The sequence below is a fragment of the Bdellovibrio sp. MYbb2 genome (assembly GCF_056175685.1).
On record NZ_JBJKJI010000006.1, the window covers coordinates 1 to 57,671 of the forward strand.

Annotated in this window: 50 protein-coding genes and 1 tRNA gene (1 of these 51 running past the window's edge); 30 read left to right on the plus strand and 21 right to left on the minus strand. The window is 50.4% G+C overall.

What is annotated here, in order from left to right; translation table 11 throughout:
• Positions 1 to 907: 907 nt before the first annotated feature.
• Positions 908 to 1,816: a PfkB family carbohydrate kinase gene (locus AC04MQ_RS18380; RefSeq protein ID WP_015089882.1), complete on the minus strand. Its 909-nt coding sequence runs from the start codon at positions 1,814 to 1,816 to the stop codon at positions 908 to 910.
• Positions 1,817 to 1,826: 10 nt separating this feature from the next.
• Positions 1,827 to 3,026 carry a dual-specificity RNA methyltransferase RlmN gene (gene rlmN / locus AC04MQ_RS18385; protein WP_015089881.1) on the minus strand — a complete coding sequence of 400 codons (1,200 nt, stop codon included), beginning with the start codon at positions 3,024 to 3,026 and terminating at the stop codon, positions 1,827 to 1,829.
• A gap of 281 nt (positions 3,027 to 3,307) precedes the next feature.
• Here rlmN and AC04MQ_RS18390 point away from each other — a divergent pair, with 281 nt between their 5' ends.
• The 4 genes from AC04MQ_RS18390 (at position 3,308) to AC04MQ_RS18405 (ending at position 6,369) form a co-directional block, all read left to right on the plus strand.
• On the plus strand, positions 3,308 to 4,459 hold the full coding sequence (locus AC04MQ_RS18390; RefSeq protein WP_475392780.1) for an MFS transporter: 1,152 nt from the start codon (positions 3,308 to 3,310) through the stop codon (positions 4,457 to 4,459).
• Positions 4,450 to 5,247 (plus strand): hypothetical protein, encoded by a 798-nt coding sequence (locus AC04MQ_RS18395; protein ID WP_475392781.1) that lies wholly within the window; start codon positions 4,450 to 4,452, stop codon positions 5,245 to 5,247. Before AC04MQ_RS18390 ends, AC04MQ_RS18395 begins: the two co-directional genes overlap by 10 nt.
• A gap of 103 nt (positions 5,248 to 5,350) precedes the next feature.
• Positions 5,351 to 5,635 carry a KH domain-containing protein gene (locus tag AC04MQ_RS18400; protein WP_475392782.1) on the plus strand — a complete coding sequence of 95 codons (285 nt, stop codon included), beginning with the start codon at positions 5,351 to 5,353 and terminating at the stop codon, positions 5,633 to 5,635.
• A gap of 98 nt (positions 5,636 to 5,733) precedes the next feature.
• The gene (locus tag AC04MQ_RS18405) at positions 5,734 to 6,369 is read left to right on the plus strand and encodes a substrate-binding periplasmic protein (protein ID WP_475392783.1); all 636 of its coding nucleotides are present in this window, start codon (positions 5,734 to 5,736) and stop codon (positions 6,367 to 6,369) included.
• A gap of 2 nt (positions 6,370 to 6,371) precedes the next feature.
• Here AC04MQ_RS18405 and AC04MQ_RS18410 read toward each other — a convergent pair whose 3' ends face one another.
• The 3 genes from AC04MQ_RS18410 to AC04MQ_RS18420 are packed head-to-tail and all read right to left on the minus strand — an operon-like array spanning position 6,372 to position 11,973.
• On the minus strand, positions 6,372 to 8,450 hold the full coding sequence (locus AC04MQ_RS18410) for an NHL repeat-containing protein (protein ID WP_475392784.1): 2,079 nt from the start codon (positions 8,448 to 8,450) through the stop codon (positions 6,372 to 6,374).
• A gap of 21 nt (positions 8,451 to 8,471) precedes the next feature.
• Positions 8,472 to 11,729, minus strand: coding sequence for a beta strand repeat-containing protein (locus AC04MQ_RS18415; RefSeq protein ID WP_475392785.1), 3,258 nt, complete (start codon positions 11,727 to 11,729; stop codon positions 8,472 to 8,474).
• On the minus strand, positions 11,722 to 11,973 hold the full coding sequence (locus AC04MQ_RS18420; protein WP_475392786.1) for a hypothetical protein: 252 nt from the start codon (positions 11,971 to 11,973) through the stop codon (positions 11,722 to 11,724). Before AC04MQ_RS18420 ends, AC04MQ_RS18415 begins: the two co-directional genes overlap by 8 nt.
• A 268-nt stretch (positions 11,974 to 12,241) precedes the next feature.
• On the opposite strand from AC04MQ_RS18420, the gene AC04MQ_RS18425 reads away from it, so the two are divergent.
• Positions 12,242 to 12,976 (plus strand): TIGR02147 family protein, encoded by a 735-nt coding sequence (locus AC04MQ_RS18425; protein ID WP_475392787.1) that lies wholly within the window; start codon positions 12,242 to 12,244, stop codon positions 12,974 to 12,976.
• Entirely contained in the window at positions 12,973 to 13,416 is a 444-nt protein-coding gene (locus tag AC04MQ_RS18430; RefSeq protein WP_475392788.1) for a hypothetical protein, read from the plus strand. Before AC04MQ_RS18425 ends, AC04MQ_RS18430 begins: the two co-directional genes overlap by 4 nt.
• Before the next feature lie 15 nt (positions 13,417 to 13,431).
• Here the strand turns inward: AC04MQ_RS18430 and AC04MQ_RS18435 are convergent, their stop codons facing one another.
• From AC04MQ_RS18435 to rfaE1, 3 genes are all read right to left on the minus strand, one after another.
• On the minus strand, positions 13,432 to 13,911 hold the full coding sequence (locus AC04MQ_RS18435) for an FKBP-type peptidyl-prolyl cis-trans isomerase (protein WP_475392789.1): 480 nt from the start codon (positions 13,909 to 13,911) through the stop codon (positions 13,432 to 13,434).
• A gap of 208 nt (positions 13,912 to 14,119) precedes the next feature.
• Positions 14,120 to 14,497 carry a DOPA 4,5-dioxygenase family protein gene (locus AC04MQ_RS18440; protein WP_475392790.1) on the minus strand — a complete coding sequence of 126 codons (378 nt, stop codon included), beginning with the start codon at positions 14,495 to 14,497 and terminating at the stop codon, positions 14,120 to 14,122.
• Positions 14,498 to 14,552: 55 nt separating this feature from the next.
• Complete coding sequence (gene rfaE1, locus AC04MQ_RS18445) at positions 14,553 to 15,581, minus strand: D-glycero-beta-D-manno-heptose-7-phosphate kinase (RefSeq protein ID WP_475392791.1); 1,029 nt, start codon at positions 15,579 to 15,581, stop codon at positions 14,553 to 14,555.
• 116 nt (positions 15,582 to 15,697) lie between these two features.
• Between rfaE1 and AC04MQ_RS18450 the strand changes: the two genes are divergently transcribed.
• A complete protein-coding gene (locus tag AC04MQ_RS18450) occupies positions 15,698 to 16,609 on the plus strand; it encodes an alpha-ketoglutarate-dependent dioxygenase AlkB (RefSeq protein ID WP_475392792.1) in 912 nt (303 codons plus the stop codon).
• On the opposite strand, the gene AC04MQ_RS18455 is transcribed toward AC04MQ_RS18450, so the two are convergent.
• Complete coding sequence (locus tag AC04MQ_RS18455; protein ID WP_475392793.1) at positions 16,610 to 18,238, minus strand: hypothetical protein; 1,629 nt, start codon at positions 18,236 to 18,238, stop codon at positions 16,610 to 16,612.
• 188 nt (positions 18,239 to 18,426) lie between these two features.
• Here AC04MQ_RS18455 and AC04MQ_RS18460 point away from each other — a divergent pair, with 188 nt between their 5' ends.
• The 6 genes from AC04MQ_RS18460 (at position 18,427) to AC04MQ_RS18485 (ending at position 23,868) form a co-directional block, all read left to right on the plus strand.
• Positions 18,427 to 19,701: a Glu/Leu/Phe/Val family dehydrogenase gene (locus tag AC04MQ_RS18460; RefSeq protein ID WP_015089866.1), complete on the plus strand. Its 1,275-nt coding sequence runs from the start codon at positions 18,427 to 18,429 to the stop codon at positions 19,699 to 19,701.
• A complete protein-coding gene (locus AC04MQ_RS18465) occupies positions 19,701 to 20,684 on the plus strand; it encodes a quinone-dependent dihydroorotate dehydrogenase (protein WP_015089865.1) in 984 nt (327 codons plus the stop codon). Before AC04MQ_RS18460 ends, AC04MQ_RS18465 begins: the two co-directional genes overlap by 1 nt.
• Complete coding sequence (gene mutT, locus AC04MQ_RS18470; RefSeq protein ID WP_011163275.1) at positions 20,671 to 21,132, plus strand: 8-oxo-dGTP diphosphatase MutT; 462 nt, start codon at positions 20,671 to 20,673, stop codon at positions 21,130 to 21,132. The genes AC04MQ_RS18465 and mutT overlap by 14 nt, the downstream gene beginning before the upstream one ends.
• Positions 21,120 to 22,229: a hypothetical protein gene (locus AC04MQ_RS18475; RefSeq protein ID WP_475392794.1), complete on the plus strand. Its 1,110-nt coding sequence runs from the start codon at positions 21,120 to 21,122 to the stop codon at positions 22,227 to 22,229. Before mutT ends, AC04MQ_RS18475 begins: the two co-directional genes overlap by 13 nt.
• A gap of 4 nt (positions 22,230 to 22,233) precedes the next feature.
• Positions 22,234 to 23,493 carry a glycosyltransferase family 4 protein gene (locus AC04MQ_RS18480; protein ID WP_475392795.1) on the plus strand — a complete coding sequence of 420 codons (1,260 nt, stop codon included), beginning with the start codon at positions 22,234 to 22,236 and terminating at the stop codon, positions 23,491 to 23,493.
• 81 nt (positions 23,494 to 23,574) lie between these two features.
• Positions 23,575 to 23,868: an HU family DNA-binding protein gene (locus tag AC04MQ_RS18485; protein WP_011163272.1), complete on the plus strand. Its 294-nt coding sequence runs from the start codon at positions 23,575 to 23,577 to the stop codon at positions 23,866 to 23,868.
• A gap of 85 nt (positions 23,869 to 23,953) precedes the next feature.
• On the opposite strand, the gene AC04MQ_RS18490 is transcribed toward AC04MQ_RS18485, so the two are convergent.
• The 5 genes from AC04MQ_RS18490 to AC04MQ_RS18510 all read right to left on the minus strand — a co-directional run bounded on the left by AC04MQ_RS18490 (position 23,954) and on the right by AC04MQ_RS18510 (position 32,407).
• Entirely contained in the window at positions 23,954 to 24,238 is a 285-nt protein-coding gene (locus AC04MQ_RS18490) for a hypothetical protein (protein ID WP_011163271.1), read from the minus strand.
• A 92-nt stretch (positions 24,239 to 24,330) separates the two neighbouring features.
• On the minus strand, positions 24,331 to 26,283 hold the full coding sequence (locus AC04MQ_RS18495; RefSeq protein WP_475392796.1) for an ABC transporter permease: 1,953 nt from the start codon (positions 26,281 to 26,283) through the stop codon (positions 24,331 to 24,333).
• Positions 26,280 to 27,245 (minus strand): efflux RND transporter periplasmic adaptor subunit, encoded by a 966-nt coding sequence (locus AC04MQ_RS18500; RefSeq protein ID WP_475392797.1) that lies wholly within the window; start codon positions 27,243 to 27,245, stop codon positions 26,280 to 26,282. The genes AC04MQ_RS18495 and AC04MQ_RS18500 overlap by 4 nt, the downstream gene beginning before the upstream one ends.
• Positions 27,242 to 28,489: a TolC family protein gene (locus tag AC04MQ_RS18505; RefSeq protein ID WP_475392798.1), complete on the minus strand. Its 1,248-nt coding sequence runs from the start codon at positions 28,487 to 28,489 to the stop codon at positions 27,242 to 27,244. Before AC04MQ_RS18505 ends, AC04MQ_RS18500 begins: the two co-directional genes overlap by 4 nt.
• A gap of 147 nt (positions 28,490 to 28,636) precedes the next feature.
• Positions 28,637 to 32,407 carry a tail fiber domain-containing protein gene (locus AC04MQ_RS18510; protein WP_475392799.1) on the minus strand — a complete coding sequence of 1,257 codons (3,771 nt, stop codon included), beginning with the start codon at positions 32,405 to 32,407 and terminating at the stop codon, positions 28,637 to 28,639.
• A 234-nt stretch (positions 32,408 to 32,641) separates the two neighbouring features.
• Here AC04MQ_RS18510 and AC04MQ_RS18515 point away from each other — a divergent pair, with 234 nt between their 5' ends.
• Entirely contained in the window at positions 32,642 to 33,457 is an 816-nt protein-coding gene (locus tag AC04MQ_RS18515; protein ID WP_015089858.1) for a S1 family peptidase, read from the plus strand.
• A 1-nt stretch (position 33,458) separates the two neighbouring features.
• Here AC04MQ_RS18515 and epmA read toward each other — a convergent pair whose 3' ends face one another.
• On the minus strand, positions 33,459 to 34,622 hold the full coding sequence (epmA, locus tag AC04MQ_RS18520; protein WP_475392800.1) for an EF-P lysine aminoacylase EpmA: 1,164 nt from the start codon (positions 34,620 to 34,622) through the stop codon (positions 33,459 to 33,461).
• Between the two features lie 60 nt (positions 34,623 to 34,682).
• A complete protein-coding gene (locus tag AC04MQ_RS18525) occupies positions 34,683 to 34,922 on the minus strand; it encodes a hypothetical protein (protein WP_148278689.1) in 240 nt (79 codons plus the stop codon).
• A 227-nt stretch (positions 34,923 to 35,149) separates the two neighbouring features.
• On the opposite strand from AC04MQ_RS18525, the gene AC04MQ_RS18530 reads away from it, so the two are divergent.
• The 11 genes from AC04MQ_RS18530 to AC04MQ_RS18580 all read left to right on the plus strand — a co-directional run bounded on the left by AC04MQ_RS18530 (position 35,150) and on the right by AC04MQ_RS18580 (position 48,302).
• The gene (locus tag AC04MQ_RS18530) at positions 35,150 to 36,571 is read left to right on the plus strand and encodes a TldD/PmbA family protein (protein WP_015089855.1); all 1,422 of its coding nucleotides are present in this window, start codon (positions 35,150 to 35,152) and stop codon (positions 36,569 to 36,571) included.
• Positions 36,564 to 37,904, plus strand: coding sequence for a TldD/PmbA family protein (locus AC04MQ_RS18535; RefSeq protein ID WP_475392801.1), 1,341 nt, complete (start codon positions 36,564 to 36,566; stop codon positions 37,902 to 37,904). Before AC04MQ_RS18530 ends, AC04MQ_RS18535 begins: the two co-directional genes overlap by 8 nt.
• A gap of 8 nt (positions 37,905 to 37,912) precedes the next feature.
• Complete coding sequence (locus AC04MQ_RS18540; RefSeq protein WP_475392802.1) at positions 37,913 to 38,236, plus strand: DUF4286 family protein; 324 nt, start codon at positions 37,913 to 37,915, stop codon at positions 38,234 to 38,236.
• A 64-nt stretch (positions 38,237 to 38,300) separates the two neighbouring features.
• Positions 38,301 to 38,774: an actin-binding protein gene (locus AC04MQ_RS18545; protein WP_235046243.1), complete on the plus strand. Its 474-nt coding sequence runs from the start codon at positions 38,301 to 38,303 to the stop codon at positions 38,772 to 38,774.
• 201 nt (positions 38,775 to 38,975) lie between these two features.
• Entirely contained in the window at positions 38,976 to 39,308 is a 333-nt protein-coding gene (locus AC04MQ_RS18550; RefSeq protein ID WP_015089851.1) for a hypothetical protein, read from the plus strand.
• Between the two features lie 173 nt (positions 39,309 to 39,481).
• Positions 39,482 to 41,236, plus strand: coding sequence for a hypothetical protein (locus AC04MQ_RS18555; RefSeq protein WP_475392803.1), 1,755 nt, complete (start codon positions 39,482 to 39,484; stop codon positions 41,234 to 41,236).
• Between the two features lie 38 nt (positions 41,237 to 41,274).
• Positions 41,275 to 42,054, plus strand: coding sequence for a hypothetical protein (locus tag AC04MQ_RS18560; protein ID WP_417862200.1), 780 nt, complete (start codon positions 41,275 to 41,277; stop codon positions 42,052 to 42,054).
• Between the two features lie 58 nt (positions 42,055 to 42,112).
• Positions 42,113 to 43,297, plus strand: a complete 1,185-nt coding sequence (locus tag AC04MQ_RS18565; RefSeq protein WP_475392804.1) for an MFS transporter — start codon at positions 42,113 to 42,115, stop codon at positions 43,295 to 43,297.
• Between the two features lie 101 nt (positions 43,298 to 43,398).
• Complete coding sequence (gcvP, locus tag AC04MQ_RS18570) at positions 43,399 to 46,275, plus strand: aminomethyl-transferring glycine dehydrogenase (RefSeq protein WP_475392805.1); 2,877 nt, start codon at positions 43,399 to 43,401, stop codon at positions 46,273 to 46,275.
• Positions 46,275 to 47,276 carry a glycosyltransferase family 9 protein gene (locus tag AC04MQ_RS18575; protein WP_475392806.1) on the plus strand — a complete coding sequence of 334 codons (1,002 nt, stop codon included), beginning with the start codon at positions 46,275 to 46,277 and terminating at the stop codon, positions 47,274 to 47,276. The genes gcvP and AC04MQ_RS18575 overlap by 1 nt, the downstream gene beginning before the upstream one ends.
• 9 nt (positions 47,277 to 47,285) lie before the next feature.
• Positions 47,286 to 48,302 carry a small ribosomal subunit Rsm22 family protein gene (locus AC04MQ_RS18580; RefSeq protein ID WP_015089845.1) on the plus strand — a complete coding sequence of 339 codons (1,017 nt, stop codon included), beginning with the start codon at positions 47,286 to 47,288 and terminating at the stop codon, positions 48,300 to 48,302.
• Here AC04MQ_RS18580 and AC04MQ_RS18585 read toward each other — a convergent pair.
• Positions 48,261 to 49,043: a substrate-binding periplasmic protein gene (locus tag AC04MQ_RS18585; protein ID WP_015089844.1), complete on the minus strand. Its 783-nt coding sequence runs from the start codon at positions 49,041 to 49,043 to the stop codon at positions 48,261 to 48,263. The genes AC04MQ_RS18580 and AC04MQ_RS18585 overlap by 42 nt on opposite strands.
• A gap of 173 nt (positions 49,044 to 49,216) precedes the next feature.
• On the opposite strand from AC04MQ_RS18585, the gene AC04MQ_RS18590 reads away from it, so the two are divergent.
• Complete coding sequence (locus AC04MQ_RS18590) at positions 49,217 to 52,402, plus strand: Ig-like domain-containing protein (RefSeq protein WP_475392807.1); 3,186 nt, start codon at positions 49,217 to 49,219, stop codon at positions 52,400 to 52,402.
• 58 nt (positions 52,403 to 52,460) lie between these two features.
• Here AC04MQ_RS18590 and AC04MQ_RS18595 read toward each other — a convergent pair whose 3' ends face one another.
• Positions 52,461 to 52,886: a DUF4423 domain-containing protein gene (locus AC04MQ_RS18595; protein ID WP_235046241.1), complete on the minus strand. Its 426-nt coding sequence runs from the start codon at positions 52,884 to 52,886 to the stop codon at positions 52,461 to 52,463.
• Positions 52,887 to 53,040: 154 nt separating this feature from the next.
• On the minus strand, positions 53,041 to 53,547 hold the full coding sequence (locus AC04MQ_RS18600; protein ID WP_148278687.1) for an SAM-dependent methyltransferase: 507 nt from the start codon (positions 53,545 to 53,547) through the stop codon (positions 53,041 to 53,043).
• A 59-nt stretch (positions 53,548 to 53,606) separates the two neighbouring features.
• On the opposite strand from AC04MQ_RS18600, the gene gcvT reads away from it, so the two are divergent.
• From gcvT to AC04MQ_RS18615, 3 genes are all read left to right on the plus strand, one after another.
• Entirely contained in the window at positions 53,607 to 54,689 is a 1,083-nt protein-coding gene (gcvT, locus tag AC04MQ_RS18605; RefSeq protein WP_475392808.1) for a glycine cleavage system aminomethyltransferase GcvT, read from the plus strand.
• A gap of 10 nt (positions 54,690 to 54,699) precedes the next feature.
• Positions 54,700 to 55,089 carry a glycine cleavage system protein GcvH gene (gcvH, locus tag AC04MQ_RS18610; RefSeq protein ID WP_015089839.1) on the plus strand — a complete coding sequence of 130 codons (390 nt, stop codon included), beginning with the start codon at positions 54,700 to 54,702 and terminating at the stop codon, positions 55,087 to 55,089.
• A gap of 56 nt (positions 55,090 to 55,145) precedes the next feature.
• Positions 55,146 to 55,228: transfer RNA gene (locus tag AC04MQ_RS18615), tRNA-Leu, on the plus strand.
• A 78-nt stretch (positions 55,229 to 55,306) separates the two neighbouring features.
• Here the strand turns inward: AC04MQ_RS18615 and AC04MQ_RS18620 are convergent.
• Together AC04MQ_RS18620 and AC04MQ_RS18625 are read right to left on the minus strand one after the other, a co-directional pair.
• Positions 55,307 to 56,290: a hypothetical protein gene (locus AC04MQ_RS18620; protein ID WP_475392809.1), complete on the minus strand. Its 984-nt coding sequence runs from the start codon at positions 56,288 to 56,290 to the stop codon at positions 55,307 to 55,309.
• 78 nt (positions 56,291 to 56,368) lie between these two features.
• A complete protein-coding gene (locus tag AC04MQ_RS18625) occupies positions 56,369 to 57,166 on the minus strand; it encodes a DUF4423 domain-containing protein (RefSeq protein WP_080602322.1) in 798 nt (265 codons plus the stop codon).
• Positions 57,167 to 57,322: 156 nt separating this feature from the next.
• Here AC04MQ_RS18625 and AC04MQ_RS18630 point away from each other — a divergent pair, with 156 nt between their 5' ends.
• Positions 57,323 to 57,671, plus strand: partial view of a hypothetical protein gene (locus AC04MQ_RS18630; protein ID WP_041576952.1) — the 5' portion only. Its footprint extends 41 nt past the window's final position; 349 of the gene's 390 nt are visible here — the first part of the coding sequence; the start codon lies at positions 57,323 to 57,325; the stop codon falls past the right edge of the window.

The window sequence follows — 57,671 nt, forward strand, 5'->3', positions numbered from 1 at the left end:
CTTGGCATGAAGAGCCCAGTCGAGTACAAGGAGTCCGTGAACTTTTAACTGTGTCCAAAAAATCGGGGTTCACTCCATAACGAAGTGAATTCTCCGAATTAAGCTTATACGCACTCTCCAGACCTATATGAGTCATAAAATAAAGATGGTCGTTCAGAGGGAAGTCCGGAACCATTATGGGGGCCGGTCCTCCATAACAAATACTATCTTTACCGCCGGCACAGGATACTGCCGCCTCGGTGTCGGGTGCCGTATAGCCTGGTTGCCCAACAACCGGTGGGGTCGCTGCTGGATCGGCGGCAACAATACCCAAATTCGAACGCATATAGGTGTAAGGTCTAAACTTCAGAATAGGACAGGACGAAGCAACTGTCGTTCCCATTTTGAACTGCAAGTGACTGTAATACAGTTATGCCTCAGGGATAGAAAACGCACAACTAATCGTTCTTTGAGCCAGGGGCGACGCCGCGGAGATATTGCACTTATCACCTCCCAAACTTGTCATGGTCGGCCAGTCTGTGAACGCCGACGCATCCGTAGCCGTTTCCCATTGCAATCCGAGTCGGAAATACAACGCCGTTCCTGCTGGTGCGACTCCAACTGCACCTTCACCTGTTGTCGGCGTTTCTGTGCTAGGCAAGTCTGTTGGGACAAGAGCCTTTGGCTCTTCCGAACAGGAGACTGTCGACACTGCCACAAAAAACAGAACACTTATTAAATAAAGAGATGTTTTCATGCCCTATTCATCGGCAAGGCATAGATTCACGAAATATGTCTAAATAGAATTTGTTTGCTTCTTGCCTAAAAACCAGACTTTCAGTAACAAACAATGTTCAATTTATCTTCAATTCACAAAACATCTTAACAAAGAAAAAAGGCCTCCAGAGTGGAGGCCTTTGACAGGATCTTAAACAGTGATGACTTTTTTGTATTCAGTCAGGCGTTTTTCAAGATCGCCCAAAGTCACATTCGCCAAGGCTTTTACAGAGAAATCCTGGATCGTATGGGAAGCCATCATGGAACCCATGATGCAGGCTTGTTTCAAATTCGCGATAGTTGGAACTTCCTTCTGAGCTGCCAGATAACCGAAGAAACCACCAGCAAAGGTGTCACCCGCGCCCGTTGGATCAACAACTGTCGGGATCGGCATTGCTGGAAGGATGAAGTAGCCTTCGTCCTTCGTGTACATCGCAAAGCCGTACTCACCGCGTTTGATAACAACAGCCTTAGGGCCCATAGCAGTGATCATCGGAGCTGCAGAGATCGCATTGGCGGCGCCCGTCAGCATCTTGGCTTCACCTTCATTGATCAAAACCAGATCCACCTTTTTAAGAACATCAATCAGCTTGTCCTTTTTGATGGAGATCCAGAAGTTCATGGTGTCCATGCCAACAAACTTAGGGGATTTCACCTGCTCCAGAACCTGCAATTGCAGTTCCGGGGCGATGTTTGCCAGGAACACGAAAGAAGAATCTTTGAAATGTTCTGGCAACTGCGGATTGAAGTCCGCAAATACGTTCAGATCGGTTTTCAAAGTTTTTGCTTCGTTCAGGTCACCTTCATAGGAACCCGCCCAATGGAACGTTTTACCCGGAACTTTGGACAGACCCGCCAGATCCACACCACGGTTGTTCAAAAGATCATAGTCCTTCTGGTCATAGTCTTCACCAACCACACCAACAACACGGACTTTGGAAAACAGTGATGCTGCCAAAGAGAAATAGTTCGCAGAACCGCCCAAAGCACGGTCCACTTTGCCGGATGGAGTTTCAATGGAATCGTAAGCCAGACTGCCGACAACAAGAATTTCAGACATAATGTTACCTCTATTGTTGATTGTTTTGTTCTGCTTCTTGCGCAGCCAAAAGTTCACGTTTGTATTTAGGAAGACCCGCCAGACGAGAGTTGGAAATATCCATCGTCTGAGGACGCTCTTTCACCGTCGTCAACTGACCGCAAGCCGCGAAGATGTCACGACCCATGGAGCGACGAAGAAGAACATGCGCGCCCAGATTCATCAATTCAGTGTGGAACGCCTGGATCGTGTCGTCATCAGGACGCTCGTAACCAGAACCCGGGTGTTCATTGAACGGAATGATGTTGATTTTGCACGGAACGTCTTTCACCAGTTTCACCAGCTGACGAGCGTGCTCCAACTGATCGGTGATACCTTTCAGCAGTACGTACTCGAAAGTGATCTTGTCTTTGGAAACACGGTAGTGCTCTTTACAAGCTTCCAACAATGTCTTGGTGTCCCAGCGTTTATTGATTGGCATCACCTGAGTGCGGATCTCATCATTAGGACCGTTCAAGCTGACTGCCAGGCGGACCTTCGCATCAGCCACACGCCACATTTCCGGCACGATACCGGAAGTGGATACCGTGATCTTTTTGCGGGACAGATTGATACCCCATGGGGAATGAATCACGTCGATCGTTTTGAAAACTGCTTCCGGATTGTCCAGCGGCTCGCCCATGCCCATGAATACGATATTGGTGATGCGCTGGCCTTCAGCCAAACGGTCGTGAACCTGCATGAACTGACCCACGATGTCTTCTGTGCGCAAACGGCGTTTCAATTTCTGTTTGCCGGTAAAGCAGAATTTGCAGGCCATGTTACAGCCCACTTCAGAGGAAATACACAAAGTCAGACGGTCTTCGGAAGGAATCACCACCGCTTCAACGGACATGCCGTCTTTCATGTCGAACAGGAATTTCTGGGTGCCATCAACCGACTTCAAGTGCTGAAGAACCGGAGGCAGCTCGAAAGAAAGCATGGATGGAAGATCCTGACGGAATTCCTTGGACAGATTGGTCATCTGCTCCGGATCAGTCACACGCTGTTCGTAAACCCATTTGAAAATCTGCTGAGCACGGAACTGCTCTTTGCCTTTGCTTTTGATATAGGCTTTCAGATCTTCCAGTGTCAGGGAGTAAAAATTGACAGGTTGATTTTCAAGGGGTTTGGCGACGTTGTCGTCAGAATAATTAACGGGCGCAAGAGTGCTGCCGGCGTTTGCTTCCATCTTCGGGCTCCTTGGCTTTTTACAGCCGTGCTTGTTACAGCTGGGACCTTACCTTCACTAAGGCTGATCCCGTTGGTTAAAGGATTATGTGTGCGGCGTTTGTAGCACAAGCACCCCCCTTTTCCTAGGGATTTCATATAATTGGGTGCCCATTAAGGGGGCTTCAGAGTCTTTTTCAGGAATTCTTACACCATCTGCCTAAGCCCTGACCAACACTGCAAAGAATCCAGTGCCCCTTAGCCCCCCTTGTGTTTCCCCCGCGGGCCTTTATATTGGCCAGCATGATTTGGCCCTTTATATTTCTATCCTACGCCAGCCTGTTTGTTTTCGGCCTGACCGACAACATCCGAGGGCCTCTATTTCCTGAAATCCTGAAACAGTTCGGGGTCAGCGACGGCATGGGTTCGCTGATGTTTGCTTTTTCCAATATCTCGGGGCTGATTTCCAGCTATGCCTGCCGCTATCTTTTGCGCCGTTTTGACCGTCTGACTGTTTTGAAAGCGGGCACTCTGGGGCTGATCATTTCACTGCTGGGACTTGCGGTGTCCCCGATCTTCCCGGTGTTTTTGGTTTTCAGTTTTGGTTTTGGCTTCAGCATGGGGATTCTGGGTCTGGTGCCCAATGTGCTGGTTCCGATGGGTTCAAGCCCTGAACGCAAACAGCGAATGCTGGCGGGTCTTCACACCATGTATGGCCTGGCAAGTTTGATGGCTCCACTTATGGCAGCCTCGATTGAATATCTGACAGGAAGCTGGAGATGGACCTTTGCAGCAGCCACTGTGGGTCCGATGGCCCTGTACCTTTACATGCTTCATCCCAGCCACAAGTCGCTGCACACCCGCTCAACCGTCACCGATGATCAGCATCGCGCCAACAAACAAAAAAACCTGAAGCCCCAGTTGTTCCTGGCCATCATGTTAAGTTTTGCCGTCGCTGCCGAAATTATGGTGTCTTCGCGTCTGGCGCTTTACATGCAAAGAATCTGGGATTTCTCGATGGAATCATCCAGCATCTATGTCACATACTTTTTTGTGTGCATGGTGCTGGGACGATTTGCCTTTGCCGTGATTCATTTCCGTCAGTCGGCGCGTTTTCTGCTGTCTGCCTCGGCGGTGATCTGTTTGGTGGTATTGCTGGCGGGTATTTATATTCATCCGCTGTTTTTGGCGGGTACGGGCCTTGCCATAGCTCCGTTCTATCCTTTGGCGATTTCCTGGATTTCATCCGAGTTTCCCGAGGATCTGGATACCGCTGTGACGTACATGATGACGACAGATTCCCTGATGCTGATTCTGATGCACGTTGGGATTGGCAAACTGACTGACTTTTTCGGCATTCAAAATGCAATTCTGGCAGGTTCGGTCTTTCTTGTGGGGTCCTTTGTTATGGTCAACAGCTATGCGTGGCTGTTTAAGAGGTCCAAATGCGCTTAAGTCTGTTTGCTGTTTTATTATTTGTATCCCAGCTGGCTATTGCAGACCTTGAGCTTCCGCATGAAAGCCGGTTGCCGGCATTGATGCTGAATCAGAACGATGAAGAACTTTATCTGCGCGGGGTGATTCCCGGCACAGGGCCAAGTTCCCTGTGTGGTCCGACCAGTGCCTTGAACTGGTTGCAGCTTGAGAAAAAATCCCTTTCAAAATCCCAGCAGATTGACCTGCTTGAACAGGCCGCCGCTGCAAGTCTTGCTCAAGGCACGAACGTCAATCATGGCCTGATCGAACCGCAATTGATTCAATATCTGCAGAATCTGGATCAACTGACCAGCCAGACAAATCGCTATCACGGCAAGGGCCGCTATTTCAGCGGAGCCGAACTGACTGTCGAGGATCTGCTTTCTTCAAAACCACAGATTCTGCTGTTGCGCTATGATTCCCGCCCCCGCCCACAAATGCCCGTCGGTCGAGGCCGTGGCCCCCGTGATGGCGGTGGACGAGACGGCGGACGCGACATGGGAATTCCTATCCTGGATGAAAATGAAATCCGTGGCTTTCACTTTGTTCTGAAAGTGGCCGCCAATTCCGCGACTCAGGAGATTTTGTTCATCGATCCGGAAAATCCAGGTCGCTATTCCCGTGCACGCCTTGAGATCCGCACCAATCCACGCAATCAAAAGCCGGAACTGCGCCTGGTGCCGAATTCAACGAAGGATCTTGCAAGCTTCACTGGTGGCGGGATGTTGCTGTGGACGGCGCTGTCTGCTATTGAAAAATCCAACTGATGTATCGGGGCTTGTCTGCAAAGCCCCAGTTTCATGCGCGTAAAGTCGCGTTCTTTCCTGCGACACCTGCACAAACACAAGCGTTCCCGCATAAACTGACTTCATGAATACCACCATCGAAATCGACTTGTCCCAACACCGCGAAACTGGACGCAAGCTTGTCCAGGAACTGATGAAAGAGCTGGTCAACGACAGCTCCAGCGTCCAAGTCAGCACCGCAATTGGAGAACGCACCACCATTTATCAAGTGAATTTCAACAAGGAATGCATTGGTCAGATTTTAGGTTCCAAGGGCAGGAACATCTCGGCAGTACGGACACTGATAGCATCAATTTCTGCCCGCAAGGGATTTCGCGCGATAGTTGAAATTCCCTATTTTGAAGACTAAGATGCCTTGTGCATTTCAAGGTACTTTTTCTTTTACCATTTTTCCTGACGACACAAGCTCAGGCTAAATCACCACTCAAAACGGTGATTGGTGAAAACATGTCTGCACCTTGGTACATTGCCGGCCCCAACGGCGAAGCCAGCGGCATTACAGCGGACTACATACGTGCCCTGGCGCAAGAGTTGAACCGGAAAATCGAGATTCAGGTTTTACCCAAGTTCCGGATCAAAGAATCCTTCGAAAAAAGCAAGACCGACCTGAACTGCTATACTTCCCGAGAATGGGCGCATGTCAGTGAAGATGAAGTTCACTGGTCCGAGCCACTTTTTATTTCAATGAATCTGATTGCATCCAACATCACGCCACCAAAGTCATTGGCTGAATTAAAAGGACAAAGAATCGGAACCGTCCTGAAGTACAACTATCCCAGTCTGCAAAACAAGTTTTCAGGCGGAGATCTGATTCGCGACGATTCTTCAAATGAAGAGGCCAATCTGCAAAAGCTCGAAGGATCCCGCTTCAATTACGCCATCGTTGAAAAGGTTCACCTGGCCTATTATCTTAAAAATCATAAGAACTCAAAAATTCACAGACACGGTCTGGTGACAGAAGAAGTTCCCGTACGCTGCTGGGTGCGCGAAAGCGCCGCGCTGAAGATTGAGGATCTGAACAAAGCCATTGCCACAATCAAGGCCAACGGCACTTTGGAAGGCATTTTCAAAAAGTACCGGTAGAACTAGGGACGCGGAATCCACTTCACAACGTCATCGCCAACAAAATACAGCTTTCTTCCAACGACACAAATTTGACGGGCCAACCCGATTTCAGAGTTTCGTCCGCCATTTGATATCGATCCCGTATACGCAGGATTTGAACTGGTTATTCCGGCGATTGTCGTCACGACACCCGCCTGAGTGATCTTGCGAATAGCTGAAGTGCCAGACTGTGTTAAATAAATATTCCCTGACGGATCCACAACAATACCTTGCGGATAGGAAAAACGGGCACTGCCCCCGGTGCCATCTGTATCACCCATATCGCCCGCTGTCCCCGCCAATGTGGTGACATCGCCGGAAGCAGTGATCTTTCGAACAAGCTGATTGTCCACGTCCGCCACAAAGATGTTTCCGGAAGAATCTCTGCCAAGTCCCGCAATCCGGGTGAACATCGCACTGGTTCCGTTCCCGTCGGCGCTTCCCTGAAAACCTGCTTGCCCGGCGAAAGTGGTTACCACTCCGGACAATGTCACTTTTCGAACTGTGTAGTTTCCGGCATCTCCGACATAAAGATTTCCGGCACCATCACTGACAATGCCAGCGACACCACCAAACTGAGCCGCGGCACCTGTGCCATCAATGGTGCCGGAAACACCAAAACCGCCCGCCAGTGTTGTCACAACTCCGGCAGGAGTGACCTTGCGGATGCGGTACTCGTCGGCAACATAAATGTTGCCATCTTCAGCGACAGTCAAAAAAGTCGGATACTGAAAACGGGCGGCAGAGCCCGTGCCATCATCAGCTCCTGTCAGTCCAGGACTTCCGGCAATTGTCGTAACCACCCCCGCAGAGGACACCTTGCGAATCGTACCGCTGTCGGTATCTGCGATATAGAAATTGCCAGCGGCATCCGCAGCAATTCCATCCGGGTCGTTAAACGACGCCGAACTGGCAGCACCGTCAGCAGAACCATCGCCATCCCAATTGTGAGTCCCCGCAACCAGGGTCACCACCCGGGAAGGGCTGATTTTTCGCACCGTCATTGCAGCAGAGTCCGTCAAAAACAAATTGCCTGAGGCATCCGCGGCAATCCCGGTCGGTGAAGAAAACTGGGCCGCCGCACCCGTCCCATCGGCACTGCCATAAACCCCGTAAGTTCCGGCAAAGCTTGTTACAACTCCGCTGGGTGTGATTTTCCTGATGGCGGTATTGTCTGTATCAGAAACATAGAGGTTGTCCGAACTATCAATCGCCAGCCCTTGGGGCCAGTTGAAGGTCGCTGCGGAGCCGGTCCCATCATCAGAACCGCTGACATTGGCCTGCCCAGCAAAGGTCGTCACCACTCCTGCTGGTGTGATCTTGCGAATGGTTCGGCAAGATGAACTGGACACAAAAATATTGCCAGCTGAATCAGCCACAATTCCCGTCGGATAACTGAATCTGGCGGACATCCCGGTTCCGTCACCACAGCTTCCTGAAGTTGCGCCCGCAAACGTTGTCACAACTCCGGCCGGAGTCATTTTTCGAATCATGTTGTTGTTTTTGTCAGATATATAGAAATTTCCGTCAGAGGCAACGGTGATATCCTCGGGACTGTTGAATCTTGCTGCCGACCCGGTTCCGTTCGCACTTCCGGCATTGCCTGCGGCCCCGGCGACAGTTGTGACCACACCTGCTGGAGTGATCTTGCGGATCGTATGGTTGTTGCCTTCCGTGACGAAAAGATTTCCGCTGCTATCAATAGTAATGCCTGTGGGATAGCTGAACTTTGCACTTTGACCTGTCCCATCGGCATGACCAAAGATCCCAAATCTTCCTGCAAATGTAGAAACAACTCCGTTGGAAATCTTACGTATGACTGACGCGTTGCTATCCACAACGAAGATATCCCCAGCCGCATTCACTGCGACGTCACGGGGCTCACGAAATCTTGCACCACCTACAGGTCCATCAATCATGGCTTCGGCTTTTAACTGCCCTGCAAAAATCTGCAGCCCCACATCCCTTTTCTGCCAAAGTCCCCCACCAAATCCGAAAAGATTCACTGGCAGCAGCAACATGAGTCCCGTTGAAAGAACCGACAGGATTCTGATAGGCATAGGCCCCCCAAAATTCTTCACTTAGTTAAAGCCCTCGACCCACGAAACATAGATGACAGTGCCGACCTTCATCAAAGTGTAAATCACATGACCCGGCGCTGGTGTTGCATTGCTGGGCTGATAGCGGAAGGTCGAACCGGAATTTGTAAAGCTGCATGCGCCGGTATGGGTATTGTTCTGTACGGCAATGGTGTAGGTCGTGCCTTCAACCATATTAGCCAGATCCCAACTGGCACCTGAACAACCCGTCGATGTGTGCTGATAGTTCCCAAGAGCCATATCAATACTTGTAGGTGAAGAATCATTCACCAAAGCAGAAGCGATGACGCCATTGACTCTCAGTTTTGCGTCGGGATCACTGTTTACACCAATACCCACATTTCCCGAAGGAAAGGCATTCAAAACTCTGGTGTTGTTCGTAAACAATGTGATGGGACGAACACCACCCGACCCAAGCACCACGGCATTGGAAACTCCACTGGCGCCACTGTTCGCCCAGCCAACGAAGCCTTCAGCCACACCGCCGGAATTGAAAAACTCCACCGAGCTAAAGCCGCTGGAACTGCTGTTCTGAACATTCATCGTACCTTGTCCGGCAGAGTTGTTTGTCACAGAAAGATTTCGGTCCGCGACGGCTGCGCCAATCGCCACCTTACCGGCGTTGAAATAGATGTCTGAACCTGAGGTTACCCACTGGCTTGCTGGTATATTCGTGTTACAGATGATCGAGTTCGCTCCATCAGAGGTGCACATTTTATTACCGGTGATTCCCGAAACCCCGATGACCGGAATATTACCTGAAGCCGCTCCGGTGTCCCGGGTTGCCACAGTGCCAAGTCCCAGGTTGATTCGCGCAGTCCCCACCGTGGTTGCGCCTGTTCCGCCATTTGAAATCGACAAGGTGCCACTGATATCTGAACTCAGATTCACAAGAGAATTCACCCAAGCTGAACCATTGTATCGCAGATGGTGACCCGTCAACGGGGACGTGATCGCAGCAGACAACTTACCGTTGAAGTTGTCATAGTCCGTCTTGCTGATAAGACCTGCCGTCACTGACGCTGTCGAAGCCATTGGAATGTTCAGTGTGTGTGTATTTGAAGCCGAGCTCCACGCAGGAAAATTTCCAGTTGTTCCAACTGCCAAAGACTGGGAACTTCCAGACTGACCCGCGAAAGAATTAATGCCTGATCCGGCAATGTCCAGTGCCTGAGCTGCAGTTCCATTCCAGACTTTTACCTGATTGGCGTCACTGTTGAACCAGACATAACCTTTGTGAGTCGCATTCAAAGTCCCCACCAGGGTTGCTTCCTGAGCATTGGTGTGGATCGCCATTCCCAGCGCGCCGGTCATCGTGCCACCACTGCGCTGCAAAGCCCCTGTGACGCGGGAATCATCCCCGGCGGCAACACTACCTGCCGCAGTACCAACGTTTACGCCCAGTATTCCCGAGGCGTAGGTCAAAGGTGCATTTACCGTCACCGCTGAATAAGAACCGGCACTGTTGCGCTGAACGATCCCCGTAGTCACCATCGAAAGCAGGTCCGTGGCAAAAATATCACCCCATTTTACCCCGGAAACTTCAGCACTATCGGCGATCAACGCCTTTCCGTTGAAACCGACCGCCATACGCTGGTTCGCAGTCCCATTATGAACAAGCATATCTCCTTTGGTGGTCAGCGGAGACAATGCACCAAATGCGGCTACCGCCGTCGTCTGCCCCGTACCACCCTTTGAAATCGGAACCGTATTTAAAGTAATTGCATTGTAAGTTCCCGAGACTTCACCACCAAAGGTGGTCGCGGTCCCGAGCTTCGCCGCAAATGCCGCATAGTCGGTGTTACTAAGTAATCCCGCAGTCACCGAACCCGTCGCCGCCATAGGTATATTCAATGTATGAGTATTGGACCCTGACACCCAGGCCGGTGCCGTACCAGCTGTGCCGTTCGCAAGTGCCTGCGCCCCACCCGTCTGACCACCCAGGCTTGTAATTCCGGAACCGGCAATTCCCAGCGCCTGAACCGTGGTTCCGTTCCAGAATTTCACCTGATTGGCTTCACTGTTATACCAAGTGTAACCTTTGTGGCTTGTTGAAAGCCCCCCGGTCAAAGTGGTTTCCTGTGCATTCGTGTAAGTTCCCAAACCCAGGGCGCGCTGCGGGCTCATCAAAATATAGCCTGTTGCAGTCAGGTCGTTAAAGCCCATGTTCAAGGCACCAGCCATCGTGTCGCCGTTTTTACTGACGGCATCAGTGACGCCATATCCTGCCAGAGTGGTTGGTTTGCCTGTCGTGATTTTCGACCAATCCAAAGCAGGAACATCCGCAGCCACCAAAGCACCGTTGATCCATGCCCCGCTATCAAAACGCAGAAAGTGACCATTTACCATCATGGACGTATTCACTGCCGTACCCTTGATTTTATCAACGGTATTTGAGCCCACAGCACCACTGACGTCACCTGCCAATGTCGGTGCAGAAGGAAGCCCCGTCCACGTCCCATCACCGCGAAGATAAGTGGTGGCATCTGCGGTCCCCGACGGAGTCATTGTTGCCAATGGCCCCAAACCCAGATTAGTGCGCGCCGCTGCGACGGTATTGGAGCCCGTACCGCCGTTAGCCACAGCCACAACACCTGTGACATTGCCTGCGGTGACCGCTGTCGAGGAACTGTAAGTGCCCGCCAGAAGATTCGCCATCACCGAACTGCCAAACCAGGCTTCAGCTGCGGTCTGAGTCAATCCCAGCGGTGCATTGACGTTGATAAAATCCGCCGAGGACTTTCCATTCACAGTTTCCGCGCTGCCGGCGCTTTCCGCATGCACGGCCAATGGTGCCGATCGCATGTTGAAATCCGCAGTGATTCCCAGACTGCTGACCACAACACGCAGCTTGCGACTGTCAGTCGCCTGTGGAACATAGTCCGTAAAGCCATTGGAACAGGTAAGCCCGGTTTTGGACTTGTCATTAAAGACATCCTTAAAGCTCAAGGCCGAAGTTGCAGTTTTATTCCCGCGCCCCACAACCAGATAAAGATATCCTTTTTCAATCTGCACACCGGAATGCAGTTCTTCCCAAAGAATGCAGGAATTGCCATCACTACGAAGTCCCAGGATCTGCACCATCACATTGGATGTCACAGAGGGGAACGTGGGACTTGCAGGATTGGAGGTGTCTTTAATAACACCCTGGAAAGTAATCCCCTTGTTGCCATTGGTCTGAGCCAAGGACAATGAAGAATGCATTAACAGACTCAACACCAACAACATGGATTTATTCATAAGCGATAACCCCTTCTACAACGTAGTTCCCGCTAATCCGTCTTTCCGTTGTCTCTGCAATTTGTCCTTGAACCTGATAATGACCAGAAACGGCCACTTCAGTGCTTTGATAGTCTTTGTCGTGACGAATCTCCGCCGGCACCGGAGTCAGCACATTGTTCATGTCCCAAACACGGGCCTCGATAGAGCATCCGGTGGTAACCACAACCACAAATGATATTGCGAAAGTCACAATCCAAAACATCCCTGACTCCGTCGTTAAACGTGCTGCTATTTCAATCTAAAGAAATGTTCGGATTTTTCTCAGTGTTGCTCTATCCAGTCGCCACGTAATGTTGTGGAAATGCTTTTTAGAAGACTTGAAATCGCACACAAAAGGCCTTCGTCCAGCCAGCAAAGCCCCACCCAGAGCGCATCGCAACGCAACATGTGGCTCGCGTTAAAGCCACATTTCCACGGCTCGATTCACTTTTTTGTTTAAATGCAAAGCAGACTCATGAATTAATTGTTCCATGAGCGTACAGAAATTCATGCAAAACCAACTGAAGAAGCGTCAGGAAAAGAACCCGAAATTTTCCCTGAGATCTTTTGCCCGCCTGCTGAAGACGGACCCAAGTTCTTTATCCAAAGTTCTGAACGGGCTGCGTGTGCCCGCGGACGAAACCGTCGCAAAATGGGTGGAGTGCATGAAGCTGGCTCCGGAAGAAGCCATGGCCCTGCGAAGCTCGGTCAGCGAAACAAATTCTTTCAATCCCATGAATCCGGAATTCTTTGAATCCACTTACAGTTGGGCTCACCCGATTCTGCTGGAGGCACTGAAGCTTCCCAAGGCCACTGAAAAACTTCCTCTGCTGGCAAGCCTTTTTGAAATGTCCCTGCCGGAACTGGAACAGACGATCGGCTATCTGCACAGCCATCAGATTCTGCAAAAGAATTCCGAGGACGCAGGCTACACGCCTTCCAACCTGACAACAGTGCAAATTCCTTACACCACCGAACTGCGCCGCAATCTGCAGAAAAAGTATTTGGAAATGGCTAAGACAGCGATTGAAGAAGTTCCAATGGAAAAACGCGACAACAGCACTTTGACGGTGGCAATTCACACCGATGACATTCCCGCGATGAAAGAGATCATTCGTGAAGCGCGCCTTAAAATTCACCGTCTGGCAGAGAAAAGAAAAAATCAGCTGAACGCAGTTTATAACTTCAGCAGCGCCCTGTATCCGATCAAAGAGGAGACCGTATGAAGTTCGCCTTCACTCTATTGGTAGCTTTCATGTCTTTGGGATTTTCCACCCACGCATCACCTTTGCAGGATGGCCAGGAAACAAATGGCGGTGATCCTTATGCTGCGGAATTTTTATTTGTTGTGGATTCGACGCTGAAACAACTGCCGCAAAGATTGCCGTTGGAAAATGAAGCGGCCATCCAGCGCGAAGTTCTGGAAAATGCCCGCAATGAGGTTTTAGTTGCCTCGATGGAAGTTCTGACTCTGGATGGAAGGGAAGTGGCCGCCGTCAACCAACCCCTGACGATCCCGCCCAGAATCGTCGTTTCCAGATCCGCATGGAAATCTTTGGATATAAAACAAAAAAGACTGCTGGTACTGCACGAACTACTGCCGATTGCCGGCATCTATGATGATCACTACAAAAACTCTTTAAGACTGTGGCAACTGCTGCCTTAAGGCCTTACTCACCGGTCAATGCAGACGGTCCCCGGTGTCTTCTTCCGGCAGCGAGTCCTGAACCTCTTCAGGGGTCGCTTCACGGACTTCCAGAGCTTCAATTTCGAAAATCAGATCCTGTCCCGCCAAAGGATGATTGGCATCCAGAGTGATGCGGTCCTGAGAAAGCTCCGTCACCCGGAACTTTTCCGCTTTCTTGCCTTCACGGGCAAACAGAATGCTTTCACCGACTTTCAATTTCGGACTGCCCACCAAAGATTCCCGGGCCACTTCCAAAACTTTCGTGGTGTCGTAGTACCCGTAAGCATCGGCCGCGCTTAATTCAATCTGGCGCTTTTCACCTTTGCGAAGATTTTTAAGCCCGTCAGAAAGGCCCGGCAATGCATGCTCCGGCCCCGGAGCCGCCGTCATCACGTCACGGTTGTACGTTGAGCTGATAACCTGCCCCAGTTTGTTTTTAAGAACACAGTGAAACGATATAATCTGAACGTTCATAGCATGTCCTTTTGTTGGCGAAACATTGTTGGGACGCGAGTACATATGGTTCAGTATCGGTAGTTACAGGAAACGAATATCGAGTATCAGCGTGCAGAATCGAATATCATTTTGAGACGAGCAGCCAAAGATTTCCGTGCTGCCTGAACCCCAGTATAACATCCCAAGGCCCCGGCACCAGTCCGAAAATCACAAAAAAATCAGAAGATCACTTAAATCTATCGTATTTGAGCTCAACAGCAGGACCCAGCCACATGGCAGCCTGGGTGTGGTCATAAAGGTCATCCCCGGTTAATTCATGGACCAGGACCGACAGGTCCCCGCGCTCATGCATAAGCCACAGAACCACTTCAGTAAAATGTTCTTTGGGGAAATTGATTTCAAACATAGGGACCGGATGCGGCCCAATGGCTTCAGGAATCATCTCGCCGACGAAGACTTTCTTGCCTTCAAACATGCGAATAGCCTCATCGCGAAGATGCTCCGCTTTACTGAGGCTGGCACTTTCAAAATAAATATGCGCATCGAATTCACGAGGAAAACCCACCGGCAAAAGCTTGCTGTTCACGGTGTAAGTCTTTTGCATTGTCGGTGTCCTCTCTGCCAAAAGGTACCAGGTACCTTTTGCATAAACGGTGCGTCTAGTGCGCGGTTTGGATGTATTCTTTCAGTTCCGGGATTTCACAAGGCACACAGCCCACTTTACCCACCACCACGCCAGCCGCATAGTTCGCGAGCATGCAGGAATGAACCAAAGACAGACCCGAGACCAGCCCCAAAGAAAGGGCTGCGATCACCGTGTCACCGGCACCCGTCACGTCAAAGACCTTGCGGGCATAGGTTGGAACTTCAGTGATTTCATCGCCAGAAACAATGGTCATGCCGTCTTTACCACGAGTCAGAACCACGTCTTTAGCGCCGGTCAGTTTCTGCAAAGCACGAGCGACATCAACAACCTTGTTCGGATTGTCACGCAGATCATCAAAGTCCATTCCGGTCAGCACCACAGCTTCATCATAGTTTGGCTTGATCAGATCCACGCCCTGATAGAACGAACCCTGATTGTTGCGATGTGGATCAACCATCAGTTTTTTACCGTGCTTTTTGCAGATGGCGGAAACCTTTTCAACCACGTTGCGAGAAATCACACCCTTGGCGTAATCCTCGATCACCACACAGTCGGCTTTTGCCACATTCTTTTCAACAGTCTCAATCAGGCGGGCTTCTGCTTCGGCAGAAAGATATTTGCGCAGTTCATAGTCCACACGCACCAGGTGATGGTGTTTTGCCATCACGCGGGTTTTGCGTGTGGTCGGACGGGCTTTATCAACGATCATGTAATCCCAGCTGACGCCGCTTTTTGTGAACAGTTCACGCAAAAGATTCGCGCCAGTATCATCACCCACAACAGAAACCAGCATAGCTTCCCCGCCAAGGCTAGCCACGTTTTGAGCCACGTTGGCAGCAAGCCCCAGGCGCATGTCTTCTTCTTCCACTTCCAGAACCGGAACTGGAGCTTCGGGGCTGATACGACGGACTTGGCCCATGACATATTCGTCCAGACCCACATCGCCGATAATGAGGATTTTTTTGCCTTTAAGGAAAGGGATCTGATTTAGAAGAAGTTCTTTTTCCTGAGGACCCACGGAGGCCTTTACGGGTGTTGTCATTTTTTCATTCTCCCGGAGCAATTGAGCTTTCCTTGTAGCCCAAAAAGGCCCGGCCTGTCACCCCCAAAACCCCGCACTTGGCGGCCCCGGGGGCCTCGTGATAGAACCCATGACCTATGTTTAAACCCAAAGGCAGATTCCCATCCAAACCAGCCCCGCGTTCCGCGAATGCAGGCCCGAAAAAAGGCGGCAATGACGGCGGCGAAAAGTCCCTGCCCTATGGATTGATCTATAAGCAGAATTACATCTCGGCGCGGGAAAAAGCCGAGATCATGGCCTACCTGAAAACGCTCTATCCGATCTGGGAAATGCGTTATTCCAAAAACAACCCGCCACCAGAAAATCAGAAACAACGCCCGCTTCTGCGCCCGGTGTACTGGCTGGGTAACTGGCAGTTTGCCTGCCTGAACTATTATCATCCGCCCAAAGGCATCTACAACCGCTGTGTCACCGCCGAAGGCTATCCACCAATTCTGGAATACGTGATCCAAAAGATCGAAGCTCTGGTGCATGACACCTACGCCCCCAGAGATATCCCGCGCGGCTGGCATTTGAACACCTGCCTGATCAATTATTACGGCGACCAGATCGGCGAAGACGGCAAAAAGAACGATTGCGCCCGCGTGGGCGAACACAAGGATTTTGAACCAGGTCCGGTGGCATCCATTTCTTTCGGGGAACGCGCTTTTTTCCAGTTTGTTTCAAGCCAGGGCACCGAATCCAAATCCAATGCCGTTTTTCAACAGTGGCTGGAAGACTGTTCGCTGCAGATTTTTGGCGGGGATAAATTCAAGAAACATCTTTTCCACCGCGTTCAGCGCGTGGACCGCAAGTCCAGGGATTCATTCCCGTTGAACGAGATTTCAAATTTTGAAACCCGCCGGATCAACTTCACCTTCCGCTATGTGCCGGACGAGCACATCACTCCGTTCCACCGCCTGTCGGCTGAGGCAAAAGAGGATGTGCAGGGCTATATGGAAAAGCTCGCCGAACATTCGGATTACTTCAAAGAAGAGCTGTCGAAATAATTAAAGCGCCACCGGCCACGAGGCCACAAGCAGGGGCTTGCCCTTGCTTTGATCGATGCGCACTTTCAGGTTCTGATTCAACCAGCGCACGATCATCTCTTGTTCAGATCCGGTCATGTCCTTGTTGAAGAAACGGAAATCAAACTGCGACAACGGCAGACTCAAGTTCATGGATTTGGTTTTGCCCTTGGCATTTTCCACCTCCAAACTGACAGTCACAAAGCCCTGTTTTTTACCCGGCTCTTCCACTTCAAACTTCACGCTGGAGCCGGAATCAAAGAACCCCGTCCATTCCTCGTCAGAAAGATCCATTTCCAGTTTCTGTTCTGTCATTTTGAAGTTCGGGGAATGCGACAAAACATAGGACTGGAACAGCGACGTCAAAGCACTCCAGTCATAAGGAACAGGCAGCGTGCAGTGCACCCCTTGAGGCAGCTCCACCACGCGGATGTTTTTACTGTCAACTTTCAATTCCTTGTTCAAAAGCATCTGGGCATTCACATCATAAGGAACGGCCGGATCCTGCTCGGTGGCGTAAATCATCACCGGCTCTTCCACTTGTTTGTAGTAGCGCCAGAAATCATTCAGCTCCCAGAAATGAATGCTGTCTTCCTGACCCGGTGGCAGTTTAACCGCATTCACATAAGAAAGCCCGCCGTGATAAGTGCGCGCGATCTCGGAAATGGCTTTGCTCAGGAAAGAAAAATTGTCGTAGGTGACCAGTGACGGGATTTTCTGTTCAAGGCCCTTCAGGCGCTGACGGCTCCACAAATCCACAAAGGCGGACTTCACTCCACTGTGAGTCAGGGATTCCATCGTCGAGCGCAGATTCACCACCGGGCACAGGGCTGTGAAACTGTTAATCAGCGGGCCACGCTTCGGTGAATTGTATTTGTTAAGCAGCGAGGAATAAAGCACACCGTGACCGCCCAGGCTGACGCCGAACACGTGCACGCTGTCCACCATCTGCGACAGGGGTTCGATTGGATCCTGCAGCAGGCGCGCAATCAGGATATTCTGAATGCCTTCATCGTAACCCCCGAATGAGAATCGGCTGTTATTGGCAACAAAGTCCGGGCTCGACATGTTTTCAAGCATCAATACATTGAAGGGTGATTGTTCAAACAGCATCATCAACCAGGCACGCTCTGGCTTGAAGTCTTCAACATTCGAAAAAATCCCCAGCCGCACAATCACCAGCGGGCGGCGTTTCATATCGCCTTTCAGCCCCAGCAGACCTTTTAGCTTTACGTTGCCCGGCAGATTCACCACCACCCGGCGCAGAAAAGGATGTCCTTGCGGATCATACTTCATCGTCATCATCCGGCGCAGATTGATCAGCGAACTGTTGTCTCCGGTTTCAAGTTCAGAGCGGCAGTCTTGAAAATACTTCTGTACCAGGCCCCCTTGCAACTGGGCTGACTTTTGAACCCGCGAATCCTGCATGCGTGCGGCCCAAACTTCAGGCGCACAGCTTGACGACATCAGCTTGGGTTCACCGGTGGGAATCCAACTGATGACATTCGTCATGATAAAATTCAGAGGTTCCGGATAACGCCCCGGGCTGTCACCCAGTAGCGGAGAATCCTCTGCCGGGAAGCTGATACGGGAGCTTTGGAACTGCTCCATGAAAGCTCTTTGCGGGCTTTGGGCATAAAGTTGGGGACTGAAAAATAGGACGCTAAATAGGCTAAACCACGACTGAAGCATAGGCTCATTGTGGTCAAAAAGAACCACTGAGTCATCACCTTTTTCCGGAGTGACTTTGAGTATTTACTTCACTAACATTTCACCGTGTACTTAAGGAGACACATATCATGGAACACAAGATAGAGCCTCTCTATGACGGGCCTCTTTTCAGAAACGCCATTCAAACTCTTGATGAAGCTGCCAAAATTATCAACTGCGATCCCAACATCCTTGAGCGTCTAAAAAGACCTCGTCGTTGCATCACAGTTTCTGTTCCGGTTCGTATGGACGACCACAGTGTGAAAGTATTCACGGGCTACCGTGTTCAGTACTCTCCAACTTTGGGCCCTTACAAAGGCGGCATCCGTTATCACCAAAACGTGGACCTTTCCGAAGTTGTCGGCCTTGCGGCTTTGATGACCTTCAAAAACTCTGTTTTGGGTCTTCCTTTGGGCGGCGCAAAAGGCGGTATCACTGTTGATCCGACCAAACTTTCCCGCACTGAAAAACAAAACCTGACTCGTCGTTATGCTTCTGAAATCGGTCCATTCGTTGGCCCGACAAAAGACATTCCAGCTCCGGATGTGGGCACAGATCCACAGACGATGGCTTGGTTCATGGACACTTACTCTCAGGAACAAGGTGGCTTCGCTCAACCGGGCGTGGTGACTGGCAAGCCGGTGGAAATCGGTGGTTCTTTGGGTCGTAACCATGCTACCGGTTTGGGTGTTGTTTATGTTGCAGAAAAAGCTTTCGAAGTTTGCAACATGAGCATGAAAGGCGCTTCTATCGCGATCCAGGGCTTCGGTAACGTGGGCTCCTTCGCGGCGAAATTCGCTCATGAGCGCGGTGCTCGCATCGTGGCTGTCAGCGATGTTTCCGGTGGTATCTTCAACGGCGACGGTCTGGATATCAACGAAGTGAACGAATACGTGAAAGCGCACAAGTTCCTGAAGGGCTATCCAAAAGCTCAGCCGATCAGCAATGAAGAGCTGCTTGAAGTAAAATGTGATGCTTTGTTCCCGTGCGCTCTGGAAAACCAGATCGACACGCACAATGCGGAAAAAATCCAGGCGAAAATCATCGTGGAAGGTGCCAACGGTCCTATCACGAATGCCGGGACTAAAATCCTTCATAAACGCGGTGTCTTCATCGCTCCGGATGTTATCGCCAATGGCGGTGGCGTGATCGTTTCCTACTTCGAGTGGGTTCAAGACACCATGTCTTACTTCTGGGACGAAGAAGAAGTGAATGGTCGTCTGAAAGGCATCATCACCAAAGCCTTCGACAAAGGTTATTCTTTGGCGAAAGAAAAGAACATTGATATGAGATCTGCTGCGATGGCGGTTTCTGTTCAACGTCTTGAGCGCGCGATGCTGCTCAGAGGCTTGTACCCTCGCTAATGCGTCCTTGGTTGCTTTTACCACCCCAGTGGGCTCACGATCTGAGCTCTCTGGGGCTTCCATTCTACTCTCTGATTCACGGACGAAAAACTCCGCACTGGAACAGCTTTACCTGGCGTGATCTGCACTTCGCCAATCCCATGGGTATTGCCGGCGGTGTTGATAAAAATGCGGAACATCTGAAAGAATGGTGGGCGTTGGGCTGCGGCTTTGTTGAAGTTGGCACCATCACTCCCCGCGCACAAACTCCGAATCCTGGAAAAATCATGGACCGTGACCTGGAACTTCAGGCCATGTGGAACAAGATGGGTTTTCCTTCTGATGGCGGCGATGAAGTCTTTCACAACCTGACGTCCTATGCGCCGAACTACCGCACCCCGATTTTTGTAAACATCGGAAAGAACCGTCACACTCCGAATATTGATGCCGTGGCGGACTATCTGACTTTGGTGGACCAGTTCCGCCCGTTTGCAGATGCCTTTGTTGTGAATATCTCAAGCCCCAATACAGCGGGTCTGCGAGATCTTCAGAAAAAAGAGAATCTGCGCGCCCTGATTGGTCCTATCGTGGACCGCGTTTCTCACTTCGAGCCCACACCGGTCCTGGTGAAACTTTCCCCGGACATGGGGGAAGAAGGCCTGGCTGAAGCCGTGTCCAACTGCCAGGAATTGGGCGTGGACGGTTTTGTTTTGACGAACACCACATTGTCCCGCCCCACCGGATGCCATTTCCCAGCTGAAGGAGGCCTTTCCGGGGCTCCTTTAAAACAACTTTCGCAGCGCGCCCTTCAAGTTGCTGTTCAAACTTTGGGCAAAAAACGCGAAGGCCTGCTTTTAGTCAGTGTTGGGGGCATTATGAGCCCAGAAGATGTCTTTGAAAGATTGCAAATGGGCGCCGATCTTGTTCAAATTTATTCTGCACTTGTGTTTCATGGACCCGGTTTCTTCCATGACGTTGCTAGAAGGTATAATGACGGACGATAGCGCAGTTGAATCAAAGCAAAAAAAATCTAAAATCCGCAAGGGCCATTGGATCCCGGTGGTGGCTGGATTTCTGCGTAAAGACGGCAAGATCCTGGTGGGCCAGCGTCCCGAAAACAACTCTTTGGCCGGCCAATGGGAATTCCCGGGCGGCAAGATTGAAAATGGCGAAACCCCTGAAGAAGCTTTGGCCCGCGAACTGAATGAAGAGCTCGGTATTGAGGCTGAAGTCGGTGAATTGAAGCTGGCCTGCACCCATTCCTACGGAGATGTAGGGATTCTCATATTGTTTTATGAAATCCTGTATTGGAAGGGCGAGCCTCGGGCCAAGCATCACATGATGCTGGAATGGATCCATCCGGAAGAGCTAAAACACCGCAATATCCCCGAAGCCAACCGCAAAATCCTTCACAAGATCTATAAAGCGTTGGGACTGGAATGGCGAAAATAATCCTGGTTAGCAAACATGTGAACGCGACTTCGTGGCAGCTGGCGCAGGCTTTAAAAGCCCAGCAGCACGAGGTGGTTCTGCTGACCAGTTATGGCGAAATTCCCCGCGACACCAGCGGCATCGAGTTCATGGGTTATTTCAAAAAATGGAGTTTTCTGGAAGGCGTTCGCATCATCCCGGGTCTTTTCGGCCTGCAGCCGCAGATTCTGCATGTGCTTTTGGACGATGACAAAATGAATGCCGCGCAAATGGTGCTTTCCACCTTTGCAAAATCCCACCCCACTTGTGTTCTGACGACCTCTTTACTGAATATCAAAAATGGCCTGTCCCGCCGAAACCCGGTTCGCTATCTGGTTGAGGAAAGTGACATCATCACCTGCCCGACAGTCGAAACACTGGGACAGCTTCGTGGTTTGGATGTTCGATCCAACCGCCAGGGCCGTGGTATCTTGCCGCCGGTTCTGGATTTGAAAACAGAACAAAATGAAGACGCCATCGACAGCAGCGAACTGCCGCTGATCGCGAACTTGAAAAAGTCCTCTTACGTGGTTCTGCCTTTCAATGAAACCAGATTCAATCCGGACTCTGATTACTTCATCCGCCTGCGAGCAGTGGCACAAAAATACAAAGTGGCCTTGTGGGGAACCTACGCCCACTGGACTCTGCGTGATCGTAAAAAATTCGCCGCCTGGATGACTGAATTCCAGTGTGCGGACCGCTGGGTTCTGACTGGACCTCTGTCTGCCCCGGTGACTCAGCAACTTCTTAGTGGCAGCACGGCTTTGATGCTGGCGGGACAGAATTTCACACCGGTTGAAATGACTGAATATTATCTGCGTGCGATTCAATCCCACGCAGTGCTGATTCTGGACACGCGCCAGACCAGTGTTCATTCCGATCTTTGGAAAAACACCGTCAACTGCTGGGTGCTGAATCATTCTCAACTGCAAAAGGATCTGATCAAACTGCTGGCCAAAAGCCATCTGCGTCTGCCGGAATCCCTGTCTGAAAAACTGGCCGAAGACCGCCATCTGATCGACTCCTCGATGAATGAACTCAATCGTCTGTACAACAAGGCCTTGAATCATCTAAGATAGTTTCATGGCTAAAAAGTCCCGACTGCCGGAAACACTCAATATCTGTCTGACGTCCCAACGTTTTCCGATTCTCAGTCGTGCCACCGATCATGGTTTCTTGTGGCCTATCGCCCGTGGTCTGGCCCGCGAGGGACACAAAGTCACAGTTCTTGCCGCCAGTTCCGCACTGAAAAAACCGGAAGTCACCCGTGATGGCGTGAAAGTGTTTTATCTTCACGAGGGCGCAAAAAATCTTTCTCATTTAAGTTTTCAAATGGCAGTTCGTCAGAAGTTTGCGCAACTGCACAAGGAAGATCCATTTCATATCGTTCACAGCATTGATAAATCCGGCTATCGCATTGCCACCCGCAAAGATGATTTCAAAGTGGCGGTGGCTTACGATGTTGAAGCGACTCAGATGTCCCAGCTTTTTGCCATTTTGGCGATGAAACAAGACACTTTGGGAAGCATGCTGACCACGGCGGTCGCAACGGCTTATAAATTTCTGACCACTTACTATGGTGGTGACCGTCAGTTGCTTTCCACTGCCGACGGCATCTTTGTCACCAATCCCCAACAGCGCATTATTCTGGAAAGATATTATCTTTATCCGGACTATCACACCTACACCGTGCCTTATGGGATTGAACTTGGAGATCTGACACCGAAGGAAAAGTCCCTGGAATTGCGTAAGAAACTGGGAATTCCTGAAAATGCCCACGTCGCCGTTTCGATCACCGACATGACCGACGTGCAGGAAGTGATTCCTTTGTTGCGGGCTTTTGAAAAAGTCGCCATCAAAAAACCAGGCAGTTATCTGTTGTTGGTCGGCAATGGCCCGAAATACAAAGACATTGAATTCCAGGTTTTGAACCTGGCTTTGGGCAACCGGGTGATTCTGACCGGAGCGATTCCGGCCGGAGAACTGGAAGATTATATCGTTTTGGGCGATGCCTTTGTGAATATGGGCTCCAGAACCACGGGTTTTGAGCCCTCCACCCTGGAAGCAATGGCTCAAAAAAAGGTAGTTTTGGGTTCAGAAGTGTCCCCAATCGCCAATATTATCGAGGATGGACGGGACGGATTCCTGCTTCGCCCGGCGGATGTGGACTCCATGTCGAACCTATTGGTCGAGATCTTTTCGGGCACCATGCCGGCCGATGAAATCGGCGATCGGGCCCGTCAGAAGGTCGTTGACCTGTTCGATACGGCCAAAATGGTCCAGTCAGTGCTTGATGCTTACCGTAAAATCCTGCTCAACACGGGTCTGTATAAGAAGCATTGAGTTAAATCATTGAAAAGTGGTAGTCAGCCCCCTTCTCTTCTGTATAATCGAGAGTGTTATCAATACTTTAAGTAGGTCAGAATGACAAAAGCAGATTTGATAAATTTGATTTCTGAAAAAGCGGGCATCACCCGTGTAAAAGCAGAAACTGTAGTAAACACTATTTTCGATTCTATGGTGGAAGCTTTGATGCGCGATGACCGTATTGAAATCCGTGGTTTCGGTTCATTTGTGAACCGTCAGTACGGTGCCTACAAAGGTCGTAATCCACGCACTGGTGAAATCATCAACGTCGATGAAAAGAAACTTCCGTTCTTCAAAGTTGGTAAAGAACTGAAAGAAGACATCAACGGCGGCCCGGAAGAAAAGGGCTAAATCGAAAAGACCTTTCGGGGTCTTTAAGAATGAAAAAAGGGGCTGAAAAGCCCCTTTTTTATTTTCAAAATGTGCAACGGAACTACTATTTGCAACGCAGATTTTTTACGTCGTAGAAGTGTTCAGTCTTTTTGAAAGTGGTCACGCAAGTATAAACCGCGCGAGTGTAGTAAACGCGAACAGTTGTTTGAACTGCCAGATCTTCACCTTCAACAGTCACGAATTTGTAGTCATCAATCTGAACTTGAGAATCATCGAAACCGAAGTTTTCAAGAATGCTATCCGTCGTCATGATATAGATTTCTTTCATTTTTCCAGCAAATGCAGGTGCGGAAACAAACATCAAAGCGGCGATCAATAAAGCCTTCATAGGAACCTCCGGTGGTTTATTTATTGCGGAAGTTCTAGCGGATGAAGGCCTTTAAAGACAGTCAAGATTGCCTTTTCTGTCATTTTTTCCGGTTATTCGTAGCGAAGCGCTTCAATGGGATGCAGTTTTGACGCCTTGCTGGCCGGATAACTGCCGAAAACGATCCCAATCAGGGCAGAAAATCCAAAAGAAAGTATCACGGAGCCCGCAGAAACCACCGTCGACCAACCCAAAACCTTGGAAATCAACAGCGAGAACCCAACCCCCAGAGCAATACCCAAAAGTCCCCCGCACACACTGACCACGATGGATTCGGCCAGGAACTGCAAAAGAATATCCCGGCGGCGCGCACCGATGGCTTTGCGCAAACCGATTTCTTTGGTTCGTTCGGTCACCGACACCAGCATAATGTTCATGATCCCGATACCACCCACCACCAATGAAATTGCCGCGATCGAAGCCAGCAGCATCGACATAGTCTGACTGGTTGAATTCAGCGCCTGCTGAATGTCGGCCATATTGAAAACATTAAATGCATCACCTTGTGACGACACTGGCACGCGATGACGTTTGTTCATCAGCTCCTGCAGTGAATCCTGCACATCAGGAATATCCGCAGCGTCGCGAACTTCGATATCCACTGAATCCACATAGTTTTTCCCGAACAGACGATACATCGCCGTCACCACCGGAACCAGAATCCGGTCATCCTGATCCTGCGGACCCGCAGCACCCTTTTCAGGCAGAACACCGATCACGCGGAAGTTCACTTTGTTGATTTTAATCATCTCGCCAATCGGGGATTTATCTCCGAAAAGCTCGCGCGCCACCGTGGTTCCGATGACTGCCACCAGTGTGCGGCGCTGATTTTCTTCCTCGGAAAAAAAGCGGCCAAAGATCGGAGTGCTCGCGCGCATTTGTTCATACGCCGGAGCCACACCCATGACTTGCGTGTTCCAGTTTTTATTCAGATAAGTGATCTGCCCGCGTCCCGAAGACGACGGCGACACATCTTTAATTCCGCTGATTTGATTCTTAATAGTGCTGACATCATCCAAAGAAATCCGAATGCGCACACCGGATTCCTGCATCACCCCGCCCACACGCACATTGCCTGCGCGCAGAACCAGAAGATTCGAACCCAAAGACGACAGTTGTTTTTCAATGCTTTGACGGGCCCCCGTTCCCAGCGCCAGCATTCCCACAACCGCAGCGACACCAATCAAGATCCCCAGCATGGAAAGCCCAGAACGAACTTTATTTGCCGCCAGCGTCTGGAAGCCCTGATGAAGATGCTCAATCATTTCCCGCACCGGCCATTTTGCCGGTTGTTCCTGACGTTTTTCCAGCGCGGTGGTTGGCGCTGCTGGCAATGCCTGAAGGCGCTCGTCGGACTGAATCACACCATCACGCAGTCGGATCAAACGCTTGGCCTGCTGACCGATTTCTTCTTCGTGGGTCACAACAATAACTGTGATCCCCTGTTCGTTCAGCTTGTGCAGAATCTGCATGATTTCTTTTTCGCTTTTTGAATCCAGATTTCCCGTTGGTTCATCGGCGAAGATAATACGGGGATTGTTAATCAGGGACCGGGCAATCGCGATACGCTGCTGCTGTCCCCCGGACAATTCGTTGGATTTGTGATGAATTCTTTCGGCCAAACCAACCTTGTCCAAAAGCGTGTGAGCCTTGTCATAGCTAAACCCATCCTCGCTGTAAATCAGCGGCAGGGACACGTTTTGCCAGGCTTCCATGCGCGGAAGCAGATTGAACTGCTGAAAGATAAAACCGATTTCCTCTCGCCGAACAATGGCCAGTTCATCTTCACTGAGATCGGCCACTTCACGGCCGTTCAGGTTGTAACTGCCTTCACTGGGAACATCCAACAACCCCAGAATGTGCATCAGGGTTGATTTACCAGAACCTGAAGGCCCCATGATGGCCACGAAATCCCCGCGCTCAATTTTCAGACTGATGCCCTTAAGAACATCCACTTTCGTGTCGCCCATCTGATAGGATTTGCGTATGCCTTTGATATCAATCATTGACGACCCCGGCGCGGACCTGACGGAGGACCAAATGGATTGGAACCTGACGAAGATTTTTCACCCAGCTTGAACTGCGTCACCAGAACCACTTCGCCTTCAACCAAGCCTTCCACCACTTCGGTGTTGCGGCCGTCGGTGATGCCGGTGCGCACTTCGCGCAAGGCCGGCTTGGAGCCTGGCACTTTCACCAGAACTTCCGTGCGCCCCTGACTGACACGCAAAGCTTCGCTTGGCACCAGCAAAATGCCTTTCTTGGATGCGATCGTGAAGGTTACGTTCGCCGTCATCCCACTTCGCATGAAGTCCGGAGTACTATCAGGTATCACATCCACCAAATAAGTGGTGACGTTATTCACCGTAGTCGCATCAAAGGCAATCTGATCCACCGTCGCTGGCAATGGGCTTTGCGGATAGGCATCCAATACGATAGTGGCCTTTTCTTTCAGTTTGATTTGCGCAATGTCGGTTTCATCCACCTGCGCTTTCACGGTCAGACGGTCGGACATCACAAAAATGGCGTCGGTGTTCGTGAAGGTCTGTCCCGGTTCAACATTTTTCAGAATCAAAGTACCGGCAATCGGCGCAATCACCGGGGTCGCCAGATAAAGCTCGGACCATTTCTTGTATTCCTCCGCCCCTTGCGCACGCGCGGCATCCAACATGGCGGCTCGTTCGGTGGAACTCATCCAGGCCAGAATCTGACCTTTGCGGATCTGCTGGCCTTCTTTAGCCAGAATCTGCTCAATACGACCAGCCACCGGGGCTTTGATCTCCAAGCGGTTTTTCGGTTGCACCGTGCCTGTGGAAAGAATCGTCACATCCAGATCACCCGCTGCAACGGAAATCTCGCGGAAGGTAGGTGCGGTGCCATTGTCTTTTTTCCAGAAGTAAATCCCTGCCGCACCGACGACGACAAGACCTGCCAGCACCCAGCTCATTTTTTTGGTTGATGATTTCATGGCAGCACTCCTACACCTTGTGTTTTTTCCCAGTTGGCTTCCGCCACCACACGATCACGACGTTTTAAGGTCTGATCCTTTTGATAAGAAATCAGATCATTTTCAATTTTGTCCCAGTCATCAAAGGTCGTTAGACCGTTGTTGTATTTGCTGCGCCCGATTTCAGCGCGCACACTGCCCGCTTCGACGAAGGCATCACTGACTTTCACCTGCTCCACCGCTTCGGTGAATTCAGCAAACGTCTGGCGAAGCTTCACGATGATTTCCAATTGCGAATTCTTCCAGGTGTTTTCAGCCACCAGCTTTTGCGCAAAGGCACTTTTATTGGTGAAATAGTCCTTACCGCCCGAAAACAGAGACCAGGACAGGGTCGCGCCGACACTCCAGCGATCCTGTTCCGGATACCAGCTATCCCCTGTATTACCCACAGAGCCGCTTAAATCCAAGGAAGGCAAGAACTCAGAACGTGCACTGCTTAACCCGGCTTCGGCACTTTGAATCTGCCCTTGTGCCTGCAGGCGTTCCGGTGTCTGTTCAGCCATTTTTGTAAAAGCCGGAGTCACTGACGACGGAGTGCTTTCAGGCGCCTTCCCCTGAACCTCAAATTCGGCATCAGGCGCAAGGCCCGTTACACGAATCAGCGAACTGCGGGAGGTGTTAAAGAAATTTTCCGCCTTCAGAACATCCAGTTGGGCCTGCTTCAGATAGGCTTTGGAAAGCAGCACCGAGCCCTTGTTTTCACGACCACTTTGAAAGCGCAGTTCCACCATATTCAGATTGTCAGCACGGCGCTTTTGAATGCTTCTGGTCAGCTTCAAGGATTCCTGCGCATAGATCACATTGGCAAATGCGGACTTCAGATCATAGCTGATTTTGGCTTTCACCGTGCGCAGGCTGGCTTCCGCCACTTTCACTTTGCCTTCGTTTTCGGAAACTTTGGCCATATCCCCAAAGCCGTTAAAGACATTCTGGGTGGCATTGAGTGTGGCCGTATAGCCTTCACTTTCCACCTGATTGGTTTCACTTTTCTGATAACCGGCATTGGCTGTGATCTGCGGCAGATAGTTGCTGTAAGAGGCATTCAGATTGTATTTGGCAGAATCCATACTCTGCTCGGCCGCCACAAGTTCCGCATTGTTTTTCTTCACCAGCTCCAGGCAGTCAGCGAACGTATAGACATTGGCCGCCAAAGCCTGCGCGGACGACAGTGTCAGAAGTAAAATTAAAGCGTTTTGTTTTTTCATTCTAAATCTCACCAGCTTTATTGCAACGCTCACTCACGATTGAGTCAACAACCTAAGGATAAGGAAAGACTGATGTGAGATTGTGGAATGCCAGACCCTGAATTTCAGACTTAGGTTCAGGGTCCGAAGTGATCTCGTTTCGATATGTTATTGAGAGCAAAACTCCAAAGACGGGTCTTTGGCGCACAGGGATTTCTTCATCAAACTGATTTCATCCACGCGGGACTTGAGTGCTCTATTTTCTTCCTTAAGAGCACTAATCTCTTTTTCCTGCGCATTCACTTTTGCATTCAGGTTCTGAGAATCCTTGTACCAGATTGAATAGAACTCTTTGATTGCCTGAATGATCGGTGAAACCAGATTTTGATAGGCGACGGATTTGAGTCCTTGAGAATCAGTTTTGACAACCTCAGGGAAGACCTTTTCCACTTCCTGAGCGATCACACCCATATCCCGTTTGTCACCCTTGGATGGATCGATCCAGTTGTAGGTCACGCCGTTGATTTGAAGGATCGAAGTCAAGGCATGGTCAATGCTGGCAATATCGCGTTTCAGTCGTCTGTCTGAACCTTGAGTCAAAGCTCCCGTCAGGGTGGCGCTTCCATCTGTTCTAAGAGTGAACAAGCAAGTCCCCGCGCCAAAACACATGGCGTTGGCACCTAATGGAGCCCCCGTTGACGAGGAATACCATCTCCAGGAATTTCCGCCTGTACCCACGTTCTGATTGGTGATGGTCGTGTACCCATCCCCGGAAGTCACATGAAGATGTGTCGCCGGGACCGTTGTTCCCAGCCCCACAAAACCATTGTGATCCACAGTCATGCGGTTAAGTCCCTGGGTCGTTCCGTTGGCAACTGTGGCAAAATAGATTTTGCTTCCACGTGCGGTCGCCGACCAGTTTTCGGAAGCCGAGACTGTCATCGAATCCGTTGTGCCGGATGAACTCACCCAATTTGTGCCGTCGTATCCCGCAGCCACCAAAGACATCAGTCCCGTACCGCTGGTCACCGCGGTTGGAGAGGCCTTACTGCCTTTAGCTTTGTAAGCAATAAACATGGGAACTTCCGTCGGACCATAGTGACGGGCCGCAAACCTTGCTCCCACATAGGCCCCCTCTGACTCGGCAATCACGCCTGCGCGATGAGGGTGAAGCGAGGCCGTGTCCCGCTGACTGTAAACGTGCAGATCCGCATCCGGAGCTGACGTCCCGATCCCGACATTTCCGTTTGTTCCAAGGAACATATGGAAAGCCCCGCCTGCGCGGAATGACATCTGATCGTTGGTATGCGAATAAGAAATTCCACCAGGATCCCGGCTGTCGGGATCAGAGAAATACAAGGCCGAGGCCGCGGTGTTTGGTGACGTCACCTGCAACACTGTGTTTGAATTCCCGATCACAGCAAGCTTGTCCACACTTACATAAGGCGCAGCGGTCCCACCATCTGTAACCACCAGATCTGCTGTCGGACTGGTTGTACCGATCCCCACATTGCCCGGCTCGGTAATATGGAAATTCGGGGAATAACCCTTATGCCCCAGACTCAACCGTCTTTGTGCTGTATCTGAAGAATTGTAATTGTATTCAATGCTACCAGCCTGATAGTTGCTGTGAGCTTTACCAATAATGATATTGGTCTTGCTGTACGTGTCCCCGATATTCGGAGCCAGCGCAGCAAAAGTGGTCAATCCCGAGATCGTCGAATTTGTATTTTCGAACACCGCTAAAGGGTTTGTCCCGTTGGGAAGGCTACGACTGAGGTGCAACAGCGTGGAAGGCGTTTCAGTTCCCACACCCACGTTCCCCGAGGAAAGAATCGTCATTTTTGCAGTGCCACTGGTTTCAAGCTGCAGGCTTTGGGCATCGTTGGTTCCAAGTACCGCCGCTGCACCAAAGGAATTTCCATTCTGAGAGAATGCATCTGTGATGCCATACCCGCTCACTGTCGTGGGACTGGTCGCTGCTGTCACTCGGCCATAGGTATCCACGGTGACTGACGAATAGGTACCGGCACCCACTCCACTGGTTGGCAAATCAGCCGCCGCAATTGTCCTGAACGACGGCGCACCTGCAGCCCCTGTCGGCGCCGCAAAGAAAGTCCTGGCCGACTGTGATCCAAAGCTCACTTTAGACGAGGCAATAGTTCCTGATATATTGGACTCTGAAATCGAAATCGCCTGACAGCTGAAAGAATCCGTCAGGGACGACCACGTCAATGTCTGCGCGCTGGAACAAGCCGTTCCCGGGAAAATGGTATTTGCCGGAGTCACTGTCGAACGAATATCAGCAAGACTCAGGAAGTTCGGAACGTAACTTGTACCATCATAACGAAGCAACTGTCCCGCCGCTGTGGGGGCCGTCGCAGAAATAGCTTTACCACGAAGTCTGACAACATCCGGATTTGGATAGGTGCCGCCCAGATCGCCACCTGCTGTACCGGCTGGTGCCACACCAGACACAGTCACTTCAGTCACAGAAGTCAGTCGGCCTTGAGCATCAACAACAACTTGAGGAACCTTGGTGGCTGTCCCGTAGGTGCCTGCAGTCACCGTTGTGTTTGCCAGATTCAAAGTCACATTGCCTGTACTGCCGCCGCCACCAAGACCTGTGCCCGCAGTCACACCCGTGATAGTGCCACCCGTACCCGTTGCGCTGATTGTGATCCCGCCAGCTCCATTGCTGATACTGACACCTGAACCCGCCTGAATATTGGCGGCTTGCGGGGCATCCCCGGTTTTACCAATCAGAATCTGTCCATCCGTCAATGCGACGGACTCAACAATTTTCCCCGCTGATGAAACCATCAGGCGGTTGTTGTTCAAGGTCACACCACTGCCCGTTCCGCCTTCGCTGACCGGCAAAACGCCGTTGATGCCTGCGGCTTTGCCGGAAATATTTCCGGCAATCTTCGCTCCGGAAATCGTGCCAGTGATCTGGGATTCCGTAATCGAAATGCTGTAGCAATCAAACTTGTTGGCCGGAGTCACAAACACCAGCGACTGTCCTGCCGTGCAAGAGGTTGGGAACATCGTAGCGTCGATCTTGTTGTTCAAAGACGTCGACAATCCCGAAATATCAGCAGATGTCAGTGTCGCAGGAACCCAAGTATTGGAACCGTTCATCTTTAAAACCTGGCCGGAAGTCGCCAGTGTCGCACTGATATCCTGTCCCCGGATCTTTTCAGCATTCAAAAATCTTGAATCATTCCCCGCTGCCATAGTTCCCGCCGCGGTTCCGACGTTGGCCGAAATCACCGGAATGCTGGCCGTTCCAGCTTTCGTCAGGTAAGGACCCGTCGCATTGATGTCTGAAACCATGCCGGCTCCACCGGCATCGTTTTGACAGACGAAGTCTGCGCCATCAAAGGTCAAATACTGACCACTCAGACAGGTCGAGACGGCGTCTTTCAGAACAAAGTCAGTGGAAAGTTTGTCACCCAGACGAGCCGCTGAATAAGCGAAGTTTGCAAAAGGCACCGAGCGGATGATGTTGTTTGGAGTGATCGCTTTCCAGCCACTTCCGTCATGAAACTGCACACGCAACACTCGCACTTCATCGTGGGACGGAGTGTACTTCGCACTCCCATCGCAATTGTGCTCAATGGCGTTGTTAAAAACATCACGCAGACTGTAACCAGGGTCCGTCGGATACAACTTTGTGCCTTCACCGATGGGAATATCAAAGACCCCTTTGGATCCCTGCATGTTCACGTTGTTTCTTTGTTCACGATAGAACACGCACGTGCCAGTGACGTTGGTCACCTCAAAAGCAAAGCTGACATTGTTGTATTCCAATGCCGTCCCGTCAGTTTTTAAAATGCGTCCCTGATAATTCAAAGTTGTCGGAGTCGCCTGCGCCACCGCCGCCAAAAGAATGAGGAAAAAGCTGAGAATGCCAGTACGTGCCTTAAATGTTCCCATAAATGACTTAACGGCTTGTTTTTACTGAGTCTTTAGCTGGATTTCAGAAGGATAATTCACATGCAATCAGCTCACCCTATATGGGCCTGAAATCCAAGACAGAAGCCCTGTAACAAAATGATACGTTGTAGCCAGAAAAAACAACCAGGCACCTTTCTGGGAAAAATATACAAGTGTTCGGTCTTGTCTCTTAATTCGTGTGATGTCTTGGCAGGACTCGAATATGACAAGAGTATGCTTCGCTTCTCGGTTTGCCTGTTCATTTTTATTTTTAGCCTGACCTCGGTTTCCCCGGCAATTACTGGCGGTACGTTTGCCTCTGCAGGTGAATTCCCGTTCATGGTGAACATCTGGTTCAATGATCCGAAAGAAAACTATGTGTCCCATCACTGCGGTGGCAGCCTGATCGCCCCGCGCTGGGTGCTGACTGCAGCTCATTGTGTGCTCGAAGATGAATCAGAAACCCGTCAGCGAATTGTTGCGCCGGCCAAGCTGGTACTTTACATCGGTGGCATTGCCCAGTCCGGTCAGGACAGTCGTCGTCTTAAAATCCGTTCTATTCAGACTCATCCTGATTTCAACTGGCCGAAATCCGATATCGCATTGATTGAGCTTTCTGAAGCTGTGATGGACATCACGCCGGTTGAACTTAACACCGTGGATTTGGGTGATTCCAATGAACCTGTGATGATCACTGGCTGGGGTCTGACGGACAGTGAAGGCGCAAAAACAAGTGACTGGTTGAAGAAACTGGAAGCCCCTTTGCTGCCACGGTCATTATGTGCCCAGGATGATTTTCCGAAAAAACGTGGCTATGTGCTGGGGCCTGAAACACTTTGTATCAATACCTTTCAGCACCAGCATTCCTCCTGCCCGGGTGACAGCGGTGGTCCTGTGTTCATCCAAAAACCAGGCAAAGCTGTTCAGGTTGGTGTCGTCAGCTGGGGTTCCGCGTGCTCAGGCTTCCGCGCCAAAGGTTCCTCGGTCGGAGGCTACGCGGCCGTTTCCCACGCTCTGCCGTGGATTCAAAAAGTTTTAAGCGGTAAATAGATTATTGAGGGAAAAGACGCAGACTTGAAATACTGTGCAGGCCCTGAAGCGCCATGAACAGACGTTCCACACCCAAGGCAATCCCGCCTGATGGAGGCAAACCCGCCTCCAGACACTGGAAGAATTCTTCGTCCAGACTGACAGCCTCTTTGCCCATTTCTAATTTCTTTTGCAGGTCTTCTTTCGAACGCAGGCGCTGGATCTTTGGATCATTCAGTTCGTGGAAGGCATTGCAAAGCTCAATGCCCTTCCAGTACGCCTCGAAGCGATCACCCCAGCCATCAGACGTCAAACGCGCCAGCGCCGCCTGATACGGCGGATATTTTTCAACAAATACCAGCTCGTCATGGGGCAACTGACTTTCGATTTTATCCATGAAGATCAGGAAGAAATAATCATCAATACTTTCAGCGCTGCGAACATCGACACCGATTTTCCCGGCCAGTGCTTTCAGTTCTTCTTTGGAAGTGTCGGGCTTCAATTCAAAACCACAGTGAATTTTGAAAAGCTCGGCCACGGAATAAGAAGTCACCTTTGCCGGGCCTGCGACCTTCATCGCCTGCGCCAGATGATTTACAAGTTTAATCGTGTCTTCTTTGATCAGCTTCAGTGAAGCATAGGCGCGGTACCATTCCAGCATCAGGAATTCGGGCTGATGTCTTTCGGTGACTTCACCGTTACGGAAACACGGAGCCAGCTCAAATATTTTTTCAGCGCCCAAAGCCAGGGCTTTTTTCAAATGCAGTTCCGGGCTGGTGGGTAAAAACAACTTCTGCTGGCGCGAGCCGACCTTCAGGTTCGTGGAAAAAACATCCAGACTGGGTTCCGTGCCCGGGCACACAACCAAAGAAGGCGTTTTTAATTCCACAAAACCTTGTGAAACAAAGAATTCACGCAAAGATTGCAGATAGGTGCCCCATTTCAGGGTCAAGTCTTTGTCGAACGACCGGTTCGGCAGGGATTGCTTTTGCGGAGCCAGCAGCACCACTTCAGTGGCCGAAACAACGGCGACGATGTCACCCTCAATCAGAAATTCAGAGTGCTTCGGGGCTTTTTCAAATTGGATTTTGTGAGTTTGGGAATCGCGGTGCAGAACCAGCTTTAAAGCCTCGCCATCGCGCTCGATCTGATAAATACGCCCTGCCGCCTGAGCATTTTCAGGCATCGCGGGATAGGGTTTCCAAATCTGGGTTAAAAAGTCATTTCGGTTCAAAGCCCTGCCACTTTAGCGGCAAAGGCCCTGATCACGCAAGGAATCAAGCTGGGACAGGATGGAATCCATGTCATTCGCACCATAAACAACATCTTCGTTCACCACGATACGGTGCTTCACCCAAGAACCATCAAAGATGCCCTCGGAAGTCATTTTGCAACTTGGGGTCGCCAAGGTCGAAGCATTTGCCGGACCGAAGTAAGTGATCATGATCATGAAACCTGTTGCTAGAAGTGCTAGAAGTACTCTCATATTCATCCCCTTTTTTGCTGGTTCTTTATGACACCAGCAACCTCCCTGAGAACGTATAAAGCAAAGGCCTTGCCAACCCATTCTGACACTCGACCCTCCATCTCGCCCACCCTCGCCCCGAGGGGTACCGCTTGATAAGACTTTTCAGAAAGCACCCTTCGAGGTTGTCTTTTCGGGCATGATTGGTTATTGGAAGTGCTTAATTCTACTCGGAAAAGAGGTCTTCAATGGATTTACAAAGAACCCTCCACACGCTCAAAGGATCCGCTGACTGGGTCAGTTTGCGTCACGTGACTGAAAAAACCACCTACCGCATGGTTCGCGATGAAAAGCCGGACCGTAATGTGATCAGTTTCGATCAAGGGGTCATGGTCGAGGTTTTGGTAAACGGCCACTTTGGTTTTTCCGGCACCAGTGACCTGAGCGGCACCGGCATCAAACGCGCTTTGGATAAAGCCATCATGATGGCGAAAGCTGCAAGCTCACACAAAGTTCACAATTTCTCTGTGGACCAGCGCCCGGTGGCACAAGGCTCTTACAAATCCCCGGTGGTAAAACCTTTGGATTCTTTCTCGGCGAAGGAAATTTCAGACATTTTCGTGGACGCAACTCGTGCCATGAAGGTTTCTGACAAGATCGTCAGCCGTTCTGCCACCGCGATGATCGTGGAAACTCACTTCCACACGGTGACATCTTCCGGATCTGATTTCGAACAAAGCTTTTCAATCGTGAACACGGACTTCTCGGCAACCGCGGCGGCCGGTGGCGAAACCCAGACCCGTTCCGACAGCGGCGGTTTGGCACGTTGCCTTCAGGTGGGGGCTGAGGTCTTTGACCGCGCTTCCATCCTGGAACGTTCCAAAAAACTGGCGGAAGAAGCCGTCGAGCTGCTTTCTGCCGAAAACTGCCCGGACACTTCCATGGATCTTTTGCTGGCTCCAGACCAGATGACTTTGCAAGTGCACGAATCCATCGGTCACCCGCTGGAATACGATCGTATTTTGGGTGATGAAAGAAACTATGCCGGCTGGAGCTTCGTAAAACCAGATGACTTCGGACACCTGCAGTATGGTTCCAAACTGATGAACGTGACTTTCGATCCGACCATCGAAGACGCTCTGGCATCTTATGCGTTTGATGATTCCGGTCACCCGGCAACCAAAGAATTCCTGATTCACAACGGCCTGCTGGTGCGTGGCTTGGGCGGTCTTGAATCACAAAGCCGTCTGAACCTGCCAGGTGTGGCGAATTCAAGATCTTCATCCTGGAATCGTGCGCCGATTGACCGTATGGCGAACATCAACCTTGAGCCGGGCACTTCCAAACTGGAAGACATGATTGCTTCCGTTGAGCGCGGTGTATTCATGCTGGCGAACAAGTCCTGGTCCATTGATGATTACCGCAACAAATTCCAGTTCGGCTGTGAATACGGTAAACTGATTGAAAACGGCAAACTGACCAAGACCGTGAAAAATCCAAACTATCGCGGCACCACCGTGAAGTTCTGGAACAACCTGAAAGCCGTCAGTGAAAACCGCGAGACCTTTGGATCTCCGTACTGTGGTAAAGGGGAACCAAATCAGGTGATCCGTGTGGGACACACCACGCCTTATTGCCTGTTTGCAGATGTGGAGGTTTTCGGTGCTTAATTTTACAGAAAAAACAAAACAGTCCTTCAACATCGTGGCGGATCACCTTTTAGCAAAGCTTGAAAAGAATGAAGCTGCGAATGTGAACCTGCATGCGGAAGAATCTTTGTTTGTGCGTTTCAACGCGAACAAAGTCCGCCAGAACACCCACGTTGAACAGCGTTCTTTGACTTTGACCCTGCAAAAAGACGGCAAGACCGCGAACATCAGTTTTTCCATCACCGGCGAAGTTGATGAAGACAAACAGCGTGTTGAATTCTGGCTGGACCAAGCCCGTCAGGAATGTGCGCTTCTTCCTGAAGATCCGTATCAGGTGGCCATCGTCAACAACGGCACCAGCGACAACACCTTCAAAGGTTCTTTGCTGAAAGACGAAGACGTGATCAAAGCGATCACGACTCCGGCAGCGGGTGCTGACTTTGCTGGGCTTTATTGCGCAGGTCCTATCATTTCTGCGAATAAAAACTCGGCTGGCCAAAGCCACTGGTTTGCGACCGAAAACTTCTTCGTGGATTATTCCCTGTACATGGGTGAAAAAGCCGTGAAGTCGATTTATGCCGGCACTCACTGGGACCAAAAAGCTTTTGATGCCAGCATTGCCCAAAGCAAAAATCAGCTCAGCCTGATGGACCGCCCGAAGAAAGTCCTGCAGCCAGGTGCTTACCGCACTTATCTGGCTCCGGGCGCGGTGGCGGAACTGGCTTCGATGTTCTCTTGGGGGGCATTGAGCTTTAATGCCTACAAACAAGGTGGCAGTGCTTTGATGAAACTGGCGGACAAGGAAAAGTCCCTGTCGCCGCTGTTCAACATGCGCGAAAACTATGGCATGGGTCTGACTCATCGTTATAACTCTTTGGGTGAACTGGCTCCGGAAACACTGGGCTTGATCACCAAAGGACAGTTGGACAGCTATGTGATCAGCAGCCGTTCGGCTAAAGAATACGGCGTTCAGAGCAACGCGGGGGATTCCCATGAAGGTTCTCGCGCGATGGAGATCCTGCCTGGGGCCTTGAAAAAAGACGACATTTTGAAAGAACTAGGCACCGGACTCTATTTGTCCAACCTGCATTACTTGAATTGGTCGGACCGTCTGAATGCGCGTATCACCGGGATGACCCGCTATGCGTGCTTCTGGGTTGAAAACGGTGAAATCGTGGCGCCGATCGCGGATCTGCGTTTTGATGAAAGCCTGTTTGACTGCCTGGGTGAAAACCTGCTGGCAGTGACGGACTTCCAAGAGGTCGACCCCATGGTGTCGACTTACGAAAGCCGTGCTTTAGGTGGCAAAAAAGTGCCGGGCATGCTAATCAAGGACTTTAAATTCACTCTTTAAGGAGCGTCATGGTTACCTATATCGTTCAACTGGCAGTTCGTTGGGAGACATACCCTGAGTACGTCGAATGGCTTAAAAACGAACACATCGCTGAAGTACTTGCTCTACCCGGCTTTATCAAAGCGGAGCTTTGCTTGCGTAAAGGTGGCGCCATGGAAGCCTCCAGCAAAGACGTGAAGATCATCTACACCCTCAAGGATGAAGAGGCGGTAAAGACCTATATGTCTGAATACGCAATGCAAATGCGCGAAAAAGGACTGGAGAAGTTCTCGGGTCAGTTCTCTGCCCAGCGCGAAGTATGGCTTGAAACTATTAATTTTACGTCAAAATAGCCCCGAGGGGCTATGAATTCCCCTCTTGCGGGTGTATGTTGGGGATGTAAACAAAGGAGACCTTGTGGCAACTGCAGCTTTCCAAAAAATTCTTGAAAATCTTTCTGGCAACAAAAACGTTCAAAACCTTCTTGAAAGCTTCCAGAAGCTGAGCGACGAGATCAAAAAGAAAGAGTCTGAACTTAAAGGCCGTTTTGATCAGGAAAAAGAAGACAAGATCGAACTGGCTTGGAAGAAATATCAGGAGATCGTAAAAGTTCTTTCCACTTCCGAAGCTAAATTGGAAAAAGAAGTGAACAGCACTATTTCCAAAATCAAAAAGTCCGCTGACGATCTGGAAAAAAACATCCAGGCTTACAAAAAGAAAGCCATCGTTCAAAAGACCAAGCTAGAAAAGTCCTTGTTCAAAAAACAAACGACTAAAAAAGCTTCTTCCAAAAAAGCCGCTGCGAAACCAGCTGCAACCACGAAGAAAAAAGCGACAGTGAAAAAAGCTGCGGCGAAAAAAACAACAAAGAAAGTTTCCAAAAAGAAGTAATTCTTTTCTGACATTTTCAGAGTCAAAAAAGGGAAGGCATAAACCTTCCCTTTTTTTATTCCCCATCCCCAAAAAGTACCTGCTTACTTCCCGGTCCTTGATCTTGTGGCTTTAAGGACCTTTTGTCTTGTTCCGCGATAAACTGTGGACACTTTGTGTTTGGCACTGACAGCATGAATAGACATCCATGGAGGAACTACTATGAAACACCTGCTTCTTTCACTCACAGTTTTGTTGTCTGGCGCTGCGGCTCAGGCTCAGGATCTTTTCTGCAAGCTTACGGTGAACAGCGAAGTGATGGTCGACACGAAGGTGTCCACTGTTGTCGGCAAGAATGCTGCTATCGGCACTTACGACAACTATCAAATCAGCGTGCGCAATCAGGGCGCTGGCAAATTCTATATCGAAGTTTACGAAACCAACGTGTCCCGTTCTTATGCTGACGGCGTTCTGCGCACCGAAGAGGACGAAACCAAATGGACCCTGTGGAGTCGTGAAATTCTGATGGAAGCTTCCTGCCGTCTGGCGATCTAGTTTTCATCCGTTCGAACCAAAAACTGAAACGGACCGAACCACCTTCGGTCCGTTTTTTTATTCCCTAAAGGGCGCCCCGGTGACGGTTTTGGGCCCTCAAACCCCGGCCTATGGGTTCCATATCTAATATAAGCTTTCCTCCGAATGGCGGGGGATTTGCTGTATTTCACGGAATGGTTAAGAAGCTATTATTCTTTAGTTTGTTCGTTCTTCAGATCCTGGTGGCCCCGGCACTAGCCGACAGCTACGACTATGCCCGGATCTTTGATGTGGCCTTTAAAACCATGACTCAAAAAGACCTTTATAAGGCCCTGAACGAATCTATCGTGCAGCAGAAAAATCCCCTGACTCAAAGTCAGCTGGTGTTTTTACTGAAGAAAAATCCTGAATACATCGCGATCCTTGAAGATACGACCGCGAAATTGGCCAAAACCCAAAGTGAATCCCCTGAGGCCTACACGGCTTATCTAAAAGAAGTTAAAGCCCAGCTGAAGACCGTGGTGCAAACCCCGCGCTTTGCTGAACAACTGGCGAAATACGAAAGCCCGTCTCAGCCCCTGACGATGGATCTGCCCGGTGGATCTCCGGGGTTCCGTGGCATGCGTCTGTTCATTAATCACCCGCACTTAAAAACCATCAAAGGCAAGACCCGCACATTGCCGGGCGATGATCTGCGCAAAGTTGTCGTGGACTTCATCGCCGGAGCCGAGCAGGAAATCTGGTACAATGTATTTGATTTCGATCTGAAAGTAATCGCGGATGCACTAAAGAACCAGCACACGAAAAAAGGCGTGAAGGTCACCGGAGGCATTGATGCCGGCACGATCAACACCCGTGCTGAAGTGAAAGCCATCTTTGATGATCTTGCCACTTTGGAAGGTGAAAACTTTAAAACTGTCGCCGTTAAATCCGTGGGACTAAATCACCAGAAAATCATTCTGCGCGACCCGTTTGGCCCAAAGGCCGCCGTGCTGTTCCTGTCCGGCAACTTCACGCAAAGCTGCATCGGTCCTGAAGGGGACCTGGTGAATCTGCCTCCGGAAAAACGCAATGAATTTTCCATCCCCAACGCCAATCATGCCTTGATGATTCTTGGAACTTTGCCAGCTCAAGCCACCAAGGCCGAACTCAAGAAAACCCTGGAATACAAAATCCGTGGCCAAAGCCAGTACCCGATCAGTGGCAGTTACAAAATCATGGGTGAAAAGAAAAGCCCGAATGAGGAAGCCTCTTACATCGTCCTGTCATTCTCGCCAAACGGCGGTGAAGGTGATGTGAATAAAAGCATCTTCGTGCCGCTGATTCAAAACTCCAAAGGTCCGATCGAAGCAGTGCACTTTGCGTTTTCTTCCAAGCAAATTCAAAGCGCACTGATTGAACGTGCGGCCCGTGACATGACTGAAAAAGGTCAGTTTGAATTCCGCTCTGTCGGTGACACCCCGTTTGCCATGCGCGAATGGAGTGCGTTCCTGCTGCTGTCCGGTCTTAAAAAAGATCTGACCTCCGGCAAATACCTGACTGATGCGGAAGCTCCGATTCTGCAAGCCCTGGGTGCCGCAGGTGTAACGGACCTTCAGAACAAGATCCGCACGGCGCCTTCTATTTATGGTGAACGCCACTTCCGTCTGGAAGACGGCACGGCGGTGAAGACCACTTCCAAAATTCATCACAAGGTGTTTATCTTCCCTGAAGATTCGACGGCTGTTTTGGGAACATCCTTTAATCCGAGTGAAAACGCTGAAAACAACAACGAGCAGATCGTGATCGTTAAAGATGCCGCCATCGTGGAACAAGCCCGAGGTCTGTTCGGATATCTGTACCAACAGTCAGCCCGGTCCGTAACCCAGGAAGCAAATAAACGCAATTTGAAGGCACTGCCTTCACCGGACGAGACTGTGGGCGATGAATCCATGGAAAGAGATCAATAAGGCTGACAGATTACACGGCTTCTGTTAGCTTTCTGTTCATGAAGTTTCTGCGCAGCACATTGAAGTATCTGATGTTTTTCACGTTGGGGATCGTGACCTGCGCCTTTGTCGGAATGGCTGTCATCACCTACTACACGGTCGACTATCTGATTCAAGATCCCGCGACCACCACCTCTGTTCAGAAGAAACCTTACCCCGTGGCCAAAGCCACTTTGACTCCGGATTTGAAAACCGCTGATCAGGCTCCGGCGCAAGAGCTGATTCCGGCATCCTCCAAAGAAAACTTCCGTAAAGCCTTCGATACTTCACGGTCATTTGTGATGATGAGTGCCGAAATCGGCGATCTGGTGCGCAAGCTTGAAAAAGCCAATATGCCACCCCTGTGCCCCTCGTTGTGCGATGCCAGCCACATGGACCGTGAACAACTGAGAGAAAACAAAGTCGCGTATCTGGAAAAGTACTATCAGCAACAAGGCACCCGCGCCCTGCAAGATCCTGATTTCCGCCTGATCACGGATGACATCAGCCGCATTCACCGCCTGATGGTTCCGGCCCAAAAGATCATGAGTAAAATTGATCGACTGAAAGAACGCCAGCAAAATCCCGACGGAGTCAGCACCACGGACAAACTGGTTATCACCGCAGAGATTCAAGGCGCCGTACTAAGTGACTTCTATGGATTTGTTCACGACGTTGAAGCATTAAAATCCGAAGACAAAAAAATGAAGCTGATTCGTGATCTGCGCAAATCCTGCCACAAAGGCAAACCCATAAAACAGATTATTTCAGAGTGCGACTCAGCAATGTCGCAGCAATAGTTCACATTCGCATCTATTGATTGAATATCACATTCAAATGAACTACCTATAGGATCCTATGGGAAAAGGCCTCTCTCGCACTCAAGTTTTCTTCATGACCCTGACCTGCATTCTGGTCGTGGGCAATATGTACTACAACCAACCGCTGCTGGGGATTCTGGCGCGTGAATTTGGTGTGACTGAAAGCAAGGTGTCTTTGGTTCCCGCCTTCACATTGATCGGCTATGCGCTGGGGATTCTGTTCCTGGTTCCGATGGGCGACATGATTGAACGCCGTAAACTGATCCAGGGCTCTATGACAATGGCAGGCCTGCTGGCTATCGCACTTCCGTTCAGTCCAACCCTGGGCGTGTTCTGCGCGATCAGCTGCGTGATGGGCTTCTTCAATGTGTCCCAATCTGTACTGATTCCCTTTGCTGCAAACCTCGCCAAACCTGAAGAGCGCGGCAAAGTCGTCGGCATCGTGCTTTCCGGTATTCTGATTGGCTCTTTGATGGCAAGAACCCTTGCGGGTTTCATCGCGCAGTACTTCGGCTGGAAGACAGTGTTCATTTTTGCCGGCGCGGTCAGCCTGATTCTTTCCATCGTATCGCAATTCGTGCTGCCGATGTCCGAACCTAACTTCAAAGGCACCTACAAACAGCTGCTGCTTTCCACGGCAAAACTTTTCCGCGAACTTCCCACCATGCGTGAAGCGGCTTTGATGGGCGCGATCTTGTTTGGAACGTTCTCGGCTTTCTGGACAACGCTGACTTTCCTGCTGGAAGCTGCTCCGTTTAATTATGATCCGAAAACCATCGGTCTGTTTGGGGCCTTGGGAATGATTGGTGCTTTGGCTGCTCCTTTGGCCGGGCGTTATGCCGACAAAAAAGGCGCTGCGGCGACCATCCGCATGGGTCTTTATTGCTCCATGGGGGCCTTTGCCCTGCTTGCGCTTTCCTCCACCTTCGTAGCCGGAATCATCCTGGGCGTTTTGGTGCTGGATTTGGGCATTCAAGTGGCCCATATCTCCAATCAGTCCCGCGTGTTTAGCCATGCTCCCGAGTACCACTCCCGCCTGAACACGATCTACATCTTTGCCTACTTTACCGGAGGAAGCCTCGGGTCTTATGTGGGTTCGGCTTTGTGGAGCTGGGGCCAATGGCCTGCCGTCAGCCTGGGGGGACTCGGTTTTTGTCTTATCGCGACCCTCATTTTCCGCCGGGGGCAGAAAAACCGAGCGGCCGTCGCCAAAATAGCCTAATCTATACCCATTTCGCCTCGCATTAGCTCAAGCGCTCTCGTTGCAGAACTTTCATCCTTGAGGGTGGTTATGTTAGTCTCGGGGCGTTTATAGAGGTGTGAATGAAAATCGCTGATCTTTCTCCTACGAATGAGTTTATCCCCCGTCACATTGGTCCTACAGATTCAGACATCCACGAGATGCTGAAAACTCTGGGTTTTAATTCCCTGGATCAAATGGCTGACAAAGTTATCCCGGCACAAATCCGCACAACCCACACTTACGCAGATGTGGGCACCGGCATTTCTGAGCACGGTCTTTTGAATCATCTAAAACAGATGGTTTCCAAAAACAAAGTTTACAAAAACTATATCGGCATGGGTTACCACGACACCATCACTCCGACTGTGATTCAAAGAAACATCTTTGAAAATCCAGTGTGGTACACAGCCTACACTCCATATCAGCCGGAAATTTCCCAAGGTCGCCTGGAAGCGCTGTTGAACTTCCAAACGATGATCGCGGATCTGAACGGCATGGAAATCGCCAACGCCTCTTTGCTTGATGAAGGCACGGCAGCGGCTGAAGCCATGTTCATGGCGCACTCTCTTTGCAAAAACAAAGCAAACGCCTTTGTCGTATCCCCGGATATGCACCCGCATGTGATCGAGGTTATCAGCACTCGTGCAGAGCCTCTGGGTTTTGAGATGATCGTGATGGATCCGGCGAAGTATGATTTCGCAAAACCAGTGTTCGGTGTGTTCTTCCAGTATCCAAACACCAACGGCACGGTTGAAGACTATGCTGCCATCGCAAAAAAATACAAAGACCATGGTGCGCTGGTGACAGCTTCCACGGATCTTCTGGCGATGACGTTGCTGACTCCTCCGGGTGAATGGGGTGCCGACATGGTGGTGGGTAATTCCCAGCGCTTTGGTGTACCACTGGGCTTCGGTGGTCCTCACGCAGGTTACCTGGCAACGAAAGATGCTTTCAAACGTTTGATGCCAGGCCGTCTGGTGGGTGTCAGCGTGGACTCTCAAGGCAAGTCTGCTTTGCGTCTGGCTTTGCAAACTCGTGAACAGCACATCCGTCGTGAAAAAGCGACTTCCAACATCTGTACGGCTCAGGTGCTTCTGGCGAACATGGCTTCCATGTACGCTGTTTACCACGGCCCTGCGGGCTTGAAAAAAATCGCTCTGCGCGTTCAGCGCCTGACGGCGATTCTTTCTGCGGGTCTTAAGAAATTGAACCTTGAAGTCGGTGCAGGAACGGTGTTTGACACTGTGACTGTAAGAACGGACAAGGCTGGAGAGATCATTGCTCAGGCTGAAAAGCTGCAAATGAACTTCCGCAACTACGGCGGCGGCAAGCTGGGTGTTTCGCTGAATGAAGCAACAACGTTGGAAGACGTTGAAAACATCTGGGCGGCATTCAACCTTGGCAAAGCAGCCGGCTTCACAGCATTGTCTGTTGATGAGTATTTGGCAGATGTGACTTTGCCTGCGGCTTTGACTCGTTCCACGGCTTACATGACTCATCAGGTGTTTAATTCTCACCACAGCGAAACCGAAATGCTTCGCTACATTCACCATCTGCAAAACAAGGATCTGACGCTGACTCATTCCATGATTCCGCTGGGTTCCTGCACAATGAAACTGAATGCAACAACAGAGCTTGTGCCAGTTTCCTGGCCTGAAATCAGCAAGCTGCACCCGTTTGCACCAACCGCACAAGCGGTGGGCCTGATTGAAATGATCCACGACCTAGAGAAAAAGCTTTGCGACATCACCGGCTTTGCAGCCGTCAGCTTGCAGCCGAACGCGGGTTCTCAAGGTGAATACGCGGGCCTTTTGGTGATCCGCAAGTATCACCAGTCCCGTGGTCAAGGTCATCGTAACATCTGCTTGATCCCATCTTCTGCGCACGGAACAAATCCAGCATCCGCAGCCCTTGTGAACATGCAGGTTGTGGTTGTGGCGTGTGACGATCAGGGTAACGTCGATGTGGCAGACCTTAAACTTAAGGCTGAACAACACAAAGACAATCTGGCAGCGTTGATGATCACTTACCCTTCCACACACGGTGTGTTCGAGGAAGGTATCGTGGAAATCTGCAAGATCATCCACGACAACGGCGGTCAGGTTTACATGGACGGCGCGAACATGAATGCTTTGGTTGGCATGTGCCGCCCAGGCGTGTTCGGTCCGGACGTTTCCCACATGAATCTGCACAAGACCTTCTCGATCCCTCACGGTGGTGGCGGTCCGGGCGTGGGTCCTATCGGTGTGGGCGCGCATTTGGCGGAATTCCTGCCGAAGCATTCTTTGGTGCCTGAAGCGGGTCCTGCGAATGGTATTTCTGCGACGACGTCGGCTCCTTGGGGCAGCGCCAGCATCCTGCCGATCTCCTGGGCTTATATCACCATGATGGGCTCTCAAGGTCTGCGCAAAGCCACGTTGGTCAGTATCCTGAGCGCGAACTACATCGCGAAGAAACTGGAAACTCATTACCCTGTTCTTTACAAAGGTAAAAACGGTCTGGTGGCGCACGAGTGCATCGTGGACGTTCGCGAAATCAAAAAAACCTCTGGCGTTGACGTGACTGACGTTGCAAAACGTCTGATGGACTTCGGTTTCCATGCTCCGACCATGAGCTTCCCGGTAGCGGGCACGCTGATGATCGAGCCGACTGAATCTGAATCCAAAAAAGAACTGGATCGTTTCATTGAATCCATGGTGACCATCCGCAAGGAAATCACGGCGGTTGAAACCGGCAAGATGGACAAAGAAAACAACGCCCTTAAAAATGCCCCTCACACAGCGCAGATGCTGATGAAACCTGAATGGAATCATCCGTACAGCCGTGAAGAGGCTGTGTACCCAGTTGAATGGTTGCGTGGTAACAAGTTCTGGCCGGTTGTTGGCCGTGTCGACAACGCTTACGGCGACAGAAACCTGATTTGTTCCTGCCCTTCGATTGAAGACTATCAGGCGTAATGAAGCGCATCCTTCTTATCCGCTTAGATAAAATCGGTGACCTGATCTGCAGCATGCCTGTAGATCAGGTTTCTTTTTTAGAAGGCTGGGATAAGCACTGGGTGATCGCCAAAGGCCTGGGATTCGTCCCTGAAAACTCCGACCCTCAAAGAAAATTTCTGGAACTTCAAAAAGATAACGCCAAAGAGTCTCTGCCAAAACTAAGAGCCTTCTTACGCAAATACCGCCCTGACGTCGCCGTCAGCCTGCAGGCCCCGTGGTGGGTCAGCTATGCGCTGTGGGCGGAAGGTGTGCCGGTTCGCGCGGGTGTGCGCTCGCAATGGCACAGCTTCCTGTTTTTGAATAAAGGCCTGCGCCAGCGTCGCAGTCTCGCGGTTCAACACGAGGCTGACTACAATCTGGATGTCCTGAAACACGCCCTGCATATCAGCGAAAACATTAAAACCCCGGTTTTGAAACTGACCGGCCCGGAAAACCCGGAGCTTCTGTCCAAACACGGCCTTATAACCAAAAACTATGTCGTGGTTCACCCCGGCATGGCAGGGTCCGCCCTGAACTGGCCGATTGCCAATTACATTGAACTGATCAGAAAAGTGTCTGAAACCACCCAGGTGGTTCTGACCGGCACCCCGGCAGATGAAAAATGGCTGACTGAAATCAAAGCGACTTTCAAGGACCACAAAAACGTCCTAAGCCTGCAAAGCCTGCTGACCGCGACCGAACTATTCACGGTGCTTAAAAACGCCAAAGCGGTCGTGGTACCAAGCACAGGTGTGGCCCACATGGCGGCTTCTCTGGGAACTCCGGTTCTGGGCATCTATCCGCATGTGCGCGTGCAAAAACCCCTGCGTTGGGCGGCCCGTGGGCCTCAGGTTCATATTTTCGAAGCCCCGACTCAAAATGCCGATGGAAGTGTCTGCGACGGCACCCACTGTGAAGAATTTCACTGTATGGCAAAAATAAAGGTCGAAGATTTGCTTCAGACCCTTTCCTCCCTTTAGAATACCCCCATGCAAAGAGAATTCACCTGTCCCGCTTCTTTTGAAGAATCCATCAACCGTGCCTTGGCCACGTACAAGCTCTCGTTGAAGGATTCCAAAGCCCTGGCCAAATGTGTGCTGGCTTTGTCGGACTTCTTTATCGCCAAACCTGACAGCCCCACCCCGTGGAACGAATCCTGGGCGCAGGTGGCTTATCTTTGTTATTACCTGCCGCTGAATTCAACCCGCCTGACCGGACTGATTGAAGAAGCCGACAAGCGCGGATTCTTCAGCGGCCTTTCCCATGTGATTGATTTCGGTGCGGGTCTGGCGACAGCATCGATGACCCTGAATGAAAAGCACAAGTTCAGCTATCAGCTGATCGAACGTGCGGCCGAGCCACAAAGCCTGATTGAAAAACACTTCCCGCAGTTTCCACCGCAGGAATGGCTGCGCACCTTCAGCGGTGCCCGCCTGAAAGACGGTGCCAAGACCCTGGCGCTGTTTTCGTATTCATTGACCGAACTGACCGATCTGCCGGACTGGGCATATCAATGCGAAGCCCTGATGCTGGTCGAACCTTCCACGCAGCAAGATGGCCGCAAGCTTTTACAGCTGCGCCAGAGGCTTCTGGAAAAAGGCTATCACGTGTGGGCCCCGTGCACGCATGAACAGGCTTGTCCCCTTTTAACCCAGTCTAAAACCGACTGGTGCCATGACCGCGTTCACTTTAAAGCGCCTGCGTGGTTCACTTCATTAGAAGCCGAGCTTCCGATGAAAAACCGCACCCTGACCATGAGCTATGTGCTGATGAGAAAAACCAAACCTGAAGTCATCAAGGCTGCGCGCGTGGTCGGTGATCGTTTGAAAGAAAAAGGCAAAGATCGCCAGATGATCTGCCGGGGTTCAGAGCGTGAATTTTTGGCCTGGCTTCATAAAACCAAGATCGAACAGGAAATCCCACGCGGGGTTCTGGTCGACATCCCTGATGACATTCAAAAAGTTTCAAATGAGTTGCGCGTAAGCCACGAAATCAACGTCCTTTAAGGGTGTCTCGGCCCGCAGGTATTTCTTCCACTGACCGGATCGGCGCAGGCGCTGGATTTCACCTTCCAGCCACTTGTGCAGATCTTTCTGCGACTGCGGTGACACCAGAATCTTTCTGTCAAATCGTTCAATGGTTTTGTCCGAGATATGAATCTGATCTTCCAGCCCCAGATCCCGGATCAGATACACAGCCACAATCCGGCCCATGATAACGAAATCAATCCGTCCCCGTGCCAGCATGCGCAGACTGTTGTTGAAGGATTGCGTGGATTCTGATTTGACGACTCCGGCTTTTTCCAGCTGCTGCACAGGTTCTACAGCATGCCCCAGAACAATCGAAGTTTTTTTACCCTGCAACGAGGCCGAGTTCTCATACTCCAAAGCTCGCTTGCGAGGCGAAAGCACCAGATTTTCATCTTCCATCAAAGCCGATGTCCAAAGATATTTCTTTTCGTTTTGATCGCCGAACCACTTTGGTGACACCAACGGGACGACATAGACTCCGCTACGCTCAAGAATTTTCTGCAACCGCGCACGCGGCACGACCACAACTTTAAATTGATATTTCCCCTGTGATCGCACCGTCAGCAGTGATGCCAGATCATAGACCAGACCCTGTTCTTTTTTTTGATCAACTACAAAAGGAGGAGTGTCGTAAGGCGAAACCATCTCGATCACTTGCGCAGCGGAAGTGATGACGGAATAACAAAGCAGTGCCGATACGATCCAGAGCAGACGCATAGTATTCCCCTTGGTCTGTACTGTCATTCTACCACAACAAAGACCGAACAAGAGGTCTCGATTTAAGACGAGACAATTACGCGAATGTCATTCCGCAAATACCTATAAATATTGGGAACAAACAAGCCGATATGTACTGGGTAAGGAACGCACATATGAATATACGGCACGTTATGGAAACATTCATTGTTCTTCTTTTTGCGTCTATTTTAGGACTGACGGGATGTATTCGCGCCAGCGTTCATAATGGCGAACTGAAAGCCGATCTGGCTTCTGAAAGTGATTCCTCTTACTTCACAAATAAAAACCCGATCGAAGTCCTGATTGTTTTCAACCGCGCGCCTGATCAGTTCTATCCTGAAAACTTCACTCTTGAAAATGCCACCATGGGTTCCATCGTCCAGGTGGACAAGGTCACCTATCGTGTGCAACTAATTCCAACCAATCAAGGCGAAGTGCGTGTAAATTTGCCGAAAGGCACAGCCGTCGGAAATCGCGGTGAAACCAACACTGAATCCGAAGTGTTCGAAGTTTACTATGACAGCATTCTGCCTACGATTGGCACAGCTACGATTCTGCCCGCCGCTGTCAGCCCCAACCCGATCCCCTCCGTGGGCGGAACGACGGAACCCAAAGCCATCGTCACTTTATACAATTCACTGGCCTGTACTGGCGACAAACTGGCTGATTCTACGGCCGATGCCATCACCGGAAATTTTGAGTTCCCACTTGGAAATGCCCTGACCAGCGAAGGAGCTTACGCGTGGAGTGTTCAGGCCCGGGACGCCGCTGGCAACATCCATTGCTATCCCTTCCCTTTGGCTTACACTCTGGATCACACCGAACCGTCACTGCCATCCATCGCCGTGGCCCATGGGACGGTTCAGGATGATCCCGTGGGTGTGGATGTCATCTCGTGCGATGACGACAACCAAACACCGGATTCTTTCTATCAAGTGATCTTCGTACAGGACAGTTCAGCACCTCCGGCGCTGGACAACCCGAATTGGATGACTTGTGCCGCTGGTATCAACAATGTGCCCCTGACCGGTGCTGACGGGGATCATACACTTATAATGTGGGCCCGCGATGAAGCCGGAAATATTTCTTCCAGTAACCAGATCACCATCACACTTGATACGACCACGCCAAGTCTTTCGATGCCTGCCACCGCCAGCCTCAATCGCAACAGCGCAAGCACCGTGATTCTTGCTGACGCCGTGGTCGATTCTGATGAAGAAGGGCTTGGTAGTTATTCACTGCCAGCTGCCGATGCGCCGGCCTGTTCCGATCACGGAAGCGTTTCCATCAACGCCAGCAACGGGGCTTTGACGTTTGCCCCGGCGGCACACTATTTCAACCGCTATAGCGGCGCGGATCACCATGGTGGCCCTTGCAATATCAAAGTTCAATTTGCCGACCGGGTTCAGCCGACCGCCCATAGTGTGACAGCCGATGTGGCCGTCACTGTAAATTTTGTGAATGAACCTGTGCAAATCACCGCTTGGCCCGGCACCAACGGAAGTGCTTTGGAAAAATGCGGCAACAAATGTTTTGCCAATTCGATCTTTGATTTAAGTTTCACGGTGTCCCCGGGCGGTAACGCCACTTATCCGGACCCGCAGACAGTAACCTGCTCAGCAATTACCGCTGATGCTTACTATGTGGATATCGCCAGTTGTTCCCTTTCCGGCAACACCGGCACTTTATCCGTGCAAATGGGCAGCGCGCACGCTTCCTCCACGGACGGCACATCAATCACTCTGACAGTAAACGATGGCATCGGGAATGATTCTGAATCGTTCAGTCTGCATGTTGATAACTATGTGATGAGCATGTACCCGGCCCTGGCCGTCAGCCGTCAGCTTTCGTGTATCCTGTGTCACGCCAACATCCAGGCTGACATCGTAACGGACTTTGGAATCGCCCAGGCCAATTACGGCAATGCCAACAACATTCTGGGCGTCGCCAATCTGGCCGGATCCCACATGTATCACAACGACAACTCGGTGATTGATTTCTCGGTGACCGGTTCCATCTACATGCCGAACATCACTGTGACAGACAAAAACTTTATCAAACAAACCACCGGGAATCCGAACTCGGCCGCGGTGAATTTAAGATCCTTCCTGCAAAACAGCTGGAACCAGTATTCTCCGATCACCGACAGTCAGGGCACGATCCTGATGGACGGCGATGGCTTTATGCAGGTGGATCCAACACCGGTTGCAAAAGCTGCGCAGCTGGTGGCCCCGAAAGTTCAAGGGGGCTTGCAGCTGAAGACCGCCATCACCATCCGCGCGCCTTCCGATGCCGAAGTTCTGGCCCTGGACAGCTCGCTGTCGGCGGGCACCACAGCCTTCGTGTACAAAGGCCCGAATTCCAAACCGGCCTTCAGCGGTTTGCAGGTTCATGACTTTGGTTATGGTCAGTTCGTACGCAACAACGGAACCATCATCTGCCACGGAAGCATTATTATCAGCGGAACTCTGTACCTGAACAACCCCGACATCCAAACAGATGATGTGGGCTGTTCTATCTATGTTGCGGGGAATGTGTTCATTGAAACCAATCGCGGCACGGCCATCCAATATACAGGCGGCGCGGCCTCTCCGACCCTGCAAATCACCAGTTCGCGCAATCTGCACATGGGTGTGGGCTTGTATGACATCCGCTATATTCGCCGCTCTTTGAATAACTTTGAAGATGCGCAAAAAATTGTGAACGCCGCAAACCCGGCAGGTCTTCGTGATGCTGCCGAAGGTGCCCTGACAATCAAATCCAACAACGATGCCGGCGCCTGGGAATGGATGCGCTGTCCACTGCGCCCGGAACACGCGCTTTATTTGGAAGGCAAATACATCTCGAACGGAAACTATGGGGCTTGTGATGCCTCCGTGGACCCGTGGAAATGTAATTTCGCCAAAGAGCTTTTCAACAACTGGGTCGGAGTCGTTTTAAACTATGATCATGTTCTGGATGAAAAGGTCATCAACCGCAGCGGCACGCTGGTGAACCCGGTGGTAGCCTACGAAACCATGTGCCGCGTGAACGGCGCTTATCAGATGTCGAACTATGCCGCCCACAGCTGGGCTTGGTCCGGATACTGGGGTGAACAACCTGATCGCGTGGGCGCTGCCACGGTCAACACCACCCGCCATTCAACGATCTTTGATCACGTGCGCATCAACGCGCAAAACGTGCACAGCCGTTACTATGGCGAATTCCGGGGCTCGGTGATTTCACCCTGGGCTTTGTTCGCCGTCGGAAACCTGGTGTTCAAGTACGACACCCGCTTAAACAACGTCGTGCCATACCCGCGCCTGATGGTGCCCAACCCGATCTTCGATGTTCAATAAAAAAACCGAGGGGGATTCCCTCGGTTTTCAGTGTCGAGTTGATATTTAAAACGCGCGCTTATTCAGCTGCGTAGCTGGCAACAGGAATCAAAGAAACAGAAATCTGGTAAGTCTTGCCCTGAATCACGCCATTATCAAGAAACTGAGCCAGTTCACGACGGAAGCCTTTGATTTTCTCTTTAGCCTCGTCCAAACGAGCTTCATCCACATTGATAGTGATCGTGGAATGCTCGCGCTCTTCACTAGGCATCTTCTCCAATAGACGCTCCAGCTTGCGCTTCATTTTTTTCTCGCGGCTGATTTCACCAAAACGCTGAAGTTCATCCGTGTTAAGGTTCAAACGCTCCCCGAACATACGAATTGTTCTCATCGTTACGGTACGTTTGCCATTTAGGATTTTGGACAAGAAAGACGAGTCCACTTCCAGGTGACGGGCGAACGCACGCAAAGAGTAACGGGGATAGTTTTGGCTACGACGAGCCAATTCATCTTCAAGAAATTGTCTAAAATCTGAGTTTTTATTTACATCCTGCATGAGGACACAATTATGTGCAGGGCCCCTGATAATCAATATTTTGTTCACAGTCTTACAGACATTTAATATAGCCATTCGGAGCGCGTCAAAAACTCGCCGAACATTACAGAATTTTATCGAATATCAACAACTTACGGTTTCGACCTCTTTCATCGATCGCAATGATTTCGGAATCACTTTTGTACGAAAAATTCGCCAAATTTTGCAGCCACACAAACAGTTTTTCCTCGTCACGTTGTGGCCCCAGTATCAATCGGTCCGCACTTAAAACACCCGTTTCAGTCAAAGAGCGAACAATTTCCAGAATCGTGTGTGCACCGACACCGGCGATCACCACGCTGCCTTGAACGGGCTGTTCAAGCTGTCCTCCCGGCCGCGGGTGGAAAAACGCCTGACAGGCCGAATCGTCGCGGAAGTATTCATTCTGAAAGCGCTGCTCCAGACGCTCGATGATGTGCGGGACCTGGTCGACAAAGTGAACCTCGGTGAACAAACCGCTTTCATAGGCGTTTAAACCCATATAGCCGTGGTCGCAACAGAAGTCCCAGACAGGTTTTCCGGGTAAAAGATGATCGTAAATAAGCTGCATGCGACGCGAGAGTTTGAACATAGGGCGCAAGATAGAATCCTCATTGACTGAATGTCACGGGGAAAGGATTATGCAACCGCATGAAAAAGACACCTTTAGCAGACACACATGAAAAGCTGGGCGCCCGCATGGTCGACTTTGCCGGTTGGTATATGCCCGTTCAATACATCGGTCTTCGTGAAGAGCACAACAACGTGCGCACGAACGTAGGCCTGTTCGACGTTTCCCACATGGGCGAAATCCGTGTGAAAGGCCCTAAAGCCGTGGAAACCTTGGAATGGCTGACGACCAATGACGTTTCCAAACTGAACGACGGCGAAGCACAGTATTCTTTGCTGCCGAATGATCAGGGCGGCCTGGTTGACGATATCATCGTTTACTGCCTGTCTAAAGATTCTGACTATCTGGTGTGTGTGAACGCCTCCAACAAAGACAAAGACTTTGCCTGGATGACCAAGCACAACAAGGGCTCTGATATGACGGACGAATCCGATCTTTGGGGTCAGATCGCCATCCAAGGCCCGAAAGCTTTGGAGCTGTGCGACCGTGTCTTTGACATCAAAGTCAGTGAAATGAAGTCCTTCACCGTAAAATCCAGCACTTTCAAGGGCCACAAGATCATGATCGCCACCACTGGCTACACCGGCGAAAAAGGCTGTGAAGTCTTTGTCGAGGCGGCGGGCACGGCGGACCTGTGGATGACTTTGCTGGAAACAGGCAAAGACCTGGGCTGCATGGGCATCGGTTTGGGCGCTCGTGACACCCTGAGAACCGAAATGAAGTATTCCCTGTACGGTCATGAGATCGATGACACGACGAATCCATACGAAGCGGGCCTTGGCTGGGTTATTAAACCGGCTAAAAAGGACTTCATGAATAAAGCCCAAATCGTGGGCAAAAAAGAAGCCGGCCTAACCAGAAATCTTGTGGGATTTAAGATGCTTGAGAAGGGCATCCCCCGTCAGGGATACAGCCTGTTTTCTTTTGACAACAAAGAAATCGGCAAGGTAACTAGTGGTACACACTCACCGACCCTGGACGAGCCTATCGGTATTGCTTTTATCGATGTGGCTTACGCGAAAGAAGGAACTGAATTCCTTCTGGATATCCGCGGCCGTAAGGTGAAAGCCGTGGTTTGTAAAACCCCGTTTGTAACGAAATAAGGAGCCTCAAATGGCATTTCATATCCCTGAAGACTACTACTACACAAAAGAACACGAATGGGCTCAAGTTGACGAGAACATCGTAACCGTAGGTATCACTGAGTTCGCTCAAGACCAATTGGGTGAAGTGGTTTACGTGGAACTTCCAGAAGAAGGTCAAAAAATCACTCAAGGCCAAACTTTCGGTGTTATTGAGTCCGTAAAAGCCGTGAGCGACCTTTATGCTCCTGTTTCCGGCACTGTAATCGAAGTAAACGCGTCCCTGGGCGACGATCCTTCTGTTTTGAACGACGATCCAGTAAATGAAGGCTGGTTGGTTCGTATCGAAATGGATACCGAAAAAGAGCTGGCAAACCTGATGAGAGCTCCAGATTACAAAAAATTGATCAGCGAGAAGTAATTTTCTTGCATTAGCCTAGGTAACTAGGCTATCAATGTTCTTCGAATTTAAGGTGTGCCCCGCTGGTGAAATTGGCAGACACGCTAGACTTAGGATCTAGTGCGCAAGCGTGGGGGTTCAAGTCCCTCGCGGGGCACCAAATCTTTCCCTTGGGAAAGATCCGCAAAAGAAGCTGACTGAATAAGTCGGCTTTTTTTATGTCCGAAATCTGAGTCCACTAGCGTTTGCAATCAATAGTCGACAGCCCCTTGGTGGCATTCCTAATCGTCTTTATGGCTACATCGCCCTTTTTAATTCTTAAGTATTCACAACTCACGGTGCCGCAATTTTCGCTGGAGAACACATAGTCCACACCCATTTCCCTGTCGGCTACGGTGACCGTTTTTTCAGCTCCCCAAATTCGTTCACCCAAGGCCTGGAATTCTTCAATATGCTGACGCGACAATGGAATGATCCTCGCGCCAGGTTTCGATGAAGTTGAAATAATTAAATTGTTTCCAATCTGCTGCATCTGAAGAACAGACTGAACACATTGTCCCGTATGTGCTTTATATGAATTATCAGCAGTGAAGGTATATCCACGGGCATTGAAAGTTGAATAGTTTTGCAGGAAGGCACCGGATATCTGGTACCGACGATCATCAATGTTAGCAAGCCCCAGATATTCGTGAAGAAGAATCGCCATCGCACGACTCTGCACTTCCAGCAAGTCCAGCCCGCATAGCTTATTGGATAAATAAATCTCATTGGTGTCAGGATAGTTAATTGCATCCTTTGTCTGCCCATCCAGAGTCAGATTTTCACTTAGGTAAAACTTAGCCACTGATATCTTGTGCAGCAAGAAAGCTCTTTGCCCCTCGCTCAACAGCGTGGGCATCTCAGCAAGTAAACTGACCAGCTTCTCTGTGTTCTGGTGAATGGAAAGAGCACAAGAATTTCCACCGCCCCCAGTACGAGGCCCCTGTGTTTTCAAAAATGTCTGAAAGTCCTTGAGGTTTTTACCCAAGGCATTGTCCAGAATCAAAGATCCTTCCGGTCGAGCCACGGGCTTAACTTCGATACGAACGGCGTCAGGCGCCTTTACCTGCGACAACTGAGGTAGCTTTAACTTTTCGGTCCCAGCATCCAATGCAAAGGTATTCAACGCAAAAAGCGTCACACAGGTGATCAAAATTTTTTCGCAAAATTTCGTGCAGATCATTTAAGTGTCCTTTGCATTCTTTAACTCCTAAGAAAGCAAGGGACATACCACAGTCGTGTCTCATAGTGAGACGGCCATCTAAACCCGGAAAAGATCTATATTAAAGCAATAGGCGTCTTCGGGCTCTGACGGGTCAGCGACCTTATTAAAATCACTGATGAAGTAGGCGATCTTTTTCTTCAACTTTTCAAAGTCCTCTTCAGAGAAGGACTGAATAGAACTATAGTGAGTGGCCTCCCGGTCATTCTTTTGAACATTATCCATGGCGCGCGCACGCCAGTTCGTATGATGACTGCTGATCCAGACGCTGCTGTCTTCCAGATGAATATTCGATGAGTTCCAGCGATATTTATCACCACTTTTTTTGATAAGTTCCATTTTCTCAAGATAGCCGATAACCGTGGCAACACTTGCCTGATTTAGATTCAGCCGTTTTTCAAGGCTCGCTATACTTTGAAACTGCGGCACCGACGTCAGGGTATGGATAGCCGTCGCAAGCCAGGTAGCATAATAAAAGCCGATGTTTGAATCCTGCTCAGAAACGATCACAGAGTCCTTCTGCTGATTCTTAAGCCTGAAGGCCTCGCGGCTCATTTCCCTGGCTTTGGATTCAAGGCGGCGGCGAAGTGCCGGAGTGACAGCCTTTTCCTTATCAATCAACAGATAGAAATAGTCCTGCTCATAGTCAGACATATTCAGATATTCGGCGACTCCGAAGGCCTGATCCAGGCTCAACTGCCCTTTTCCATTCAGACAGGCTGACAAATATGACTTTTGGGTATTGGCGGCCTCCGACAGCCGGGTCAGCGCACCCCTTTCGGAGTCGCAATAGGCTCTTAAGAACGTCTTATAAGACTTGAAATCAAATATATTCATCAGCCAATACCCACTCGCTAAAGTTTAGACAATTGTACACTAATAATGAACATAACGTTTACTAATTAATAACATCTATATTTTTTTGAGACAATGCCTCGGGTATCTTGCATTTGAGTTTACGAATAACGAAAAACAACCTTAAAGGAGTTCTCAATGAAACAAGCGTTCTGTGCACTTATGATCCTGGGTCTGGCTTCTACATCCTTCGCCGCTAAGCCCTACTATACCTGCAACCTGAATTACGCCGGTAACTCAGTACAAGCGGATTCTGAAGTTCTGATTCAATTTAAAAACGGCAAAGTGGCAGTCAAGGGCACTGGCACAACCGGGACATGTATTGGTGACGTAAAGTTCATGGGAAGCGAAGGTCACTATGCCGCCTATTTCGAACACGATGGCAGAACCAACACGACCTGCACCACCTACAATAATATCCAGTGGCTCTCTACCAGCGAAGGTTATGCCTCCATCAGTCCGAATGCAACCGTCGACCTTGCTGATG

Excerpts from the sequence above, each read along its gene's own strand:
- mutT (WP_011163275.1), top strand. The coding sequence starts at position 20,671 with ATGACGGACGATAGCGCAGTTGAATCAAAGCAAAAAAAATCTAAAATC.
- rlmN (WP_015089881.1), bottom strand. The coding sequence starts at position 3,026 with ATGGAAGCAAACGCCGGCAGCACTCTTGCGCCCGTTAATTATTCTGAC.
- AC04MQ_RS18565 (WP_475392804.1), top strand. The coding sequence starts at position 42,113 with ATGGGAAAAGGCCTCTCTCGCACTCAAGTTTTCTTCATGACCCTGACC.
- AC04MQ_RS18485 (WP_011163272.1), top strand. The coding sequence starts at position 23,575 with ATGACAAAAGCAGATTTGATAAATTTGATTTCTGAAAAAGCGGGCATC.
- AC04MQ_RS18380 (WP_015089882.1), bottom strand. The coding sequence starts at position 1,816 with ATGTCTGAAATTCTTGTTGTCGGCAGTCTGGCTTACGATTCCATTGAA.
- AC04MQ_RS18425 (WP_475392787.1), top strand. The coding sequence starts at position 12,242 with ATGAGCGTACAGAAATTCATGCAAAACCAACTGAAGAAGCGTCAGGAA.
- AC04MQ_RS18410 (WP_475392784.1), bottom strand. The coding sequence starts at position 8,450 with ATGCCTATCAGAATCCTGTCGGTTCTTTCAACGGGACTCATGTTGCTG.
- AC04MQ_RS18400 (WP_475392782.1), top strand. The coding sequence starts at position 5,351 with ATGAATACCACCATCGAAATCGACTTGTCCCAACACCGCGAAACTGGA.
- AC04MQ_RS18420 (WP_475392786.1), bottom strand. The coding sequence starts at position 11,973 with ATGTTTTGGATTGTGACTTTCGCAATATCATTTGTGGTTGTGGTTACC.
- AC04MQ_RS18600 (WP_148278687.1), bottom strand. The coding sequence starts at position 53,547 with ATGTTCAAACTCTCGCGTCGCATGCAGCTTATTTACGATCATCTTTTA.
- AC04MQ_RS18505 (WP_475392798.1), bottom strand. The coding sequence starts at position 28,489 with ATGAAAAAACAAAACGCTTTAATTTTACTTCTGACACTGTCGTCCGCG.
- AC04MQ_RS18405 (WP_475392783.1), top strand. The coding sequence starts at position 5,734 with ATGTCTGCACCTTGGTACATTGCCGGCCCCAACGGCGAAGCCAGCGGC.
- AC04MQ_RS18450 (WP_475392792.1), top strand. The coding sequence starts at position 15,698 with ATGTTTAAACCCAAAGGCAGATTCCCATCCAAACCAGCCCCGCGTTCC.
- AC04MQ_RS18585 (WP_015089844.1), bottom strand. The coding sequence starts at position 49,043 with ATGCGTCTGCTCTGGATCGTATCGGCACTGCTTTGTTATTCCGTCATC.
- AC04MQ_RS18460 (WP_015089866.1), top strand. The coding sequence starts at position 18,427 with ATGGAACACAAGATAGAGCCTCTCTATGACGGGCCTCTTTTCAGAAAC.
- AC04MQ_RS18415 (WP_475392785.1), bottom strand. The coding sequence starts at position 11,729 with ATGAATAAATCCATGTTGTTGGTGTTGAGTCTGTTAATGCATTCTTCA.
- AC04MQ_RS18575 (WP_475392806.1), top strand. The coding sequence starts at position 46,275 with ATGAAGCGCATCCTTCTTATCCGCTTAGATAAAATCGGTGACCTGATC.
- AC04MQ_RS18555 (WP_475392803.1), top strand. The coding sequence starts at position 39,482 with ATGGTTAAGAAGCTATTATTCTTTAGTTTGTTCGTTCTTCAGATCCTG.
- AC04MQ_RS18495 (WP_475392796.1), bottom strand. The coding sequence starts at position 26,283 with ATGATTGATATCAAAGGCATACGCAAATCCTATCAGATGGGCGACACG.
- AC04MQ_RS18395 (WP_475392781.1), top strand. The coding sequence starts at position 4,450 with ATGCGCTTAAGTCTGTTTGCTGTTTTATTATTTGTATCCCAGCTGGCT.
- AC04MQ_RS18390 (WP_475392780.1), top strand. The coding sequence starts at position 3,308 with ATGATTTGGCCCTTTATATTTCTATCCTACGCCAGCCTGTTTGTTTTC.
- AC04MQ_RS18590 (WP_475392807.1), top strand. The coding sequence starts at position 49,217 with ATGGAAACATTCATTGTTCTTCTTTTTGCGTCTATTTTAGGACTGACG.
- AC04MQ_RS18455 (WP_475392793.1), bottom strand. The coding sequence starts at position 18,238 with ATGGAGCAGTTCCAAAGCTCCCGTATCAGCTTCCCGGCAGAGGATTCT.
- AC04MQ_RS18430 (WP_475392788.1), top strand. The coding sequence starts at position 12,973 with ATGAAGTTCGCCTTCACTCTATTGGTAGCTTTCATGTCTTTGGGATTT.
- gcvH (WP_015089839.1), top strand. The coding sequence starts at position 54,700 with ATGGCATTTCATATCCCTGAAGACTACTACTACACAAAAGAACACGAA.
- AC04MQ_RS18525 (WP_148278689.1), bottom strand. The coding sequence starts at position 34,922 with ATGAGAGTACTTCTAGCACTTCTAGCAACAGGTTTCATGATCATGATC.
- rfaE1 (WP_475392791.1), bottom strand. The coding sequence starts at position 15,581 with ATGACAACACCCGTAAAGGCCTCCGTGGGTCCTCAGGAAAAAGAACTT.
- AC04MQ_RS18465 (WP_015089865.1), top strand. The coding sequence starts at position 19,701 with ATGCGTCCTTGGTTGCTTTTACCACCCCAGTGGGCTCACGATCTGAGC.
- AC04MQ_RS18440 (WP_475392790.1), bottom strand. The coding sequence starts at position 14,497 with ATGCAAAAGACTTACACCGTGAACAGCAAGCTTTTGCCGGTGGGTTTT.
- AC04MQ_RS18540 (WP_475392802.1), top strand. The coding sequence starts at position 37,913 with ATGGTTACCTATATCGTTCAACTGGCAGTTCGTTGGGAGACATACCCT.
- AC04MQ_RS18515 (WP_015089858.1), top strand. The coding sequence starts at position 32,642 with ATGCTTCGCTTCTCGGTTTGCCTGTTCATTTTTATTTTTAGCCTGACC.
- AC04MQ_RS18580 (WP_015089845.1), top strand. The coding sequence starts at position 47,286 with ATGCAAAGAGAATTCACCTGTCCCGCTTCTTTTGAAGAATCCATCAAC.
- gcvP (WP_475392805.1), top strand. The coding sequence starts at position 43,399 with ATGAAAATCGCTGATCTTTCTCCTACGAATGAGTTTATCCCCCGTCAC.
- AC04MQ_RS18530 (WP_015089855.1), top strand. The coding sequence starts at position 35,150 with ATGGATTTACAAAGAACCCTCCACACGCTCAAAGGATCCGCTGACTGG.
- gcvT (WP_475392808.1), top strand. The coding sequence starts at position 53,607 with ATGAAAAAGACACCTTTAGCAGACACACATGAAAAGCTGGGCGCCCGC.
- AC04MQ_RS18500 (WP_475392797.1), bottom strand. The coding sequence starts at position 27,245 with ATGAAATCATCAACCAAAAAAATGAGCTGGGTGCTGGCAGGTCTTGTC.
- AC04MQ_RS18510 (WP_475392799.1), bottom strand. The coding sequence starts at position 32,407 with ATGGGAACATTTAAGGCACGTACTGGCATTCTCAGCTTTTTCCTCATT.
- AC04MQ_RS18490 (WP_011163271.1), bottom strand. The coding sequence starts at position 24,238 with ATGAAGGCTTTATTGATCGCCGCTTTGATGTTTGTTTCCGCACCTGCA.
- AC04MQ_RS18435 (WP_475392789.1), bottom strand. The coding sequence starts at position 13,911 with ATGAACGTTCAGATTATATCGTTTCACTGTGTTCTTAAAAACAAACTG.
- AC04MQ_RS18475 (WP_475392794.1), top strand. The coding sequence starts at position 21,120 with ATGGCGAAAATAATCCTGGTTAGCAAACATGTGAACGCGACTTCGTGG.
- AC04MQ_RS18625 (WP_080602322.1), bottom strand. The coding sequence starts at position 57,166 with ATGAATATATTTGATTTCAAGTCTTATAAGACGTTCTTAAGAGCCTAT.
- AC04MQ_RS18550 (WP_015089851.1), top strand. The coding sequence starts at position 38,976 with ATGAAACACCTGCTTCTTTCACTCACAGTTTTGTTGTCTGGCGCTGCG.
- epmA (WP_475392800.1), bottom strand. The coding sequence starts at position 34,622 with ATGCCTGAAAATGCTCAGGCGGCAGGGCGTATTTATCAGATCGAGCGC.
- AC04MQ_RS18560 (WP_417862200.1), top strand. The coding sequence starts at position 41,275 with ATGAAGTTTCTGCGCAGCACATTGAAGTATCTGATGTTTTTCACGTTG.
- AC04MQ_RS18620 (WP_475392809.1), bottom strand. The coding sequence starts at position 56,290 with ATGATCTGCACGAAATTTTGCGAAAAAATTTTGATCACCTGTGTGACG.
- AC04MQ_RS18480 (WP_475392795.1), top strand. The coding sequence starts at position 22,234 with ATGGCTAAAAAGTCCCGACTGCCGGAAACACTCAATATCTGTCTGACG.